General features: G+C 22.4%; 64 protein-coding genes, 1 tRNA gene and 1 pseudogene (1 of these 66 cut by a window edge). 30 read left to right on the top strand and 36 right to left on the bottom strand.

The annotated features are described in order from the left end of the window. A partial coding sequence (locus AAHM95_RS01705) for a hypothetical protein (protein WP_342273939.1) occupies nucleotides 1-828 on the top strand: 828 nt, incomplete at its 5' end. 68 nt (nucleotides 829-896) lie between these two features. Then, a complete protein-coding gene (locus AAHM95_RS01700) occupies nucleotides 897-1103 on the top strand; it encodes a hypothetical protein (protein ID WP_342273938.1) in 207 nt (68 codons plus the stop codon). Nucleotides 1104-1182: 79 nt separating this feature from the next. On the opposite strand, the gene AAHM95_RS01695 is transcribed toward AAHM95_RS01700, so the two are convergent. From AAHM95_RS01695 to AAHM95_RS01590, 22 genes are all read right to left on the bottom strand, one after another. Beyond that, nucleotides 1183-3216 (bottom strand): hypothetical protein, encoded by a 2034-nt coding sequence (locus tag AAHM95_RS01695; protein ID WP_342273937.1) that lies wholly within the window; start codon nucleotides 3214-3216, stop codon nucleotides 1183-1185. Then, nucleotides 3164-4399 (bottom strand): hypothetical protein, encoded by a 1236-nt coding sequence (locus AAHM95_RS01690; RefSeq protein ID WP_342273936.1) that lies wholly within the window; start codon nucleotides 4397-4399, stop codon nucleotides 3164-3166. The genes AAHM95_RS01695 and AAHM95_RS01690 overlap by 53 nt, the downstream gene beginning before the upstream one ends. Before the next feature lie 18 nt (nucleotides 4400-4417). Further along, the gene (locus tag AAHM95_RS01685; RefSeq protein WP_342273935.1) at nucleotides 4418-4540 is read right to left on the bottom strand and encodes a hypothetical protein; all 123 of its coding nucleotides are present in this window, start codon (nucleotides 4538-4540) and stop codon (nucleotides 4418-4420) included. A 4-nt stretch (nucleotides 4541-4544) separates the two neighbouring features. Then, a complete protein-coding gene (locus tag AAHM95_RS01680; protein WP_342273934.1) occupies nucleotides 4545-6818 on the bottom strand; it encodes a hypothetical protein in 2274 nt (757 codons plus the stop codon). A gap of 3 nt (nucleotides 6819-6821) precedes the next feature. Continuing rightward, the gene (locus AAHM95_RS01675) at nucleotides 6822-8519 is read right to left on the bottom strand and encodes a hypothetical protein (RefSeq protein ID WP_342273933.1); all 1698 of its coding nucleotides are present in this window, start codon (nucleotides 8517-8519) and stop codon (nucleotides 6822-6824) included. A 14-nt stretch (nucleotides 8520-8533) separates the two neighbouring features. Next, nucleotides 8534-9715 carry a hypothetical protein gene (locus AAHM95_RS01670; RefSeq protein WP_342273932.1) on the bottom strand — a complete coding sequence of 394 codons (1182 nt, stop codon included), beginning with the start codon at nucleotides 9713-9715 and terminating at the stop codon, nucleotides 8534-8536. An 18-nt stretch (nucleotides 9716-9733) separates the two neighbouring features. Beyond that, the gene (locus tag AAHM95_RS01665) at nucleotides 9734-10108 is read right to left on the bottom strand and encodes a hypothetical protein (protein ID WP_342273931.1); all 375 of its coding nucleotides are present in this window, start codon (nucleotides 10106-10108) and stop codon (nucleotides 9734-9736) included. A gap of 17 nt (nucleotides 10109-10125) precedes the next feature. Further along, entirely contained in the window at nucleotides 10126-10311 is a 186-nt protein-coding gene (locus tag AAHM95_RS01660; RefSeq protein ID WP_281748210.1) for a hypothetical protein, read from the bottom strand. Between the two features lies 1 nt (nucleotide 10312). Continuing rightward, complete coding sequence (locus AAHM95_RS01655; RefSeq protein WP_342273930.1) at nucleotides 10313-10501, bottom strand: hypothetical protein; 189 nt, start codon at nucleotides 10499-10501, stop codon at nucleotides 10313-10315. A gap of 41 nt (nucleotides 10502-10542) precedes the next feature. Next, nucleotides 10543-10701: a hypothetical protein gene (locus AAHM95_RS01650; RefSeq protein WP_342273929.1), complete on the bottom strand. Its 159-nt coding sequence runs from the start codon at nucleotides 10699-10701 to the stop codon at nucleotides 10543-10545. Between the two features lie 16 nt (nucleotides 10702-10717). Then, complete coding sequence (locus tag AAHM95_RS01645; protein WP_342273928.1) at nucleotides 10718-11542, bottom strand: hypothetical protein; 825 nt, start codon at nucleotides 11540-11542, stop codon at nucleotides 10718-10720. Further along, nucleotides 11542-11727, bottom strand: a complete 186-nt coding sequence (locus tag AAHM95_RS01640) for a hypothetical protein (protein WP_338987820.1) — start codon at nucleotides 11725-11727, stop codon at nucleotides 11542-11544. The genes AAHM95_RS01645 and AAHM95_RS01640 overlap by 1 nt, the downstream gene beginning before the upstream one ends. A gap of 13 nt (nucleotides 11728-11740) precedes the next feature. Next, nucleotides 11741-11977, bottom strand: coding sequence for a hypothetical protein (locus AAHM95_RS01635; RefSeq protein WP_174480108.1), 237 nt, complete (start codon nucleotides 11975-11977; stop codon nucleotides 11741-11743). Beyond that, the gene (locus AAHM95_RS01630; RefSeq protein ID WP_342273927.1) at nucleotides 11977-12114 is read right to left on the bottom strand and encodes a hypothetical protein; all 138 of its coding nucleotides are present in this window, start codon (nucleotides 12112-12114) and stop codon (nucleotides 11977-11979) included. Before AAHM95_RS01630 ends, AAHM95_RS01635 begins: the two co-directional genes overlap by 1 nt. 103 nt (nucleotides 12115-12217) lie before the next feature. After that, on the bottom strand, nucleotides 12218-12391 hold the full coding sequence (locus AAHM95_RS01625; protein WP_339046679.1) for a hypothetical protein: 174 nt from the start codon (nucleotides 12389-12391) through the stop codon (nucleotides 12218-12220). A gap of 3 nt (nucleotides 12392-12394) precedes the next feature. Continuing rightward, nucleotides 12395-12688 carry a hypothetical protein gene (locus tag AAHM95_RS01620; protein ID WP_342273926.1) on the bottom strand — a complete coding sequence of 98 codons (294 nt, stop codon included), beginning with the start codon at nucleotides 12686-12688 and terminating at the stop codon, nucleotides 12395-12397. Between the two features lie 2 nt (nucleotides 12689-12690). Beyond that, complete coding sequence (locus tag AAHM95_RS01615; RefSeq protein WP_342273925.1) at nucleotides 12691-13116, bottom strand: hypothetical protein; 426 nt, start codon at nucleotides 13114-13116, stop codon at nucleotides 12691-12693. A gap of 8 nt (nucleotides 13117-13124) precedes the next feature. Further along, nucleotides 13125-13328: a hypothetical protein gene (locus AAHM95_RS01610; RefSeq protein ID WP_281748672.1), complete on the bottom strand. Its 204-nt coding sequence runs from the start codon at nucleotides 13326-13328 to the stop codon at nucleotides 13125-13127. Between the two features lie 134 nt (nucleotides 13329-13462). Beyond that, nucleotides 13463-13981, bottom strand: a complete 519-nt coding sequence (locus tag AAHM95_RS01605; protein ID WP_342273924.1) for a hypothetical protein — start codon at nucleotides 13979-13981, stop codon at nucleotides 13463-13465. A gap of 2 nt (nucleotides 13982-13983) precedes the next feature. Beyond that, nucleotides 13984-14226 (bottom strand): hypothetical protein, encoded by a 243-nt coding sequence (locus AAHM95_RS01600; protein WP_338973510.1) that lies wholly within the window; start codon nucleotides 14224-14226, stop codon nucleotides 13984-13986. Between the two features lie 707 nt (nucleotides 14227-14933). Further along, a complete protein-coding gene (locus AAHM95_RS01595; RefSeq protein ID WP_342273923.1) occupies nucleotides 14934-15668 on the bottom strand; it encodes a hypothetical protein in 735 nt (244 codons plus the stop codon). A 34-nt stretch (nucleotides 15669-15702) separates the two neighbouring features. Continuing rightward, nucleotides 15703-16293, bottom strand: a complete 591-nt coding sequence (locus AAHM95_RS01590) for a hypothetical protein (protein WP_338974618.1) — start codon at nucleotides 16291-16293, stop codon at nucleotides 15703-15705. A 320-nt stretch (nucleotides 16294-16613) separates the two neighbouring features. On the opposite strand from AAHM95_RS01590, the gene AAHM95_RS01585 reads away from it, so the two are divergent. Beyond that, nucleotides 16614-16814: a hypothetical protein gene (locus AAHM95_RS01585; RefSeq protein ID WP_281749002.1), complete on the top strand. Its 201-nt coding sequence runs from the start codon at nucleotides 16614-16616 to the stop codon at nucleotides 16812-16814. 308 nt (nucleotides 16815-17122) lie between these two features. Further along, complete coding sequence (locus AAHM95_RS01580; RefSeq protein ID WP_338974616.1) at nucleotides 17123-17521, top strand: hypothetical protein; 399 nt, start codon at nucleotides 17123-17125, stop codon at nucleotides 17519-17521. Between the two features lie 72 nt (nucleotides 17522-17593). Here the strand turns inward: AAHM95_RS01580 and AAHM95_RS01575 are convergent, their stop codons facing one another. From AAHM95_RS01575 to AAHM95_RS01560, 4 genes are all read right to left on the bottom strand, one after another. Continuing rightward, nucleotides 17594-19417, bottom strand: a complete 1824-nt coding sequence (locus AAHM95_RS01575) for an MATE family efflux transporter (protein WP_342273922.1) — start codon at nucleotides 19415-19417, stop codon at nucleotides 17594-17596. A 134-nt stretch (nucleotides 19418-19551) separates the two neighbouring features. After that, complete coding sequence (locus AAHM95_RS01570) at nucleotides 19552-20964, bottom strand: ABC transporter permease (protein WP_342273921.1); 1413 nt, start codon at nucleotides 20962-20964, stop codon at nucleotides 19552-19554. Beyond that, entirely contained in the window at nucleotides 20964-22052 is a 1089-nt protein-coding gene (locus tag AAHM95_RS01565; RefSeq protein ID WP_342273920.1) for an ABC transporter ATP-binding protein, read from the bottom strand. The genes AAHM95_RS01570 and AAHM95_RS01565 overlap by 1 nt, the downstream gene beginning before the upstream one ends. 301 nt (nucleotides 22053-22353) lie before the next feature. After that, nucleotides 22354-22430, bottom strand: a tRNA-Ile gene (locus AAHM95_RS01560). 176 nt (nucleotides 22431-22606) lie between these two features. On the opposite strand from AAHM95_RS01560, the gene AAHM95_RS01555 reads away from it, so the two are divergent. Together AAHM95_RS01555 and AAHM95_RS01550 are read left to right on the top strand one after the other, a co-directional pair. After that, entirely contained in the window at nucleotides 22607-22768 is a 162-nt protein-coding gene (locus AAHM95_RS01555) for a hypothetical protein (protein WP_252319474.1), read from the top strand. 255 nt (nucleotides 22769-23023) lie between these two features. Next, on the top strand, nucleotides 23024-24271 hold the full coding sequence (locus AAHM95_RS01550) for an ISNCY family transposase (RefSeq protein WP_342273919.1): 1248 nt from the start codon (nucleotides 23024-23026) through the stop codon (nucleotides 24269-24271). Nucleotides 24272-24427: 156 nt separating this feature from the next. Here AAHM95_RS01550 and AAHM95_RS01545 read toward each other — a convergent pair whose 3' ends face one another. Both AAHM95_RS01545 and AAHM95_RS01540 read right to left on the bottom strand, forming a co-directional pair. Next, a complete protein-coding gene (locus tag AAHM95_RS01545) occupies nucleotides 24428-25501 on the bottom strand; it encodes an ankyrin repeat domain-containing protein (RefSeq protein WP_342273918.1) in 1074 nt (357 codons plus the stop codon). 341 nt (nucleotides 25502-25842) lie between these two features. Then, nucleotides 25843-26169, bottom strand: coding sequence for a hypothetical protein (locus AAHM95_RS01540; protein ID WP_338975547.1), 327 nt, complete (start codon nucleotides 26167-26169; stop codon nucleotides 25843-25845). 1 nt (nucleotide 26170) lies between these two features. Between AAHM95_RS01540 and AAHM95_RS01535 the strand changes: the two genes are divergently transcribed. Together AAHM95_RS01535 and AAHM95_RS01530 are read left to right on the top strand one after the other, a co-directional pair. Then, nucleotides 26171-26476, top strand: coding sequence for a hypothetical protein (locus AAHM95_RS01535; RefSeq protein WP_342273917.1), 306 nt, complete (start codon nucleotides 26171-26173; stop codon nucleotides 26474-26476). Next, nucleotides 26434-26931, top strand: a pseudogene (locus tag AAHM95_RS01530) (IS3 family transposase); the annotation flags it as partial. The gene AAHM95_RS01535 and the pseudogene AAHM95_RS01530, both read left to right, overlap by 43 nt. Before the next feature lie 2 nt (nucleotides 26932-26933). Here the strand turns inward: AAHM95_RS01530 and AAHM95_RS01525 are convergent. After that, complete coding sequence (locus tag AAHM95_RS01525) at nucleotides 26934-28049, bottom strand: hypothetical protein (RefSeq protein ID WP_342273916.1); 1116 nt, start codon at nucleotides 28047-28049, stop codon at nucleotides 26934-26936. A 409-nt stretch (nucleotides 28050-28458) separates the two neighbouring features. On the opposite strand from AAHM95_RS01525, the gene AAHM95_RS01520 reads away from it, so the two are divergent. The 20 genes from AAHM95_RS01520 (at nucleotide 28459) to AAHM95_RS01425 (ending at nucleotide 41678) form a co-directional block, all read left to right on the top strand. Next, nucleotides 28459-28710, top strand: coding sequence for a hypothetical protein (locus tag AAHM95_RS01520; protein WP_342273915.1), 252 nt, complete (start codon nucleotides 28459-28461; stop codon nucleotides 28708-28710). Between the two features lie 168 nt (nucleotides 28711-28878). Then, nucleotides 28879-29082 carry a hypothetical protein gene (locus AAHM95_RS01515; protein ID WP_342273914.1) on the top strand — a complete coding sequence of 68 codons (204 nt, stop codon included), beginning with the start codon at nucleotides 28879-28881 and terminating at the stop codon, nucleotides 29080-29082. Nucleotides 29083-29097: 15 nt separating this feature from the next. Beyond that, a complete protein-coding gene (locus AAHM95_RS01510) occupies nucleotides 29098-29394 on the top strand; it encodes a hypothetical protein (protein ID WP_342273913.1) in 297 nt (98 codons plus the stop codon). After that, on the top strand, nucleotides 29394-29858 hold the full coding sequence (locus AAHM95_RS01505; RefSeq protein ID WP_342273912.1) for a hypothetical protein: 465 nt from the start codon (nucleotides 29394-29396) through the stop codon (nucleotides 29856-29858). The genes AAHM95_RS01510 and AAHM95_RS01505 overlap by 1 nt, the downstream gene beginning before the upstream one ends. 2 nt (nucleotides 29859-29860) lie before the next feature. Then, a complete protein-coding gene (locus AAHM95_RS01500; RefSeq protein WP_339040127.1) occupies nucleotides 29861-30154 on the top strand; it encodes a hypothetical protein in 294 nt (97 codons plus the stop codon). Nucleotides 30155-30157: 3 nt separating this feature from the next. Next, nucleotides 30158-30334, top strand: coding sequence for a hypothetical protein (locus AAHM95_RS01495; protein WP_342273911.1), 177 nt, complete (start codon nucleotides 30158-30160; stop codon nucleotides 30332-30334). Next, complete coding sequence (locus tag AAHM95_RS01490; protein WP_342273910.1) at nucleotides 30334-30561, top strand: hypothetical protein; 228 nt, start codon at nucleotides 30334-30336, stop codon at nucleotides 30559-30561. Before AAHM95_RS01495 ends, AAHM95_RS01490 begins: the two co-directional genes overlap by 1 nt. Before the next feature lie 3 nt (nucleotides 30562-30564). Beyond that, complete coding sequence (locus tag AAHM95_RS01485; protein ID WP_338959464.1) at nucleotides 30565-30726, top strand: hypothetical protein; 162 nt, start codon at nucleotides 30565-30567, stop codon at nucleotides 30724-30726. Continuing rightward, complete coding sequence (locus tag AAHM95_RS01480) at nucleotides 30726-31040, top strand: hypothetical protein (protein WP_342273909.1); 315 nt, start codon at nucleotides 30726-30728, stop codon at nucleotides 31038-31040. The genes AAHM95_RS01485 and AAHM95_RS01480 overlap by 1 nt, the downstream gene beginning before the upstream one ends. Then, nucleotides 31040-31276 carry a hypothetical protein gene (locus AAHM95_RS01475; RefSeq protein ID WP_342273908.1) on the top strand — a complete coding sequence of 79 codons (237 nt, stop codon included), beginning with the start codon at nucleotides 31040-31042 and terminating at the stop codon, nucleotides 31274-31276. The genes AAHM95_RS01480 and AAHM95_RS01475 overlap by 1 nt, the downstream gene beginning before the upstream one ends. Before the next feature lie 11 nt (nucleotides 31277-31287). Next, the gene (locus AAHM95_RS01470) at nucleotides 31288-32112 is read left to right on the top strand and encodes a hypothetical protein (RefSeq protein ID WP_342273907.1); all 825 of its coding nucleotides are present in this window, start codon (nucleotides 31288-31290) and stop codon (nucleotides 32110-32112) included. A 16-nt stretch (nucleotides 32113-32128) separates the two neighbouring features. Then, entirely contained in the window at nucleotides 32129-32287 is a 159-nt protein-coding gene (locus tag AAHM95_RS01465; protein WP_342273906.1) for a hypothetical protein, read from the top strand. 38 nt (nucleotides 32288-32325) lie between these two features. Continuing rightward, entirely contained in the window at nucleotides 32326-32514 is a 189-nt protein-coding gene (locus tag AAHM95_RS01460; protein ID WP_174481134.1) for a hypothetical protein, read from the top strand. A gap of 1 nt (nucleotide 32515) precedes the next feature. Continuing rightward, complete coding sequence (locus tag AAHM95_RS01455) at nucleotides 32516-32701, top strand: hypothetical protein (RefSeq protein WP_338961501.1); 186 nt, start codon at nucleotides 32516-32518, stop codon at nucleotides 32699-32701. Nucleotides 32702-32718: 17 nt separating this feature from the next. Continuing rightward, nucleotides 32719-33093, top strand: coding sequence for a hypothetical protein (locus tag AAHM95_RS01450; protein WP_342273905.1), 375 nt, complete (start codon nucleotides 32719-32721; stop codon nucleotides 33091-33093). A gap of 18 nt (nucleotides 33094-33111) precedes the next feature. After that, nucleotides 33112-34293, top strand: coding sequence for a hypothetical protein (locus tag AAHM95_RS01445; RefSeq protein WP_342273904.1), 1182 nt, complete (start codon nucleotides 33112-33114; stop codon nucleotides 34291-34293). A 14-nt stretch (nucleotides 34294-34307) separates the two neighbouring features. Then, nucleotides 34308-36026 carry a hypothetical protein gene (locus AAHM95_RS01440; RefSeq protein ID WP_342273903.1) on the top strand — a complete coding sequence of 573 codons (1719 nt, stop codon included), beginning with the start codon at nucleotides 34308-34310 and terminating at the stop codon, nucleotides 36024-36026. A gap of 3 nt (nucleotides 36027-36029) precedes the next feature. Beyond that, a complete protein-coding gene (locus AAHM95_RS01435) occupies nucleotides 36030-38318 on the top strand; it encodes a hypothetical protein (RefSeq protein ID WP_342273902.1) in 2289 nt (762 codons plus the stop codon). A gap of 143 nt (nucleotides 38319-38461) precedes the next feature. Beyond that, nucleotides 38462-39703, top strand: coding sequence for a hypothetical protein (locus tag AAHM95_RS01430; RefSeq protein ID WP_342273901.1), 1242 nt, complete (start codon nucleotides 38462-38464; stop codon nucleotides 39701-39703). Next, entirely contained in the window at nucleotides 39654-41678 is a 2025-nt protein-coding gene (locus AAHM95_RS01425) for a hypothetical protein (RefSeq protein WP_342273900.1), read from the top strand. Before AAHM95_RS01430 ends, AAHM95_RS01425 begins: the two co-directional genes overlap by 50 nt. Here AAHM95_RS01425 and AAHM95_RS01420 read toward each other — a convergent pair. The 3 genes from AAHM95_RS01420 to AAHM95_RS01410 form a co-directional block, all read right to left on the bottom strand. Continuing rightward, nucleotides 41675-41872 carry a hypothetical protein gene (locus AAHM95_RS01420; protein ID WP_338978536.1) on the bottom strand — a complete coding sequence of 66 codons (198 nt, stop codon included), beginning with the start codon at nucleotides 41870-41872 and terminating at the stop codon, nucleotides 41675-41677. The two genes, AAHM95_RS01425 and AAHM95_RS01420, sit on opposite strands and share 4 nt — an antisense overlap. Beyond that, nucleotides 41865-42164, bottom strand: coding sequence for a hypothetical protein (locus tag AAHM95_RS01415; protein WP_338978534.1), 300 nt, complete (start codon nucleotides 42162-42164; stop codon nucleotides 41865-41867). Before AAHM95_RS01415 ends, AAHM95_RS01420 begins: the two co-directional genes overlap by 8 nt. Before the next feature lie 93 nt (nucleotides 42165-42257). Next, complete coding sequence (locus AAHM95_RS01410; protein WP_338978532.1) at nucleotides 42258-42596, bottom strand: hypothetical protein; 339 nt, start codon at nucleotides 42594-42596, stop codon at nucleotides 42258-42260. 291 nt (nucleotides 42597-42887) lie between these two features. Here AAHM95_RS01410 and AAHM95_RS01405 point away from each other — a divergent pair, with 291 nt between their 5' ends. Beyond that, complete coding sequence (locus AAHM95_RS01405) at nucleotides 42888-43235, top strand: UPF0236 family transposase-like protein (protein WP_342273899.1); 348 nt, start codon at nucleotides 42888-42890, stop codon at nucleotides 43233-43235. Here AAHM95_RS01405 and AAHM95_RS01400 read toward each other — a convergent pair. Further along, a protein-coding gene (locus tag AAHM95_RS01400; protein ID WP_342273898.1) for an IS3 family transposase occupies nucleotides 43222-44339 on the bottom strand; the annotation gives its coding sequence in 2 pieces (ribosomal slippage) (nucleotides 43222-44069 and nucleotides 44069-44339; 1119 coding nt in all). The genes AAHM95_RS01405 and AAHM95_RS01400 overlap by 14 nt on opposite strands. Nucleotides 44340-44396: 57 nt before the next feature. Here AAHM95_RS01400 and AAHM95_RS01395 point away from each other — a divergent pair. After that, nucleotides 44397-45239, top strand: coding sequence for an Mbov_0401 family ICE element transposase-like protein (locus AAHM95_RS01395; RefSeq protein WP_425289621.1), 843 nt, complete (start codon nucleotides 44397-44399; stop codon nucleotides 45237-45239). 235 nt (nucleotides 45240-45474) lie between these two features. On the opposite strand, the gene AAHM95_RS01390 is transcribed toward AAHM95_RS01395, so the two are convergent. The 3 genes from AAHM95_RS01390 to AAHM95_RS01380 form a co-directional block, all read right to left on the bottom strand. Continuing rightward, nucleotides 45475-47226 carry a hypothetical protein gene (locus AAHM95_RS01390; RefSeq protein ID WP_342273896.1) on the bottom strand — a complete coding sequence of 584 codons (1752 nt, stop codon included), beginning with the start codon at nucleotides 47224-47226 and terminating at the stop codon, nucleotides 45475-45477. 3 nt (nucleotides 47227-47229) lie between these two features. Further along, nucleotides 47230-47676 carry a hypothetical protein gene (locus tag AAHM95_RS01385; protein ID WP_342273895.1) on the bottom strand — a complete coding sequence of 149 codons (447 nt, stop codon included), beginning with the start codon at nucleotides 47674-47676 and terminating at the stop codon, nucleotides 47230-47232. 12 nt (nucleotides 47677-47688) lie between these two features. After that, nucleotides 47689-48653 (bottom strand): IS3 family transposase gene (locus tag AAHM95_RS01380; RefSeq protein ID WP_338975281.1). Its coding sequence is split into 2 segments (ribosomal slippage): nucleotides 47689-48536 and nucleotides 48536-48653, totalling 1119 coding nucleotides (it continues 153 nt past the right edge of the window); the frame shifts between segments, so codons are not numbered across the junction.

The raw sequence follows: 48653 nt of genomic DNA, 5'->3' as shown, positions 1-48653 counted from the left end.
GAAACTGGAATTAATGTTAAAAATGATAAATCAAAAATTTATTATTTAGGTAAACATTATGCAAATAAATCAAGTACAAAATTATGATATTTTTTTACTATAGATTTAACAAATCTAAATTTAAATTTGAATGCAATTTACAAAGGTAAAGGTGATGGAACAAAAGCAGAAGAAGTAATCAGTGCAGAATTTGTAAATTATAAAGATTTAAACAAATCAAATGATGCTTTATGCTTAGTTAACAAAGAAAAATTTTTTTTCACTTTAAAAGAAAAGGAAGATTTAAAAGAAAAAATTGAAAATGAAGAAAAAGAAAAATTTGCTTATAATATATTTGAATTTATATTTAATGATTTTAATGATAAAAAACCTTTAAAATCATATGAATCATTTAATGCTATGACTAAAAATTGAAATAATCATGTTGATAAAAGACTTAGTTCAATTGATAAATCATGAATGATTTTTGATTCATCATCTGAAAAAGTTCAAAATTTTAAAAGAAAAGCTGAAAAAAATACAATTGAAAAAGAAATTATGAAATGAGTTGAAGAACATGATGATGAAAAATATTCCCTTGAAGAAATACAAAATGGAAAATGATGAAATGAAGTAAGCAATGAACAATGAAATGATTGAAATGATAAACTTAATTATAAAATTCAAAAAATAGATAATTCAATATCACCATTAGTCGATAAATTAAAAAAAGAAGCTGAAAATTTTGAAAATTCATTGTTTAAATATGCCATTAATAAATTAGCAGATAATTATCCTACGATTGAAAATAATTCAAATTCAAATAAAAGAATTTGAAGACCATTTTAATTATAAAAATAAAGAATAAGTTATCAAAAATTAAGAAAAAATAACAAATTAAAAAGGAGTAATTTAATATGAAAACATGAATAAAAACAAATTTTTATAAAATAACATCAATTTTAGCATTAGTTCTTGCTACAACCGGTTTAATAATTGGTTCGATAGCACAAAATAAAACTAATGGTTATCAATCATTTTTAGGACATGATTATACAGTCTACTGGGGGGGGCTGGAACAACAATATGAGAAACTAAAAATTTATATGATGAAAATAAAATAGATTTATATTTTGATATTAAGCCAAAATTTAAAGAGGATATAAAATGAAATGGTCAATATCCTGATGGATATTTTGATAATTAAATTTCTAAGTTTATGTAAGAAATGTTTTCATTATATTTATCAAATAAGTTAATATTAGTTAGATTTATTTCTTGCTTATTAGTTATTAAAATTAAATCATAGTCACCAGCACCAAATATACCACTAATTTCTAGTCGATTTAAGTTATTAATTGGATTTTTAATTTGTAATTCTAATTCATTAATATTATCAATTTGTAAAATTTCTTCATAAAATTCCAATTTTGAAAATAATTGAGATTTATTTGAACCATATAAATTTAAAGCATTCTCAATTTTATTGTTACTAATAATTGTTCTTGTAAAATATTTTCCATATTCACCATTTGCTAATGTTCAATCAGCAGGAATTAAAGAAGGTATATTATTACTTTCTAATTCATTTGTAATAGATAATCAGTTAAATTGATTATCATCTAACTTAAATAATTCATTTTGACTAATATCATTATTTTTTAATTTAATATTATTGATATCTGTAAAATCAAAATATGGAGATTTTAATATAACTTTTACGTCTTTATATTTTCAAATATCTTTATCACTAGGTTTTATTGGACTTGATTTTAATTCAAAATAATAAGGTAATAGTATTTTATTATCATCATTTAATCCTTTATTTATTGATAAAGATGAATAAATATATTTTGATAACATAATCAATACTTGTTTAAATATTTTAACTTGTGATAAATTGATGTAATTTGGATAATCTAATTCTCACTGTTTAAATAAGTTAGTAATAATTTCATCAGGTTTTTGTCCTGAAAATGTATCACGTAATATTGCCATTTTATTTGTTGGTTTACCTGTTTTTTCATCATATGTAGCACCTTCAAAATTTCTATTATAGTTATATGTGTAACTTAGCATATCTAATAATAGTTGTTGTAAACTATCATTAGTTGGTGCATCTTTAATTTCTATTTCAATGTCATCAAATTTATTATTAGTTGCAACATATTGATAAAATTGACTTTCACCTACAAAATCTCAAACTTCTTTATCCTTTAATTCTTTTTGGCTTTTTAATGGTCATTTACCACCTAAAACATTACTAAACTCATATCCTAATCAAGCATGAGTTATTCTTGCATTATTAATAACTTCTCTTCTTGTTACAGAACCACTACTAATTTTAATTAAGTCTAAAACTGATTTTTCTTGTCCTATAAATTGCTTTGCTAAATTTCAAGGTAATATTTGTTCACTAAATCATTGTTGTAGTATTCTAACTTTTGGTTGCGTTTCAATAGGCATTGATAACAGCGGAAATGCTATTTTATCTTTAACAAATAACTTTGGGTATACTTCCATATTGTCAACTTCACCAAGTACCTTTATATTGCCAAAAATCATACTTCTAGGGGCTTTAATTTTTAAGCCAATAACTTTGGTATCTTTATCTAATGGTTTTTGTAATTTAATAATTATAGGATAACCATCTCTTGTTTTAAAATCTTTAATTTTAATAATAGTAATACTTTTAGTACTTCTTGTTTTTGGATTTTGATAAGGTTGAGAATAGTTATTAATGATATATAAATTATCAATATTATTTTCAGTTAATGGTTCATTAATAGAAACTGCATATAACTTAAATTGATTTAATAAATTTATTTCTTGAAAAATTAAATTTTTAATATCAGTCATACTATATTCAATTGTATTATCATTAATATTTGTACTTGCTCTTTGATTTAATTGCATAGTAAAGTCAGATGTTTCAACAGCAGTAGTTTTTAATACTTTTTCAATATCAATAAAACCAATTTTAATAGTATTTGCTGAAAATCTTAAACTATTATTTTCATTATTTTTAAATAAACGTTCAATTTCATAAATATAAATTGTTCTTTTTTTAAATTCATCGTATGCTCTATTAATATCTGGGTCACTAGTAGCACGCATCATATTAGTAAAGTCATAAGGAATATTATCAATTAAATAATCATTTTCTATTGCTGCTTGATTAAGTTTAGTTTGTTTCTGTGGAAACTTCGTTTGTGGTTTGTTGTTTTGATTGTCCATTGTTCTCTCCTATTAATTGGTTATTTTCGGGATTAAATAATTTTAATTTAACTGTTAAGTTATTAATTTCTTGCTCATCATTAATATTAAATGTTTTACTATTTAATAAATCTTTATCAATTTTCACTAATATTTGAATAAATTTAAGAATATCAATGTTAAATTGTCATAATTTTTGTTCAATATAATTAATAGTTGAAATATTTACAGCTGTACTTTCCGGAACAGATTGTTGTGCTGATTTCTTTTGACTTGGAATATGAATACCACAACGTTTAAATATTTCATTAACATTTCAATCATATATATCAGTTAAATTTTTACCTTTAAAATTACTATTTGTCATATTGATATTTTCGTTTTGTTCATTATTATCTCCACCACTTTTAAATATGTAGTTTTTAGTAACTAGTGTTCTTACTGCTTCTTCTAATGTTGATTGAACATTACCATAAGTTTGACTAAATATAAATTTAGGTGAATTTAAAATTGTATCTAAAACAATTTGTTCATAAATAACATCTAATGCTTTAATTTTATCCATTACTTTATTACAATCTGCTAATTCATTTGCTTTATTTCGCATAATTGCTATTGGAATATAATTAATATTTAATATTTGTTCTTGTTCTAAATTAGGGTTATTAATATATGATTTAAAATCTAATGGAAATTGTTTTTTATTATCACTAATACTATAAATTGCACGATTAATAGTTATTTGTTCATTATTTAGTGTATAAACTTCAAATAATCTTACAGTTTGTGCATTTTGTTCATAACTATCATAAAAAATAGTGCATTGAATTAATTTACTAGTAATATCATAAACTCTTTGTTGTATATCAACGACTTGAAAATATAAATCATCATTAGCAATAAAAATTAAATAACCACTAATTCCTAATTTACTTAATTTAAAAATAGAATTTCAATTTTTTCTATAAAATTCTTGTTGAATTAAATATTTCGTAATAACTTCATTATTAATATCTAATGGAGCATTATATAAATTAGCGTTATTTTCTGCTACAAAATCAGTGAAATAAGTTTCATGATTAAAATCATTAAAACCAAAATAACTTAAAATAGAAGCATGTGTACTTTTACCTTTTAAAAAAGTTAATTTAGTTTTTTCTTCATTATTAGTGCTTTTATCTTTTCTTAAAAATCTACCTAACATAATATTCACCACCTTTTTTTAAAATATTTGATTAATTTTAAATACAATTTTTATAATAATAAATATAATTAAACCAGCAATAGCTGATGATAATATAACTCCTATTAAACCTAAAATAATTTTTATAATTTTTCAAATCATAATATTATTCCTGTAATTCTTCTAATTTTCATACATTACCTTTTAAATTACCTTTTCCAGTATAAATAGTAATCCATTTTGCATGTTGAACTGATAAAATTACTATATTAGCACTATCATTAAAGGTTTGTATTTGTACACCAGCAATTTTTTTATCAGTTATAATAAATTCTTGAATAGTATAAACTGGATTATATATACTTCAAGAATAATAAACTCTATAATGTTTATTCTCTTGAAAATCATAAGTAATTTGTCAATTATCTCATTTATTTTTTTCTCTTGTTCCTACATCTTTTCATTGTTGATTATTTGGAGTTGGTGTTGGATTATCTGGTAATTCAATATCTCAATAATTTTCTTCTATTTCATTAGTTTTTAAACTTCTTGAATTAATTTTTATTTTTGGTGTAACATCAACTTTAATTGTATTTTGTAATTCTTCTAATGAAAAAATATTTCCATATTTTTCATTACCACCATCTATAATTAATTTGAATTTATGTTCGTTTCCTATAACCAAATATAAATTTGCTTCTACACTATCAATTTCTCCTTTTGTAAGAAAAAATTTCTCATTAACACTACCACCTAAATAAGAACCAGTTTTAAATTCTACTGTAATTCTTGTATTTACTTGATTAAATGGTGGTTTTTCTCATATAATAATTACTCTATAATATTTATTAAAACCAAGAGTAAAATCTTCTCATGTACGATTATCAAGACTATTACCTATTACTTTTCAATTTTCTTTATCTTGTTTAGTATTTATTTTATCATCAACATATTTTTTATTTGGTATTTTATTATCATTATTCATAGTTGGTGCTTGTGAATAAATTAAACCATTAACACTTACTTCACTTAAAACATTATTAATTAAATACGTAACTTTATTTTTATCATCTTTATCATTAAAAATTTTATCTTGTAAATTATCTATTTTATCTTGTTTTTTATCTAATAAATTATTAGTTTCTATTTTTGTATAATAATCACGTTCAGTACTTTCTTCTGCTATAAATTCAGTTGGTATTCCAGTTCCTTGATATTGATATACTTCAATTTGATTAATTACATTTGTATTAAATTCTATTGTTGGAGGAGTAGGAGAAACTTCGAATAAAATTTTTTTTGTACTATAATCATAAAATAAAGTTACGCTTCTAGTAACATCTGCTACTGTTGTCATTTCTTCTCATGATATTATTTGAATGATTGATTTTGTATTATAACTTTCATTGTTATTTAATAAAAATTTTATTTCTTTTTTAAGAGTATTAACTATTTTTTTATCATTTTTATCTTGTAAATCAATTACTCAAAGAATTATAGTTCATTTATCTAAATAAAAATTATCATTATTAATTTTCTTTCATAATGGACTAGTTTCAATATTAAATCAATTATTTTTAATATCATCAATACTTTCATTAGTTTTAGTTAATTCATCATTCAATTTAGTTATATTATTTTCATTTGTAGTAATTCGTTTTTGTTGTTTAGCAGAAAAATCACAAGTTGGTGCATGCGTATAATCACCAATTTGTGGATTATTTTGTAATGCTTCGGGGGGTAATGTACCAATTTCATCAGGTCAATCTAAAATCATTGTTTCAGTTTCTTTATCATAATCAGTTGCAACATAACCTTTATTAATAAATTTACTAACAGGACCTCTATATATTTCATTTTCATTATCATCAACTAAATCATCATATAATTTAATTTGTTTTGATAATGTAAATTCTTTTTGTTGTTCGATTAATTCATCAACTTGATTTCTAGTATAAAATGCTTTTAAATCAATTTTTTCAACATCTATTTCATCATTATTATAATTTGATAATATTTGTTTTAATTCTGTTAGTCTTGCCCATATTTTCATTCTACTTGGTGCTAAATCTCAAACATTAATTGTAGGAATACTATTTGCACTAAATTGACTACCATTATTAAACTGAATAGTAGCATCAACATTAAATTCAATTGGTGTACGATTAAATACTCAATGTTCAGTGGTTACATAAACCATATCTCTTAATGTTTCTTTAATTAATTCATCTTTAAAACTATCAAAAGGAAATTTAGATAAAATAAAACCAAGATAAGCATTAATATCATTTTGAGCACGAATAGCAAAAGTTTTAAATCAATCATTAACATTTGGTCATGTTTGTATATATTGCTGTGGTGTTTCTGTAATTTTTCCAGTTAATGGATATCAGTTATTATAATTTTCTAGACTGACACCAGTTCAAAGTTTATTAATCATAATTTATCATTCCTTAAAAAATGCTTTTTTATAATGTTTAGTTTTTGTTTTAGTTTTTCTATGTGATATATGAATAATTTCTTTTTGTAATTTTTTCTTACCTTTTTCTGCAACTTGACTATATGCAAATTTTTCTAAATGATGTAATAATCCAGTACCAAATAAAGTATTAACTGAAAACTTTAAACCAACATTTTTAAATGATTTGTTAATATTTTCAATAGGATTATTAATAACATTTACTACTTTATGATAAGTTCTTATTATTCTAAATATTTCTCTATATACTTTAAAACTATCTCTAATTACTTGTTGTAAAACTGGTGGAGCAAATGCTATTGCTTTTAATCATTTATTTTGATTAACTCCATAACCAATGTATCAACCACTATATCAACGATATCAATGGAATGGATGTATTTGAGTAACAAAAGTTTCTGCTTTAAGAATACTATCAATAACTGTAATTGGTTTATACTTAGGATTACGATGATAAATAGTAATTGCACATTTATCTAATGATAAAGGTTGAATTTTACAACCCATAAATACTGGGGAATTTAATGGAATTAATTGTGCATGTTTAATTGCTCTTTTTTCTGCACTAGTAAATAAATCAGTTGCTTTTTCTTTTAATTTATTAATTTTTTCAAATGCTTGTTTTTCTAACTTTTCAAATTTTTCTTGTAATTTATATATACTTTCTCTTATTTTTTCAAAATATGGTGTATCTTTTCAAAATTTATTTAAACCTTTTTTTAAATAAAATCTAATATCAAAATATTTAAAACTTTGATTTGCTTTTAAAACAAGTTGATGAATAACATTATTTTTAAAATTAAATTTAATAACATTTGCACGAATTTTTTGTAAATCCAAAATTAAAGATTTACCATATCTATTCTCTGCATGTATTGTATGAACTAAATTTAATCAATCATGTTGGTTCATTTTTAATACTTCTTTTAATTCAGTATTATATTTTTTTAAAAAGTTATTTGCTTTTTCAATATCTTTGATTTTAAATTTAGGAGTTAATTGTGGACTTAATTTTATTAATGTATTTTGTAATAATAAATAATCTTTTAACTCTTTGGTTTCTAACTTTTTAAAATTATTTTTAAATTGTCTTTCAGCAACATATCCTAAATTTTGTATTATTGTTTCACGATTAGGAGCAAAACTATAATTGAATAAATAACGTTTATTACCAATAATTTTATCTGTTAAAATTTCTTTACCACTTACTTGACTAATAATTTCTTGTAAATTTTTTGCTTCTTTAATTCCAATTTGTTCTAATGTTTTAGTTTTTTGTGCTAACTTAATAAATTTAGTAGTACGATAACCACGACTAATTTTATTAATTCCAGCAAATGCAGGTAATATATTAAAAAAAGTATTTAATGGTGTTACATTTCCTTTTAAATAATCATAAACTTGATTAATAGTAAAATCAGTTAAAAACTCTATACCAACAGCACTAATACTAGCAATTAAATCACTTGCACCTAATCCAAGTGCTATACTTTCACTTAATCCACCAGTAAAAGGAGCAAGTGCTACTGCTATAACTTGTACACCAATCATTTCTAAAATTTCTCATCAAAAACTTTTATTTTCTTGTTGGTTACTTGTTCTAGTATGTTTTGGTTTATTTATGTTTAAAAGTATTGCTGTACTAGTTGTACCAATTGGCATGATATTAATTTCCTTTATTTAAGAGTTATTTTAATTGGATTTGTTGAACCTTTATAATTTAAATCATTAACATTTGAAGAAATAACTATGTATAAGTCACCCGCTTTTTGTTTTTGATTACTTACATTAGTTTTTCCTTGTGCATCACTAAAATATTTAATAGTTGGATTTGTTAAATTAGGATTTAATGATTTAAGTTCATTAGTACTTTTTATTTGTGTATTTAATTCACTATTATTGTTATTAACATTTGCAGTAATATCAGTTGTTAAAATTGTAATTTTAGTTTTTAAATCAGTTTTATCACTATTAATAATTCCACATAACATTCAGCGTGAAGTTGTTTCTTCATCTGTTATATAGGGTATTGATTCACCAGTTACTTCTCCCCCAACTAAATATCTTCTCCCAACTTTACCATCATTAATATCTTGAACATATACAACTGTATTTTGTAACATATATCTTTTCATTGCTCTTGGTGTTGCTAAAACAAAAGACATAATTTTAGTTTCATTATTATCAGTAAAAGTCATATAATCATCCATTACAATTTGACATAGTACACCTTTGATATATAAATTTGTTCCATTTAATCTTAATTGTTGTGCTATTTGGTTATCAGTAATTAAACCTTTATTATCTGCTAAATAAACTAAACTATCATATAAATTATTAGTAATAAAAAATTGACAATTATTACTATTTCTTAATTGAAATAAAGTATTTCAAGCAGATAGCATTGATTTTAAATATCCTACTGGTGTTTTATCAGTAATATCTAATTTAGTTGCATATTTTGCAATTACATTTGTATCATTATTTGCTAAATAATCTGCTAAATCATTAGCAACTTCATATTGCATTGTATTTAACAAATTTTGTCCATTTTCTGCATTTAAATCAACATTAGCAATTATTTCACCTGCAACTGCTTCTTGTTTAATTTCTTTTAAAATTTTAATAGTTTCAGCGTAACTAACATCTAATCCTTTGCTTTTATCATTTCATTTTAGTACTTTAATTTCTGAATTTTTTGGTTTTTTAACTATAAATTCAATTTTTGTAGAATTAACCATTTCAATAGGAAAAAAACTTGCCCATGGTGAATTTGATTGTTTATAAAATTCTATAAACTCAGGTGCTTCTACTAATTTTTCGGTATTATCTAAATTTTGATTGAATGGTACTGACATTTTTTTATTTCCTTTCTGTTATAAATTATTTTTCTTTTTATAATCCAATAATGTACTTTTTATTGAATTTTGTTGATTTGTTATTATTGTTTGTTGTTTACCACCTGTATTAATTATTTCTTTAAATACCGGTTGTTCTTTAATCATTTTTTTAATAGTTTCTTCAATTTTTGAATTTTCTAAATTATTAGTTTTAAATTTTAAATAATCATAAAATTCAGTTTTAACTTGATATTTTTTAAATATATTAATCATTTCTTTTTCTTTAATTTCTTGATTAAGTTTATTTAACTTATTTTCTGCTTCATTAACTTTATTTTCTTTTTCTTGTTGAGCATTATTTTCAGTTAAAGGTTCAGTTGTTTGTTGAACATTATTTTCATTTTCTAACATTTAACATTCTCCTAATCTTATCCCAATAATCAATCTTTAACTAATTGTGGCATTTCACTTATTAATTTTTTATAATCATTAACTGCATTTTCTAATGTATCAATATCAGAAAATTTAAAGCAATTATCAATATGTAAATCAAAATCTCTATCAATACTAATATCTTGTTTTCTATATTTTTCATTAAATTCAATTTTTGTCATATTATTTTTCTCCTTTATTAATCTTTTCATTTAATTTTGCTAATTTTTTTTGATGTTTTATAATTTTGTTATTTGCTCTAACATGTTTTGGAGTTGTGATAAATCTTTTTAATAAAACAATAATTTCTCTGCAAATTAATGTTCCAACACTTGTTCCAATAATAATTAATTCATGTATAAATTCTTTCATTTCAATATTTTCCTTTCAATTATTTATTTTTTTATTTTTAATTATTCATCAAATTGACCACCATTAATTCTTTCAATCATTGATTTTGAATTACTTATAATGTTTACTAATAAGGCAATTTCTTTATTTAATTGTTCCATTCTCTCTTTATATGTATGAATTTCATTATTATAATATTCAAGTAATTTTTCTTTATTCATAAATTATTCACCTCCTTTATAAACTCATGTGATTATAATCTCAATTTAATGAAGCATTATCGTGATTTAATGCTACTTCGCTCATATTATCACTACCATATTGACTAGTTGTTTCACTATTAATTGTGAATCTATTATCATTTACTAATCTTGCAGTTTCATCATTAAATGATGTTTCTTGCATTTCTTCATTATGATGTGTAGTTTCAATAGGTAGTAAATTATGAATAATTTCACTAGCACCTGCAACAATAGTAGGAATTGCATAAGCATTATTAAAATCATTATTAATACCCATAGCAACACCACTTGATATTAAACATCCACCAGTTGCCATATTTGCTATTTTACGAATAGTTTCAAATCTATTAGGAATTAATTCAGTTAATCCACTAATAAGATTTGATATACCATAAGCATTTAAACTAATATATGTATCTCAATCCATTAATGACTGATGTTCTTGTTTATTTAATAATAATCATGGAGGACCTTCTGTTGTAGTTGTAGTAGTTATTGGAGTTGGTGTTGTTGGAATAATAGGATTAATATTATTTTCTGTTCATTTACTATAATTTGCTAAACCAATTGTTCCTAAACCTAATAATATTTTTTTACTACTATTAATTAATTTAGTTTTAGTATTTGGTCTTTGATTTAAATTTCATACATCTAAACCTAATTTTTTACCAAATAATAATGAATTAATACTACCTAACACTGGATTACCTATTAATTGACCATAATAAGCACTTGTACCAATCATTGCACAAATAGGACTTATACCAGTTCTAATTAATTTAGTTAAAGTATAATTTGATTGTGTATTTTCATTTGACATTATTTAACTTCTCCGTTCGTATTCAATAATTTTTCTAAAACATAATGATTTTTATCAAATTCTTTAATAAGTCATTTTTTTGTTTCTATGTGATTGTTAGTAACAAGAATTAATCTTTCTATTATATAAATTAATTCTTTTTTATCTGCTCTATCAAAAATTACTTTTAAAATTTCATCTAACATAATTTAATCTCCTTTAATTTTCTAATTTTTTAATTGTTACTTTAATTCAACCTTGATAAACATCATTATCACCAACTATTAATGCAACATTACTTTCTGGGTCAGAAACAATTATGTGTTTTGATTTAACATTTGGGTATTGTCTTAAAATAATTGCTCTAATATCATTACTTGTATGAATTGCTTTGGGAAATGGTGATAATATTTCAATTTCATCTTTATTTTCAAACAAAGTAGGTAATATTATCATTAGTCAAATTCTCCATTTTCAATTTTATTAATTAAAATTTTAATAATATCAATTGAGTAATTTGTTAATTTATATCCATAATATATATTTTTTAAATGTTCAAGTAATTTTTCTTTATTAATTTCAACTTTTTTCATTATCTAATACCCTTTCTATGTTCTCTTACATGTTCAATATTTTCTTCATCACCAATCATTATTTCTCCACAAAAAACACATTTATACTTTGTTCAATATCCCATTATTTATTCTCCTTATTTTTATCTTTCTTTTCTAAATCTTTTGCAATTGAATTTAATAGATTTAAAACTTTATATTCATTTTTTAAATCTATAATTATATAAATTAAAAATATTAAAATAGTTATACTTGTTATTAATATTGGTACTATTAATAAAATTTTTCATAATATCATTTTTTACTCTTTTCATTTTTTAAATCATTTAACATTAATTGAACAAAATGCACGATTTTTTTGAATATTTAAAGTATTAAAGATTTCACCAGTTACTATAATTTCATCGTTTTTGTTTAATAAAATACAGCGTCTATAAAGTTTTGGTTTATTAAAAATTAAAGTAACATAGTTTAATCCATTTCATTGACCACGAACACTATAATATAATTCTTTATTACCTTTTTCGTAATATTTTGCTTCAATAGTGTTACTAAGTTTTACTTTTAATTTGACATAATTTGTTTTATCTTTCATTTTTATAATTTCCTTAAATAATATTGAATATGCTTATATGCATAGTGTTCATGTTTTGTTAATTTTATATTTCCTTTATAATTTTCTATTTTAGTTTTATTTTTTGGTTCACTTTCTAGATAATCTCAATTTATAACATCTTGTACTAATACCATTAATGCACCAATAATTTTAGGGGTTGCTAATGGATTAGTTAATAATTGTTTTGAACTTAAAAAGAAATTTTCTACAATAACTAATATTTTTTTATCAATAAATTTTTCTTTAATTAATTGAAATTTTTCTTTATAAATATTTTTAGTTCATAAAACAGTTAATGTATTGAATGTTTCATTAAAAACAATATTATTAGTTTCATTTGAATATATAACAATTCCATTATTGCCAATACCAGCGGGGTCAATTCCAATAATTAAGTCATATTGCATTAATTAAGTTAACCTCTAATAACCGTTTTAATAATTTCTAAATCACAATTACATCAACAATATTTACATTCTTCAATAAATTCTTTATGACCACAAACTAAATTATCTTTTTTTAAATCATCAATCAGTTTAATTAGCCCTATTTTAAATTCAATATCATCACTGTCTGGTATGCAAATCGTTCCTCTTTTAGTTAAATATTCTTTATCCATATTTATACCTCCTACTTAACTTAATATTTAAAATACAGTCATAACAAATTGCTTTACTATTTTTATCTCTTAAAAAATATTTTCTTGTTTTTATATCATTAGTATTAAAGAATAAATAATCTAATTTATTTTGTTTACATGTTCAACAAAAATACTTTTTCATTATGAGTTGAAATTTCCTTATAAGAAGTAACTATATAATTAATTGGTAAATCATCATGTTTATATGGATTATTTATTTTAAAACCTTTTCTGTTTTCTTCTCACGTAATGTTATATTTAAAACAAGGATTAGTAATTTTAGTTTTGTTATCAGTTATTTCACCCATAAATCAACTATTATGATGTTCATAAAATGTTAATGATTCAAGTTTTATATCATTAAGATAATATTCTTTTGGAGCAGTTGGTTTATTAACAGTTATTTTTTGGTCTTTAATATATGGTTCTAATAATTTTATTAATTCATTACCACTTAATTCTCTTTTAATATTTTCTAAATTAAAAACTCAATATGTATAACTGTTATCAACAATAAAAGAATTATTTTTAATCATTCATTTTGGAAGCGATAATTTATATTCAACATAATCAATAAGAATAGATTGTGGTTTATCTTTTATAATTTGTTCTTTTTTAAATTCTATTTGCATAATTAATCACTTCTACATCAATCACAAACATATCCAAATGGTTTTGTATAATCCAAATGTTCATCAATATCATAATCATCTTCAAATTTTCTAATATCATGTTGTTCTGCTTCTAATTCTGTTTTAAAGCGATAAAGCATTTGGATTTTGTCATCTTCATATAATTCATTACATTCAACACATCTTTTTCTTCTTTTTTTATCAATCTTTCTTAGTGCTTCATAATCAAGAATTTCTATTACCATAATAATCCTTTCCTAATATGTTCTGTTGCTTCTAGCATAAAGAACATATATTTTGTTTTTTAGATTATTAATAATACTACTATTCGTTTTATTCATTCCATGAAAACTGGGCTCAAAAATAAATTATGAAATTTTAAAAAACATTGAGGCATTCGATTCAATATTTATTTAATTTGCGTTAAGCAAATTAATATTTTAATTGAACCGGCACCGCTCAATTTTTTTTACAAGTTTTAAATTTATTTTCTCGCCCAAAAATTTTTTCAAAAAAAATAAAAAATAAAACCAACACTTGCTCACTGGGGAGTGGCAAGGTTGGTTAAATAAAGAATAGAATTAATACAATAGGTCCCTACAACAGGTCTATATATACTAGTTTCCAATTCGCTCCCACCCCAAGAATTACCATTAAATGGTTAGTATATTTTATTAGGTATCACTCCACTTTTTATTTATCCATGCAAGTCCACATGCTAGCTACTATTTTTAACAACTGTGTTGTAGTTCACTTTTTTAGTTCCCTAACACGTGTTGATAATAGTGCCAAAGACGGTTATTAAAAATTTTAAAATTTTACAATTACAAAAAAAAGACAAGATTATTTCTTGTCTTTTTCCTTTGAGAATAATTTTTATTTTATCTTATAAAATCTATATTTTTTAAAATACGTCGAATATAAATTTAAGGGTTAAAGAGAGTAATTTTGTCTAATTTTCATTATTTTTCAAATAATTCATTTTTGGAAATAAGTTACTAATATGATAATTAATTATTTCGTAACTTTGACAACCGCCCTTTAATGTACTATTTAATTGAGATTGTACTAATCTTTTATCTGCTTCTAACGTGGTAGTCATTTCTAATTTTGCAAAGTCTAACTGCTTAGTTAAAATATCTTGTTGTAGCCTACTTCTTTCTAGACTTAATTGTTCAAGTTCTTTTTCCCTAATCAAATTTTCTGCTTCTATCTTCCTTTTTTCTAATTCTATTTTTTTATATTCTATTTGTTTAGTTAAAATAATTAATTCTTTTTCATTTATTTCTAACTTTAATTGTTCAAGTTCTTCTTGCTTAATTAAATTTTCTGCTTCTAATCTTTCTGTTTCTAATCTTTCTTTTTGTATTTCTGATCTTATTTTACTAATTTCTAATTCCTTATTTAATTTTTTATTTCATTCTTGAAAAAATTTTTTGATATTTTTTCTTCTTTTTCTTTCTGCTCAAATTGAAAGTGTATTACCAATTATTACACTTCCAGAAAAAATAGATATTGGTACTAACCCAACACCACTTACAAACAAGCCAGTAATAGCAGCAGTACTTATAACAGCTTGAATACCAGTTTTTCAATAAAATTTTTTATTTTCTTTATCTAAAGTTTTTTTTGCAATAACAACAGTTTCATTATTACAATTATTTAAATTTTGTAATTGCGTTTCCATATCTTTTATCCTTTTCAATTGTTTATTTACATTTTTATATATATGTACTTATTTTTTTATGAATTGATAATGAACAATTATTACTTGTTTCTACATTTACTACTTTTGTTAAATTAAATTCTTGAGGGATCGGTGATGAAGTAATATTTAAACTAGTTATGTTATTAAGTTTTGCTAATTCTTCTCTTACTTTAACTAATTCAAGTTCAACTTTAGTTCTTTCTAATTGTTTTTTAACAATTTTTGCTCTTACTGTTTCTAATTGTAATTCTTCTAATTTTCTCTGAAGAATACTTGATTTTTCATTATTCTCATCTTCTAGTTCTACTTTCTCTTGTTTATTTTGTTTAATCGTAGCTTTAATAACTGCACCCATCATAGCACCAGATGTGCCTGCACTAGCTGCTATTCCTAAATCAGAACATTGAAAGCCATCAATTCCACCAGCCGCTAATGTTACTACTGTAGCAGTACCGGCAGCTATTATAGGTAAATTTTTTACAAAATTTTTTTTAATTTTTTTTCGAAAACTTTTTTTTCTTGATAGTGAAGGTTTAACAATTTCCACTACATAATTATTTTCATCTTGCATTGAAGAAGCAAATGAAGATTTACTAATATCCATTTTTATTTCTCTCTTTCTAATCTATGAAAAATATCCTTCTGATTAATATAATTTAATAAAAAACTAATATAAATAAAAAATACTTATATTAGTAATGAACATATATTAAATTATTAATAATAATATCACAAATATTGATTTTAATAAAATTTAATATTTCATTTTATTACTAAAATAATTTATTATAATAAATATTAAAAATAAAGTAATTTTTCGTTTATAAAAAAATATTAGATATAATACTTGTAATCTAAAATATAGTTTTTGACCTATTGTTTTATTTTTTAACAAATAGGTTTTTATTTTAAAAGGGGGACAAAATGAAAACAATTAAAAAAGAGCAATTATTTACTAACAAAACTTATTTAATAAATTATGAAACTATAGAAAAAATTAAAAAACAACTACTAAATTTAAAAGCAGAAAAAATAAAACTTATTGAAAAAAGTGAGAAAATTGAAAAAAAATTAATAATTATCAAAAAACTATTCAATTTTGAATTAAACAAAATAAAGAAATAGAAGATAAAGTATTTCAATTTAATATTCAAATCTATAAATTAAAGGAACAAAAAATTAACAAAATTAAAAATTTTTTTATTAATCTTTTTTCATTTGGAAAAATAAATAAAAATAAAAGTATTAATAATTTAATTGAAACAGAAGAAATAAATTGTGAATTATTTAAAAAAACAAAATTAAATAATCAACAAAAAATTAATATTTTAAATTCAAATTATATTGAAAAACAAACAGAATATGCAAATTTAATAACTAATATTAATCAAATAACTGAACATGAAAACAAATTATTAGAAGATAAAAATAATTTGTTAAATAATAACAATAATTTATTAATTGATTTATTAAATCAAAAAGAACAGCAAGAAAAAGAAACAATTGTCGAAGTCAATGAACAAATGGTTGAACAATTTGAATCAGAAATATTTCAACTTAGTGAAAAAATTTGTGATTTGGAAAATCAATTATTATCTAACAGTAGTGATGAAGGTTTTAATTCAAAATCCACATCAACAGATTCTTTAAATTCAGATATTTCAGTACCTCTAAAAATGCAACCAAAACTACAAATATCTAACCCCATTAATAAACAAAAAGAAAAGGACATCCCTTGAGAACAAACACTACGTAAATATGAAAATGATATTCCAACAAAAAATTATAAGCAAAGAATAAAGCCAAGTAATTCAAGAATAGTAAAATTTTAAAAATTAAACATATTTAAATAAACGCCATAAAAGACGTTTATTTAAATTATATATTAAAGAAATTTTCAATCTTTAGAAATTAGCAATATCAACTTTATCTTTTGCTTTTGGTATATCAATTACTGGTGGAGATTCTGGATATACTTTATTCATACTACTTGCTAAATTTCTTACTCATTTACCACGATGATAAATAAATAAAGAAATAATCATCTTAAGAACATCACAAGAACGCATAATAGCATAAATATAAACAATATCTAAAGAACTATAATGTACCTCAATAAATAAAATTAATATTGAAAAACACCAAGTAAAACAACTATCAACAAGTAAAACAGTAATTGCTAAGCCACCAGCACGAAATGCATAAATACAAGTATACAAAATAGTATAAGCACTAAAAACTATAGCATCAACACGCATCATTCAACTAGAAATTCGTAAGGCTTCTGTTGTTGCATTAAATAATAATTGTGGTAAAAAAAATGAAGATAAAACTAATAAGCCAGCAAAAAATAATGATACAAAAAAGCCTAACCTAATTAAATGTTTAGCATTATATTTAGCACCAATCAAATCATCGGCACCTAAACGATTGGCAATTAACACCGAAGAAGCAATACCAAATCCAATATATAAAGTATAGAACATGGTATTAATCGTGGAAGCAATTGCCGAACCACTTAATGCTTCAAAGCTTCATTGCGAAATTAATCTAATAATCATTGTCGTAGCAACTGCAAATAATAAATCATTTAACATTAATGGCCATGTTTTAATTATAATTTTTTTAAATAAATCACCCCTAATCTTAAACATTTTCAAAACTTTTGGTTGAAATTCATATTTTTTTCATATAATAAAACCACTAATTAATGCCAACTGAACAATTCTCGCTGTTAAAGTAGCAACTGCTGAACCTCGTGCTCCAATTCCTGTAACTGCACCAATACCATTAATTAATAATAAATTTAATAAAAAGTTAATAAATACTGAAACAAAAGTTAATATTAATGAAATATAACCACGTTTTGTTTCGCGAAATACTGAAACAAAAGCAAAGTTTATTCCTAACAATGGATAAGAAAAAACAATTCATTGATTATAATCAATACCTTGTGCTGTTGCTAAAGATGCTGAATGAAATTCATAATAACGTAAAATAATTTGTACAAATTGGGGATCATTTTTATCAATATTATGAATATTCATAAAATCAATAAGTGAATTTTCACTAAAAGGATGATTATAATTTAAAATGTCCTTTAACTCATTAATATCATTAAGAGTTAATCCTTTAGCAGCACATAATTGATTAAATTTATCCAATGCACTACTAGGACTAGTAGTATAAGAAATTAAATATTCACCTACTGTATAAGATAAAATAATAACTATTACTCCAATTAAAAATCCAAAAATAATTCTCATTCTTACTGTTTGTCTTAAAGAACCATATCTTCCAGCTCCATAAAATTGAGCACCAAAAATACTAACACCGTTGATAAAACCTCCCATAACGGCATAAATAATAACAAAAATTTGATTAGAAGCAGTAACTCCCGAAACAGCAATTTGTCCTGCTGAATATTGCAAATGATAAAAATGTTCTAAACCATTATCTTTTCATCAACTTCAATTATCTCAAAGTCCTAATGAAGTAAAAATATCCCTAATATGATTATTCATTGGCTTTAAATCACTAATAAAACTATCCTTTAATTCTCCAACCATAATATTATCTAGTAAATTCATTGATGCTGATAATATTTGTTGCAATACTGCTGGAATAATAATCATTAATGCTAATAAATATCATTTTTTAGTAGCAAAAAAATTACTAATTTTATGTGGATTTGCTCTATTATTAATTTTAAATCCACTAATTTTCATAATTTCACCCTTATCATTAATTTGCTCTATATTATAATAATAATTTTACATCATTTAAATAATGAGGTTTGAAATTTAATATATAAAAAATCAACATCTTTGATGTTGATTTTTTATAAAAGATACTTAAACTACTAAGTAAAATCTCTAGGATTAAATACTAATCATGAAAAACAAAATAAACCAATACCAAGCAAAACATAGACAGTCAATAAAACTGGAAAATTAAGAATTTTACTATTAGTTGCTTTATTGGTATCAACTTCATAATTTGTGTTAACTTTATTAAAACTAACTAAATAAGGATCTGCTGTCATAGCATACTCCCCTGGATAAGAAAAGATTGAACCTTGTTTAGTCGATATTCCATCTCAAATATATTTTAATTGATAAAAAATATTTAAATAACGCATTGCTTTAACTTGTGATGTCTTAGTATTAAGAGCATCATATTGTGATTGAGAAAGAGATGTATTTAAACCCGTAATCATAAGATTTACTGAATAATCAACATCATTGCTACCAACAGCATTTGATCTTTTGGGACCAAGGTTATCAAGTCCAACTTTTTTACCTGTCATTAATTCTTCAAAACTTTGTTCTTTTCATTGACGAAAAGCATTACTAATATTGTAAATATGAGTAACTAAGTCTTTAGGAGCATCAGTAGTTGGTGGAGTAATAGTACTACCATTCTTAATTGCTAATACTATTGTTTGTTCTTTTTGATAATCATAATTATTTGGATACTTAACTTCTTTAATATATGTATCGTAAATACTAAACATAGCCTTTTTAATAGATTCAATAGTAGTTGTTGGGTTTTTTCTATATACATCATTAATTCAATCAATATCAGTTTTATCTAATTTAGCTTTTACATTATTATAAACTGCTAATGACTGTGAAACAACATAATATGTAGGATCAAATGTTACTAAACCATTAATTAATGTCGCAAAAATATTGAATAAAGCAGCCATTCCAATCATAATTGCAACTAAAGCCTTAGCATTTAAAATTAATGAAAATAAAATAGCAATTGAAGAAATAATTAAATCAAAAATAATAGCAACACCAAATAAAATTCATAAATAAGGAAATACCGCACTATAAATAGTTGAACTACCAATGCCAGGAATAGTAATGACAAAACTAGCAATAAAAATAGATAAAAATAAATATAAAATAATTACCACTTGTAAAGATAATAACTTTTCAGTCCAAATTCTAGTTCTACTAACTGGTTTTGATACTAAAATCAATAAAGTACCATCATCAATTTCATCACGAAAAACTTGTGTTGCTTTAACTGAAATAAATACAAAAATCATAATTGATAAAAGTACCGAGAATGATAATACTTTTCATTGTGGTACATAAAAATTTAATGCTTGATCATAAGTTAATTGTTTTATTGCTTCAGAACCCACAAATAACGAAATTAAAGACCAAGATAAGGCAAGAAAAATTAAAGTTATAATAAAAATAATTCAAGTTGAAGGAGTAGCAATCATCTTTTTAAAAGTATAACGAAATATTGGCATTATTTTTCTCCCTTCTTATTTTTATCATTGGCTTCCATAACAATTCGTTCATACATTGTTTGTAAATCAACAGTATATGGTTTTAAATAAGTAATGATAATATTAGCATTTAAAGCAATTGCTAATACTTCTGCAACTTGTGCCTCAGTTTTAATATTTACCAATAAACGATTTTCATTAACATCTACTGAAAATTTTTTATCTATTAATAACTTCATTAATTTATTATTATCATTATTAGAACTTATTTCATATAATGAATCAGTTTTATTAACCAATCCTGTATAAACAACTTTACTATAATTTAAAACAGTAACTTCATCAGCTAAATTTTGTAATTCAGATAAAATATGTGATGAAATAAAAACAGTTTTACCTTGCTCACGAAGTTTTCTTAAATCATTAAACAATTCTGTTCTCGCTGTTGGATCAAGATTAGCGGCTGGTTCATCTAAAATTAAGACATCTGGATTATTTAATAGTGATTGTGCTAATAACACCTTTTTCTTCATACCCGAAGAATAAGCATTAGGGTTACGTTTTTTAAACTTTCATAAATCTAATTCCTTTAAAATCATTTCTGTCTTTTCCTTAGCAACTTTATATTTCAAACCGCTAATTTGTCCCATTGAAATTAAATAATCATAAGTAGTAATTCGTTTAGGAAATCTTGCAGCTTCTGCAATATAACCAACTTGTTTTTTTGCTTCAACTGTTCATGAACGCTTACCATGAATAATTAAATCACCGTGTGTTTCAACCATAGCGCTAATTAAACATTTAATAGTAGTGGTTTTGCCTGATCCATTTGGACCAATAAAACCATGAATAGTACCTTTTTTAACTTTAATAATAGCATTATCAACAGCTTTAAATTTTTTAAACTGTTTAGTAAAATCACGAATTAAAATTGCATATTGAGCATCTTCAGGATTAACTATTACATTACGGTTATAATGATTACGTCAGTTTTTAAAATATGATTTAATAAAATTTAGAAATTTATGTTTTTCTTTTGATTTAGCATTAACATCATCTTCAACTAAAGAACTATTAATAACTGGTTTTAATATTTCTTGTTTTTTCATACTCATTCTCCTAACTACTTAAATATAATAATTACTATATGATTAATATGCTTAATACTGATATATTATATATTAATTTATAATTCAAAAATAAAAAAATTAATAATATTAAAGATATTGACATTGAATAACAATTACTAAAAACCTATCACTAATTAAAATATCTGATTAATGATAGGTTTTTATTATAACTTTTTATATCCTTAATAAATCAATTGATTTATATCTTTATTATAATTTCAATTTGATTTAAATAAAAAAAAAAAAAACAAAACTGTTTATTTCATAATTTCACATATAATGGTGGGACTAAATGGACTTGAACCATCGACCTCACGCTTATCAAGCGTGCGCTCTAACCAGCTGAGCTATAGTCCCAAAAAGAGCAACAGAGATATTATATATTTGTTCAAGCACGATTGCAATATATAATAACAATATTTTATTTAATTTTTATTTAATATTCTTATAATAAAAATTTATATTTTTAAAAGTAAAAAAAATTTTTTGTATAATTTATTCATACAAGGTTTTTTATTAAGAGGGGATTGAGAATGACAAAGATTAAAATACATATCTTAAAAATTGAAAAATGAAATCAAAATTTAGGAAAAGAAGCAACACTAAATGATGATGATATAAAAGATATAAATGAGAATGAGAATATAGAAAAAATTAATGATGATATTATTGCAAAATCACCTACGTTTTCATAATCATATTTTTATTGTATATTTATTAAAATTTTTGGGAGCGTACCGATGTTGTCAATAATATTCAAATTTGTCTTTAAATTATAAGATTAGACGAGAATAATTTAGACTTCAATATGCAATTGTATGTTAATCTTAACACTTGTAAAATATTAGTCAACAATAATACTTACTTTTGTCATTATTTAGTGATAATTTCCTATTAGTTATCAAGTAAAAATTTCCCAAAAATAAAGTTAAATATACTTGGTGATAAATATGGAAAGAAGCATGACTATGAAAGAAAAATATAAGTATAAAATTATAAATGACATTATTACTAATAAATTATCTAAACATCAAGCCAAGAATAAACTTAACCTAACTATTAGAAGAATTAACCAATTAATTCAAATTTTTAATAGAGAAGGTAAAATTGGTTTTATTCATAAATCTCGAAATAAAATTTCTAATAAGGTAACAAATTTTGAAATCAAAATTAAGATTATAAATTTATATAAAACCAAATATTATAATTTTAATTTTCAACATTTCCATGAGAAATTAAACAATGAAGAAAAAATTAAAATTTCATATAGTACACTTTATAATATATTAATGAATGAAAAAATAATTTCACCAAAAAGACATAAAAATAAAAAAAATAACTTACATCCAACAAGAAATCGTAGAACAAATTTTGGTGAATTAATTCAAATGGATGCAAGTAATCATCATTGATTTGGTAAGGATAAACCAAAAGCATTTTTACATGCTGCAATTGATGATGCTACAGGCAATATTGTCGGACTATGATTTGATCATCAAGAAACATTAGATGGTTATTATAATGTTTTTTATCAAATTTTAACTAAATATGGCATACCAAAAACATTTTATACTGATAATAGAACAGTTTTTGGATATAAAAAACAAATCGATGCTGGCAAAATAAACACGGAAAATGATACTTATACTCAATTCCAAAAGTCTTGTAATGATTTAGGTGTTGAAATTATTAGAACTTCCATTCCACAAGCTAAGGGTAGAATCGAACGCTTATTTGGAACACTTCAAAGTCGCTTAATTAGTGAACTTAGACTTAATAAAATTAAAAATTTAGAAGAAGCTAATCAATTTCTTAAAACATATATAAGTATTTTTAATAATCAATTTGCCTTTGCTATTGATAATAATAAATCTGCTATGATTAAAGCTCCTACATCAGAAGAAATAAATATTTATCTTTCAAGATTTTCTAAAAGAAAAACGGATAGTGGTTCAACTATAACATATTATGGTAAAAAGTATTTTCCTTATAAAAATAACAAAGTTCAATACATACAACCTAGAACTGATGTAATTGTACTTAAATCGTTTATTAATGAGTTATATCTTAGTTACAATCATCAAGTATATGAATTAAAAGAAATAGCACCAAAACCAATTATCAAAGAAGAGTTGATAAAAACTAAAAAGGTTTATATACCAAATAAAAACCATCCTTGAAGATATGGATACCAATAATGTCAAATTAAAATTAGATAAAATTCTTTTTATAAAAGATTATTTTTGTGAATACTTAACTATATAAAATTTTAAATTGTTTGTCGAAAAGCAAATTTAATGCCTTAAAATTGATTTTAAAGATATAAAAAGATTGCAATTACAATCTCTTATTTTTTATATTCTTGGTGATGTATATCCACTTGTTGAAGGTTGATTTTGATAATTGCTTGAGTTTATTTCATCTGAATCAAAATCATTTTTGTAATTTTTAATTATATTAAGCATTTCATCTTTTGATATAATTTTACCTATAATTTTTTTCACTGACTCATTATCTGTTTTTTCATACGTAAGTTTTCAATCTACTACTTTATACTTTCCAGATAATTCCAAAGTAAATTTATCAGGACAAAATTTTTCATATTCCATTATTAAACATTTTTTTTCTAATTTTACTACTTGTTTAATTGTTTGACCTTTTTTATTCTTTTTCGTTAAATCTGCTCCTTTTTTAACTAATAATTTAAATATTTCAACATTATTAACATTTTGTGCATCAAATAAAGGTGTATCATCTCAATTATCTTTAATATTTAAATTGGCATTATTTTCAAGTAAAAATTTAACTATGTCCTTATTTTTATATCTAACTGCTAAATGTAAAGGTGTTTGACCATTTTTATTTTTTTTATCTACTTCAATTTTATTAATTAAATATTTTGCTATTTTATTTTTCTTTTCGATAATTGCAAGTTCTCATGGTGTTTTATTTTCATTTTTAGGATTTTGATAATTGATATTTGCACCACTTTCAACTAAAATCTCAACTAAATTTGGCTTGTTTTTTAAAATTGCTGCTTCTAATACACTCTTTTCAAACCTGTCATTTTCTGGTTCATTTACAGTTCTATATCAATTATAAAAATTGCCAATTAAATTAGGATTTGCATCGTTTTCACCATTTTTTAACATTAGTTCTCAAGTAAGTTTATTATCATGATTTGCAACATAAACTATTCTTTCTAAAATATTAACTGTAGAACTTTCTGCTGTATTTCCATCTGATGATACTATTCATGCACTTCAATATGGCTCTGTAACCATTCAATTTTGAAAATTACGATGTTCTTTATGTTTTAATACATGCATAAGGTTATTTTTAATGTATGTTCCATTACCTTCTTCTAAATTTTTAATAATATCATTATCTGCTGTCTCTTTTTTGAAACTTTCATTAATATTTCCCATTTTTATTACCTTCTTTACTTTTTAACATTAAAAAAACCATTTACTTTGAAATTAAAGCAAGGGATTAAAAACTATATTAAGTTTTTATTTATTTTTTTCCTAATTATTTTAATCTGTTTAAATTATACTTCTTTTTATAAAAATAATCCCTACATTAAAAAATAGGAATTAAAATTTTTAGGGATTATTCAGAATTAGTGTTTTTTGATCAATATTTTTGGGAAATTTTCACTCGATATTGACACAATAATACTTACTTTTATAACTCAAAAATTCTTATTAAATTTTACTTTAATAAGTTTTATTTTATTTTTAGTTATCTTTAAATTGAAATGGTTAATTTATAATAATTGTATTGCTGTATTTATTTGATAACATTTAAAATTAACCATTTTGGTATACATATCAATGTTATAAGTTCTATCACCAATCATATGCTTTAAAATTTGTTTAATATTAGTTTCAGTAAAGCAACCAATATTTTCAACTAATGCTTGATTTAATACGCCATCTTTTGCATTAACAAAATAACCAACTTTTAATTTTTTATATTGTAAAGTCAATGATTGTAAAAAATCAATTAATTCATAATATTGACCTTTGGAAAATAAATTTATTGCATTTTGATAGTGTAATTTAGCAATTTTATTTTTTCTTCTTCCAGCCATTATGCCAAGAAATAAAACATGAAAAGCATGGAATTTATCTAAAATAAATTTAGCATTTAAAATTGTAGCAGTTTTTCTAATTCATTTTGCACTATCTCCACAAACTATTAAATTTGCTTGGTCAAAATTTTCAAAAAATAAATTACCATATTTTTCAATTAATTTGGCAGTTTTTTCAGCACCAATTTCTGTTTTTGATACTCTAATTTTACATACAGCTCTTTTATTAATTAATTTTCCATTCTTCTTTTTACCAGTACAAACTTTAATAATAGAATTAAAAATGAAGTTATTGTTAGTGATTTAACTTATGTTCAAGTTAATGGTAAATGAAACTATATTTGCCTATTAATCGACCTATTTAACCGCGAAATTATTGGACATAGTGTTGGAGTTAAAAAAGATGCATCATTAGTATATCAAGCATTTATGCAATCAAATCACTGTTTAAAAGATATTGAAATATTTCATACTGATCGCGGTAATGAATTCAATAATAAAACTATTGATAAACTTTTATTAGCTTTCAACATAACTCGATCTTTAAGCAAAAAAGGATGTCCTTATGACAATGCTGTTGCTGAAGCAACTTTTAAAACTTTCAAAATTGAATTTATTAATGATAAAAATTTTACATCATTAATCCAATTAAAATTAGAATTATTTGATTACATCAATTGATATAACAACATAAGAATTCACAGTACTCTAAACTACCTAACTCCAATTAGTTATCAAAAACAAATGTCTACCAAAAAATAGTCCTAAAAAGGGTTGCCATTCCAAATTAAATAATAATTACCAGCACCAAATATTCCACTAATTTCAATCCGATTTAAATTATTAATTGGATTTTTAATTTGCAATTCAAATTCATTTTTATTATCAATTTGTAATATCTCTTCATAAAATTCTAATTTAGAAAATAATTGAGATTTATTTGAACCATATAAATTTAAAGCATTCTCAATTTTATTGTTACTAATAATTACTCTTGTAAAGTATTTTCCATATTCGCCATTTCCTAATGTTCAATCTGCTGGAATTAATGACGGAATATTATTGCTTTCTAATTCATTTGTAATAGATAATCAATTAAATTGATTATCATCAAGTTTAAATAATTCATTTTGACTAATATCATTATTTTTTAATTTAATATTATTCATATCTGTAAAATCAAAATATTCAGATTTTAGTATTACTTTTACATCTTTATATTTTCAACTATTATCCTTATTAGAATGTATAGGATTTGATTTTAATTCAAAATAATAAGGTAATAAAATTTTATTATCATCATTTAGACCTTTATTTATTGATAATGTTGAATAAATATACTTTGATAACATAATAAATACTTGTTTAAATATTTTAACTTGTTGCAAATTTATGTAATTTGGATAATCAAGTTCTCATTTTCTAAATAAATTAGTAATAACTTCATCAGGTTTTTGACCTAAGAATTTATTACGTAATTTTGCTATTTCATTTTTATCATCATAATCTGCGCCATCAAAATTTCTATTATAGTTATATGTGTAACTTAGCATATCTAATAATAACTGTTGTAAACTATCAATTGGTGGTTTATCATTTATTTCAATTTCTACATCATAAAATTTATTTGTTGTAGAAATAAATAAATTATAGTTACCTACTAAAAATCATGACTCTAATTTTTTATCTTTTAATTCTATTTCATCTGATAATGGTCATACTTTTAAATTTTTAGAAACATCATAACCTAATTTAGCATTTGTTACTCTTGCATTATTAATAATTTCTTTTCTTGTTTCAGTCCCTCTACCAATAGCAATTAAATCTAAAAATAATTTTTCTTCTCCAATAAAGTGTAACCCATCCAATATACTAACCATTTAATGGTAATTCTTGGGGTGGGAGCGAATTGGAAACTAGTATATATAGACCTGTTGTAGGGACCTATTGTATTAATTCTATTCTTTATTTAACCAACCTTGCCACTCCCCAGTGAGCAAGTGTTGGTTTTATTTTTTTATTTTTTTTGGAAAATTTTTTTGGGCGAGAAAATAAATTTCAAACTTGTAAAAAAAATTGAGCGGTGCCGGTTCAATTAAAATATTAATTTGTTTAACACAAATTAAATAAATATTGAATCGAATGCCTCGATTTCTTTTTAAAATTTCACAATTTATTTTTGAGCCCAGTTTTCATGGAATGAATAAAACTAATAGTATTAATAATATAAAAATAAAAATATATATTCTTTATGCTACAAGCAACAGAACATATTAGGAAAGAATTATTATGGCAATAGAAATTCTTGATTATGAAGAACTAAGAAAGATTGATAAAAAAATTAAAAAAAGAAGAAAAAGATGTGTTGAATGTAATGAATTATATGAAGATGACAAAATCCAAATGCTTTATTATTTTAAAACAGAATTAGAATCAGAACAACATAATATTAGAAAATTTGAAGATGATTATGATATTGCTGAACATTTAGATTATACAAACCCATATGGATATGTTTGTGATTGATGTAGAAGTCATTAATTATGCAAAAAAAGTATTTTTGTTGAACTTGTAAACAACATAAATTAGATTATTTATTCTTTAATACTAATGATATAAAAACAAGAAAATATTTTTTAAGAGATAAAAATAATAAAGCAATTTGTTATGACTGTATTTTAAATGTTAGGTTAAGTAGGAGCTATAAATATGGATAAAGAATATTTAACTAAAAGAGGAACGATTTGCATACCAGACAGTGATGATATTGAATTTAAAATAGGACTAATTAAACTGATTGATGATTTAAAAAAAGATAATTTAGTTTGTGGTCATAAAGAATTTATTGAAGAATGTAAATATTGTTGATGTAATTGTGATTTGGAAATTATCAAAACAGTTGTTAGAGGTTAAGTGGGAGGTTTAAATATGAATAAACAAAAACCATTTTCTTATAAAGACCAAGAAATTATTAATGAATATAATAAAAAAAGTAATCAAGAAATAACAAAAAAACATTTAAATAATATAGAAAAATTAAGAGCAGATTTTAAAAAAGAAGTAATTAATCAATATAAGGAAAATTTAATTAATTATCTTGAAAATGAATTTATGGAATTACTTAAAGATGATATTAGTGATGTAATTAAAATTAATATTAGTAATTGAAAACTTAAATTAATAATGAAATTACAAGAAAAAATTCAAAATGGTGACTTTGAATAATGCAATATGACTTAATTATTGGAATTGACCCTGCTGGTATTGGTAATAATGGAATTGTTATATATTCAAATGAAACTAATAATATTATTTTTAATGAAACATTCAATACATTAACTGTTTTATGAACTAAAAATATTTATAAAGAAAAATTGCAATTAATTAAAGAAAAATTTATTGATAAAAAAATATTAGTTATTGTAGAAAATTTCTTTTTAAATTCAAAACAATTATTAACTAATCCATTAGCAACTCCTAAAATTATTGGTGCATTAATGGTATTAGTACAAGATGTTTTCAACTGAGATTATTTCGAAAATCACCCAAAAAATAAAAATAAAATAACAGAATATAAAGGAAATATAAAATTAACAAAACATGAACAAGATGCTTATAAGCATATTCAATATTATTTAAAAAATCATAAAAAAATATTAATTTTTGATAATTATTTAAGGAAATTATAAACATGAAAGATAAAGCAAATTATGTCAAATTAACAGTAAAACTGAGTAACACTATTGAAGCAAAATATTACGAAAAAGGTAATAAAGAATTATATTATAGTGTTCGAGGTCAATGAAATGGTTTAAACTATGTTACTTTAATTTTTAACAACCCAAAATTTTATAGACGATGTATTTTATTAAACAAAAATGATGAAATTTTAGTAACTGGTGAAATCTTTAATAATTGAAATATGAATATAAATCGTGCATTTTGTTCAATCAATGTTAAATGATTTAAAAAATGAAAAGAGTAAAAAATGATTAAAAATACACCATTAGAATATATTAATGACAGAATTAATCAACATAAAGAGAATATTAAAGAATATAAAAAAGAAATTGAAAAATTACAAAATTTTATTAAAGCAAATGAAATTAGAATGACTGAATTAGAAATAATAAAAGATATTTTACAAAAAGGAGAAAAAATATAATGAATTTTAATCAAAACCAAAAACAAATGAGTGATATAGTAATGAAAAAAGATATTGAAAAGTTATTAGAAAATTTAAAAAATAAAATAGGAACTATTGCATTTAATAATATTTACGAAGAATTAGACTATATAAATTTAATAATAAATAGAATATCAGAATATATTTATTCATTAGAACAAGAAATAATTAGAAAAAATCAAATAATTAAAGATAAATTGGAATAAAAAATGATATTATGAAAAATTTTATTAATAGTACCAATATTAATAACTAGCATAACACTAATAATATTTTTAATATTTATTATTAAAGAATTAAAAAATGAATATAAAGTATTAAAAATATTAAATGAAATTGCTAATCAAATTGAAAATAAGGAGAATAAGTAATGAATAGATGTACATGAACTGAAAATATAAAAAAAGAAAGACCAAATTATATTGGTATTACATCATTTCAAGAACAATGTGAAAATATGACAGAAGAGCAATTTGATGAATATGGAAGAGTATATTGTAAAGAACATAGAATTAAAGTTGATGAAATTAATAAATCAAGACATAAAAATTGTATTAATAAAGAAAAATTAATTAATTTTCTTAAAGAACAAATACAAGATGAATTAGATAAAGGTGATAATGGAATACCATATATCGAAGCTTTGGATTTAATTAAAGATTTAGAAAATGGAGACTTTGATTAATGATTATATTACCTACTTTGTTTGAAAATAAAGATGAAATTGAAATATTATCACCATTTCCCAAAGCAATTCATACAAGTAATGATATTAGAGCAATTATTTTAAGACAATATCCAAATGTTAAATCAAAACACATAATTATTTCTGAGCCCGAAAGTAATGTTGCATTAATAGTTGGTGATAATGATGTTTATCAAGGTTGAATTAAAGTAACAATTAAAAAATTAGAAAATTAAAGGAGAATAAAATGCCAAACGAAAATACACAATCAAATTATACTTTAACTAAATTAATAAGAACTGGTATAAGTCCTATTTGTGCAATGATTGATACAAGTGCTTATTATGGTCAAGTAATTGCAAATCCAATATTAGGTTCAATTAATAGTTTATTATTTGGTAAAAAATTAGGTTTAGATATTTGAAATTTAAATCAAAGACCAAATACTAAAACTAAATTAATTAATAGTTCTAAAAAAATAGCATTAGGATTAGGAACAATTGGTTTAGCAAATTATAGTAAATGAACAGAAAATAATATTAATCCTATTATTCCAACAACACCAATTCCAGTAACTACTACAACTACAACAGAAGGTCCGCCATGATTACTATTAAATAAACAAGAAAATCAGTCATTAATGGATTGAGATACATATATTAGTTTAAATGCTTATGGTATTTCAAATCTTATTAGTGGATTAACTGAGTTAATACCTAATAAATTTGAAACAATAAGAAAAATTTGTAATATGGCTACTGGTGGTTGTTTAATTTCAAGTGGTGTTGCAATGGGTATAAATAATGATTTTAATAATGCTTATGCAGTACCTACCATAATTGCTGGTGCAAGTGAAATAATCCATAATTTACTACCTATGGAAACTACAAATCATATTCAAGAAATGCAAGAAACACCATTTAATAATGAAACTGCAAGATTAATTAATTATAATAGATTCACAATTAATAGTGAAACAACCAGTCAATATGGTAGTGATAATATGAGCGAAGTACCATTAAATCATGATAATACTTCACTAAATTGAGATTATAATCACATGAGTTTATAAAGGAGGTGAATAATTTATGAATAAAGAAAAATTACTAGAATATTACAATGATAAATTAAAACAACATGAAAAAGATTTAGAAGACATAAGATTGAATGAACGTTTAATTGCAAATCTTTTAATAGATGCAAAATGTATGATTGAAAGAATTATTAAAGGTGAATTTGATGAATAATCAAAAATAAACAATAAATAGTTGAAAGGAAAATTTATATGAAAGAATTTTTACATGAATTAATAATTATTGGAACAAGTGTTGGAACATTAATTTGCAGAGAAATTATTGTTTTATTAAAAAGATTTATCACAACTCCAAAACATGTTAGAGCAAATAACAAAATTATAAAACATCAAAAAAAATTAGCAAAATTAAATGAAAAGATTAATAAAGGAGAAAAATAATATGACAAAAATTGAATTTAATGAAAAATATAGAAAACAAGATATTAGTATTGATAGAGATTTTGATTTACATATTGATAATTGTTTTAAATTTTCTGATATTGATACATTAGAAAATGCAGTTAATGATTATAAAAAATTAATAAGTGAAATTCCACAATTAGTTAAAGATTGATTATTAGGATAAGATTAGGAGAATATTAAATGTTAGAAAATGAAGATAATGTTCAACAAACAACTGAACCATTAACTGAAAATAATGCTCAACAAGAAATAGAAAATAAAGTTAATGAAGCAGAAAATAAGTTAAATAAACTTAATCAAGAAATTAAAGAAAAAGAAATAATTAATATATTTAAAAAATATCAAGTTAAAAATGAATTTTATGATTTTTTAAAATTTAAAACAAGTAATATAGAAAATTCAAAAATTGAAGAAACTATTAAAAAAATGATTAAAGAACAACCGGTATTTAAACAAACAATTAATACAGGTGGTAATAAACAAATAATTATTAATAATAAAACAAATGATAAAGAAAATTTTTTAATTAATTATAAAAAGAAAAATTATTTATAAACGAAAGGGAGAAATAAAATGTCAGTACCATTTAATCAAAATTTAGACAATACAGAGAGATTAGTAGAAGCACCAGAATTTATAGAGTTCTTTAAAATTTCAAATAGTCCATGAGCAAACTTTTTTCCTACTGAAATTGTTGACTCAGTAAATATTGAGTTTATTGTTAAAAAACCAAAAAAACCGGAAGTAAAAATTATTGCTTGGGATGATAAAAGTAAAAGATATGAATTACCATATGTTGATACAGATAAAATTAGTAAAAAAATAACTAAAAAATATCTTGTAGGAGAAATTATTGCAGATGTAGATTTAAAAGCAAATAATGGACAAAATTTATTAGATAGTATGCAATATGAAGTTGCAAATGATTTAGCAGATAAATTGGCAATTGATGATACACAAGCAATTGCAAAATTTGCTACTAAAATCGATATTGAAGATACAACAGTAGGCTATTTAAAATCGATGTTATCTGCTTGAAATACTTTGTTTCAATTTAGAAATATTGCAAATAGTAAATTTTTTATTACTAATGGTCTTTATGATAGTTTAGTTTATTTAGCAGATAATAAAGGTTTAATTACCGATAATCAGTTGGCACAACAATTACGTTTAAATGGAAATAATTTATATGTAAAAGGCGTATTATGTGAAATCGTTCTTGATGACTATATGATTTTTACTAATGATAAAAATGAACAACAATTAATGACCTTTGTTTTAGCAACACCAAGAGCAATGAAAAGATACATGATAGAAAATACAGTTATTTATGTAGATTTTATTAAAGATGATAAAGCAGGAAGAGCATATAAAGTTGCTGGTGAAGTTGTTGGAGAAGCAATCCCATATATTTCTAATAATGAAACAACATCACGTTGAATGTTATGTGGAGTTATTAAAACAGAAAAAACTGATTTAAAAACTAAAATTACAAGTTTAACAACTGATATTACTGCAAATGTTAATAACAATAATAGTGAATTAAATACACAAATAAAAAGTACTAATGAACTTAAATCATTAAATCCAAATTTAACAAATCCAACTATTAAATATTTTAGTGATGCACAAGGAAAAACTAATGTAAGTAATCAAAAACAAAAAGCAGGTGACTTATATATAACTATTACTGCAAATGTTAATGATTTAAATTATAAAGGTTCAACAAATCCAATTAAAATAACTCTTAAATAAAGGAAATTAATATCATGCCAATTGGTACAACTAGTACAGCAATACTTTTAAACATAAATAAATCAAAACATACTAGAACAAGTAACCAACAAGAAAATAAAAGTTTTTGATGAGAAATTTTAGAAATGATTGGTGTACAAGTTATAGCAGTAGCACTTGCTCCTTTTACTGGTGGTTTAAGTGAAAGCGTAGCACTTGGATTAGGTGCAAGTGATTTTATTGCAAGTACTATTAATTTTGGTATTTATGCTACAACTGATTTTACTATTAATCAAGTTTATGATTATTTAAAAGGAAATGTAACAAAATGAAATACTTTCTTTAATATACTACCTGCATTTGCTGGACTTAATAAAATTAGTCGTGGTTATCGTACTACTAAATTTATTAAACTAGCAGAAAAAACTAAAACATTAGAACAAGTTGGTATTAAAGAAGCAAAAAACTTACAAGAAATTATTAGTCAAGTAAGTGGAAAAGAAATTTTAACAGATAAAATTGTTGGTAATAAACGTTATTTAATGAATTATATTTTTACTCCTAATCGTGAAACAGTATTACAAGATTTAGGTTATGTTGCTGAAAGACAATATAAGAATAATTTTCAAAAATTAGAAGCACAAGAGTTAAAAGATTACTTATTATTACAAAATACATTAATAAAATTAAGTCCACAATTAACTCCTAAATTTAAGATTAAAGATATTGAAAAAGCAAATAACTTTTTAAAAAAATATAATACTGAATTAAAAGAAGTATTAAAAATGAATCAACATGATTGATTAAATTTAGTTCATACAATACATACAGAAAATAGATATGGAAAAACTTTAATTTTAGATTTGCAAAAAATTAGAGCTAATGTTATTAAATTTAATTTTAAAAATAATATTATTCATCAACTTGTTTTAAAAGCAAATCAAACTTTTAAATATTTTGATATTAGATTTTATTTAAAAAAAGGTTTAAATAAATTTTGAAAAGATACACCATATTTTGAAAAAATACGAGAAAGTATATATAAATTACAAGAAAAATTTGAAAAGTTAGAAAAACAAGCATTTGAAAAAATTAATAAATTAAAAGAAAAAGCAACTGTTTTATTTACTAGTGCAGAAAAAAGAGCAATTAAACATGCACAATTAATTCCAATAAATTCACCAGTATTTATGGGTTGTAAAATTCAACCTTTGTCATTAGATAAATGTGCAATTACTATTTATCACCGCAATCCTAAATATAAACCGATTACAGTTGTTGATAGTATTCTTAAAGCAAAAACTTTTGTTACTCAAATACATCCATTTCATTGATATCGTTGATATAGTGGTTGATACATTGGTTATGGTGTTAATCGTAATAAATGATTAAAAGCAATAGCATTTGCTCCACCAGTGGTGCAACAAGTAATTAGAGATAGTTTTAAAGTATATAGAGAAATATTTAGAACTATTAGAACTTATCATAAAGTAGTAAATGTTATTAATAATCCTATTGAAAATATTAACAAATCATTTAAAAATGTTGGTTTAAAGTTTTCAGTTAATACTTTATTTGGTACTGGATTATTACATCATTTAGAAAAGTTTGCATATAGTCAAGTTATAACAAAAAGTAAGAAAAAATTAAAAAAAGGTAAAAATAAAATACAAAAAGAAATTGAACATATAACACATAAAAAAACAAAAAAACATACTCATCATTATAAACAAGCATTTTTTAAGGAATGATAAATTATGATTAATAAACTTTGAACTGATGTCAGTCTTGAAAATTATAATAACTGATATCCATTAACTGGAAAAATTACAGAAACACCACCACAATATATAAAAACATGACCAAATGTTAATGATTGATTTAAAACATTTGCTATTCGCGCGCAAAATGATATTAATGCTTATCTTGTTTTTATTTTATCTAAATTTCCTTTTGATAGTTTTAAAGATGAATTAATTAAAGAAACATTAAGAGATATGGTTTATGTAATGGTTGAACATTGAGTATTTAATCGTACACCAATTGAATTTAATGTTGATGCTACTATTCAATTTAATAATGGTACTCAATTTAGTGCAAATAGTACTCCTACAATTAATGTTTGAGATTTAGCACCTAGTAGAATGAAAATATGAGCAAGATTAACAGAATTAAAACAAATATTTTCAAGTTATAATGATGATGAAATAGATGTTGAAAAAATTGACTTAAAAGCATTTTATACTAGAAATCAAGTTGATGAATTAATTGAACAACAAAAAGAATTTACATTATCAAAACAAATTAAATTATATGATGATTTAGTTGATGATAATGAAAATGAAATATATAGAGGTCCTGTTAGTAAATTTATTAATAAAGGTTATGTTGCAACAGATTATGATAAAGAAACTGAAACAATGATTTTAGATTGACCTGATGAAATTGGAACATTACCACCCGAAGCATTACAAAATAATCCACAAATTGGTGATTATACACATGCACCAACTTGTGATTTTTCTGCTAAACAACAAAAACGAATTACTACTAATGAAAATGAAATTACCAAATTAAATACTGAATTAATTAAAGCAAATGAAAATATTAATGATGTTAAAAATAATTGATTTAATATTGAAACTAGTCCTTTATGAAAGAAAGTTAAAAATGAAAATATTAAAATAGATACATGATATATTATTGATTGAACATATTATTTTATTGATAGTAAACAACTTATTATAAGTAATAATAAATTAACTAAATCTAATATAAGAATTACTAATGGTCAAATAGAACAAAAACAAATAATAATTGAAAATATTGATGTTAATATTGACAAAGTAACATTATTATATGATGTTGATTTAATAAAGTTTATTATTACTAATAGCACAAAAAAGTATACACCAATAATTCATAATATATATCAATATCAAGGAACTGGGACACCAACTGAATTTATAGCAGAAGAAAATACTGAACGTGATTACTATACAAAAATAGAAACTAATAATTTATTAGATAAAAAACAAGATAAATTAATTGCTGGTACTAATATAACTATTGATGAAAATAATAAAATTAGTGCTACTGGTGGTAAAGTAGATTTATCAGATTATTATAAAAAAGAAGAAGTAGATAAAAAATTAGAAGATACAAAAGCACAATTTCCGATTGCATTTCAAATAAATGCTGTTGGTCAAGAAATTCCTAATTTAGAAACTACTAATAAAACTGTTGCTGGTGCTATTAATGAAAATAAAAGTAATATTGATAAAAAACAAGAAAAAGAAAATTGAAAAATAATAGGTAAAAGTCTTGATAATCGTACATCAGAAGATTTTGCTCTTAGTTTTAATAAATATTATAGAGTATTTATAACATGAGATAAACCACCTTTTAATCAAACAAGTGTAAAACTAAAAATAGAATTTAAATCTAGTTCTACTCATATAGGTGGAGATTATATGCTTATTAAAGGTAAAATTGATAATGAAGATTCTTCATTAATTATTAAATTAGGAACTGTTGATGGTAATAAAAGTCAATTAATTATTATTGGAGGAAATAAACAATATGGAAATATATTTTCATTAGAAGAATTACAAGATACTATTAAAATAGATATTCAACCAAAATTAAAAATTAATTCAAGAAGTTTAGAAACTAATGAAATTGAAGAAAATATTTGAGATATTGAATTAAAAGATATTCCTCCAACACCAAGTCCAAGTGGTTCAAATTGAAAAGAAGTAGGAACAAGAGAAAAAAATAAATGAGATAATTGACAAATTACTTATGATTTTCAAGAGAATAAACATTATAGAGTTTATTATTCTTGAAGTATATATAATCCAGTTTATACTATTCAAGAATTTATTATAACTGATAAAAAAATTGCTGGTGTACAAATACAAACTTTTAATGATAGTGCTAATATAGTAATTTTATCAGTTCAACATGCAAAATGGATTACTATTTATACTGGAAAAGGTAATTTAAAAGGTAATGTATGAAAATTAGAAGAATTACAGGAATAATATTATGTTTTTTAAAATTATAAAAATTATTTTAGGTTTAATAGGAGTTTTATTATCTTCTGCGGTTACTGGTTTAATTATATTCATTATTGTAAAAATTGTATTAAAAATTAATCAAATCTTTTAAAAAGGTGGTGAATATTATGTTAGGTAGATTTTTTAGAAAAGATAAAAGTAATATTAGTGATAATCAAAATGAAAAAGTAAAATTTTTAACTAATAAAAATAAAAGTACTCATGCTTCAATTTTAAATTATTTTGGTTTTAATGATTTTAATCATGAAACTTATTTTACTGATTTTGTAGCAGAAAATAATGCTAATTTATATAATGCTCCATTAGAAATAAATAATGAAACTATTAAACAGTATCTAATTCAACAAGAATTTTATAGAAAAAATTGAAATTCTATTTTTAAATTAAGTAAATTAGGAATTAGTGGTTATTTAATTTATATTGCAAATGATGACTTATATTTTCAAGTAGTTGACATACAACAAAGAGTTTATGATATTACTGGTAAATTAATTCAATGTACTATTTTTTATGATAGTTATCAACAAAATGCACAAATTGTAAGATTATTTGAAATTTATACATTAAATAATAAACAAGTAACTATTAATCGTGCAATTTATAGTATTAATGATAATAAAAAACAATTTCCATTAGATTTTAAATCATTCATTAATAATCCAAATTTAGAACAAGAACAAATACTAAATATTAATTATATACCAATAGCAATTATGCGAAATAAAGCAAATGAGTTAGCAGATTGTAATAAAGTAATGGATAAAATTAAAGCATTAGATGTTATTTATGAACAAATTGTTCTAGATACTATTTTAAATTCACCTAAATTTATATTTAGTCAAACTTATGGTAATGTTCAATCAACATTAGAAGAAGCAGTAAGAACATTAGTTACTAAAAACTACATATTTAAAAGTGGTGGAGATAATAATGAACAAAACGAAAATATCAATATGACAAATAGTAATTTTAAAGGTAAAAATTTAACTGATATATATGATTGAAATGTTAATGAAATATTTAAACGTTGTGGTATTCATATACCAAGTCAAAAGAAATCTGCACAACAATCAGTTCCCGAAAGTACAGCTGTAAATATTTCAACCATTAATTATATTGAACAAAAATTATGGCAATTTAATATTGATATTCTTAAATTTATTCAAATATTAGTACGTTTAGATAAAGATTTATTAAATAGTAAAACATTTAATATTAATGATGAACAAGAAATTAATAATTTAAAAGTTAAATTAAAATTATTTAATCCCGAAAATAACCAATTAATAGGAGAGAACAATGGAAAACAACAACAAACCACAAACGAAGTTTCCACAGAAACAAACTAAACTTAATCAAGCAGAAGTAGAAAATGATTATTTAATTGATAATATTCCTTATGACTTTACTAATATGATGGGTGCTACTAGTGACCCCGATATTAATAGAGCATACGATGAATTTAAAAAAAGAACAATTTATATTTATGAAATTGAACGTTTATTTAAAAATAATGAAAATAATACTTTAAAATTTTCAGCAAATACTATTAAAATTGGTTTTATTGATATTAATAAAGTATTAAAAACTATTGCAGTTGAAACATCTGATTTTACTATGCAATTAAATCAAAGAGCAAGCACAAATATTAATGATAATACAATTGAATATAGTATGACTGATATTAAAAATTTAATTTTTCAAGAAATAAATTTACTAAATCAATTTAAGTTATATGCTGTATCTATTAATGAACCCTTAACTGAAAATAATATTGATAATTTATATATCATTAATAATTATTCTCAACCTTATCAAAATCCAAAAACAAGAAGTACTAAAAGTATTACTATTATTAAAATTAAAGATTTTAAAACAAGAGATGGTTATCCAATAATTATTAAATTACAAAAACCATTAGATAAAGATACAAAAATAATTGGTTTAAAAATTAAAGCCCCTAGAAGCATGATTTTTGGCAATATAAAGGTACTTGGTGAAGTTGACAATATGGAAGTATACCCAAAGTTATTTGTCAAAGATAAGATAGCATTTCCGCTATTATCAATGCCTATTGAAACTCAACCAAAAGTTAGAATATTACAACAATGATTTAGTGAACAAATATTACCATGAAATTTAGCAAAACAATTTATTGGACAAGAAAAATCAGTTTTAGACTTAATTAAAATTAGTACTGGTACTATAACAAGAAAAGAAGTTATTAATAATGCAAGAGTAACTGATACTTGATTAGGTTGAGAAATGGGTGCTGTTTGAGATGGTAATTGACCATTAAAACACGAAATACATTTAGAAGATAAAAAAGTTTTATCTTATAGTAATGAAGGATGATATGTTTATCTTGCAACCAATAATAGATTTAAAAGTATAGCAATTGAAATACAAGATGCGCCAACTATTGATAGTTTACAACAGTTATTATTAGATATGCTAAGTTATACATATAACTATAATAGAAATTTTAATGGTGCAGAATATGATGATAAAGGTAAGCCAACAAATAAAATGGCAGAATTACATGATACATTTTCAGGACAAAAACCCGATGAAATAATTACTAACTTATTTAAACAATGAGAGTTTGAATATCCAAATTATATAATTTTACCACAAATACAAATATTTAAACAAGTATTTATTATGTTATCAAAATATATTTATTCATCATTATCAATTAATAAAGGATTAAATGATGATAATAAAATATTATTGCCTTATTATTTTGAATTAAAATCAACTCCAATTAAACCTAGTAAAATAGATATTTGACAATTTAAAGATGTAAAGGTAATATTAAAATCTCCATATTTTGATTTTACCGATATTAATAACATTAAATTGAAAAACAATGATATTAGTCAAAATGAATTATTTAAGTTAGATGATAATCAATTTAACTGATTATCTATTACAAATGAATTAGAAAGTAATAACATACCTTCATTAATTCCTGCTGATTGAACATTAGCTAATGGTGAATATGGAAAATATTTTACAAGAGTAATTATTGATAAAATTAAAATTAAAAATGCTTTAAATTTATATGGTTCTAATAAATCACAATTATTTTCTAAACTGGAATTTTATAAAGAAATTTTAAAAGTTGATAATAATAGTGAATTTGAATTACAAATAGAAAATCCTATTAATAACTTAAATAGGATTGAAATTAGTGGAATATTTGGAGCTGGTAATTATGACTTAATTTTAATAACTGATAAACAAGAAATAAGTTTAAATAATATTAATTTATTTGATAAATATAATGAAAATATTTCTTATATAAATTTAGAAATTTAATTATCAAAATATCAATCAGGATAGTTACCATCTCATTTTATATCATCTTCATGTTTTGGTTTTTTAGAAAAATATAATTGAAAAATATTTTCACTTGTATATGTATTAACTCAAATAGTAGTTGTTCCATATACCATTTCTCCATTTCGTGTTAAATAATGTTTAACATTAGTACCTACATTATGGCTAAGCACCCCCCATGATTAAACCAATTGTTCCAGTTGTTGCACCAGTTAGTGCTAATGCTAATGTTATTTTACTTAAATTTGTTTTTATTCATGTTTTCATATTAAATTGCTCCTTTTTTATTTTATTATTTTTTCTTAACTCTTCACAAGTTTTTAATCATTTTGGTAATAATTCATGTTCTAAATTAATTGCATGATTTTCACAAAGAAAAAGACTAAATGTTGTTGATTTTAATTCTAATAAAACAATATTACTTCATTTGTTACTACAATTTTTATTTTGACAGATAACATTCATTTTTCAAAATCTTTTTGAAAGATTTTAAGTTACTTACAACTTTTAATAACTTTTCTTTGTTCATGATAATTTACTCCTATTTTTAAATGAAATTTAAGATATTACACAATTATTATTTTTAATAAAAACTTTACTACTTTTTTCTTGATTATTAATAGATTTATATGAATTAATAATATTGATATCATTTAATTGTAACAATGGTGTTAGTTCTGTTAATTCTGTAATTTTACTTAGTTCGTTTGATAACTTTCTTTTAGAAATTTCTAGTTCTTTTTCAAAACTAACAATTTCCCTTGAATAAATTCTTAAATCATATTCATTGGGTTTATTTTTTTCTTTCTCTTTAATTATTATAATATTTATATAATTAATCATTTCTTGAATTTCTTGAATTTTATTTTTTAAAATTTCTATTTTTCCTATTTCCATTTTAATTTCTCCTTATCTCTTAACATTTTATTGTTAAATTATACTTATTTTTTGATATTTTTACAATTATACTTTTAAACGTAAAATAACGCCTAAATTAAAGGCGTTTATTTTATGATACCTATACTATTAATTATATTGAAATTGTTTATTATATTTTAAATATGAAAGTATTTTTTTTATTTAATTTTAAATTACACTTATATATGTATACAATAATTAAGTAAATTAATTTTTTAAATATATTTACAATAAATTTAGATTTTTTTAAAATAGTTAGGAGAAGTAAATTTGAATTTTAATTATAAATGAAATTTTAGAGAACAAAGTGCAAAAATTGATAAATTAGTTTTAGAACATATAAGAAAAAAATGAGAAAAATGAGATTGAAGAATAAAAAATACAAGAGATAAAAAGAAATATAAAATTGTTGATTATCAATATCGAACAAGAAAAATAATGTATGGATTAGTAACTTATAAAAGAAGAATTTATGAATATTTTGATGAAAAATTACAAAAATGAGTTCGTGTTTGTTTAGTTGATGAATGACTAGAATTACCTAAATATAAAAGAATTGGTGAAGATGTTGAACAAACTATTGGAATGGCAACCCTTTTTAGGACTATTTTTTGGTAGACATTTGTTTTTGATAACTAATTGGAGTTAGGTAGTTTAGAGTACTGTGAATTCTTATGTTGTTATATCAATTGATGTAATCAAATAATTCTAATTTTAATTGGATTAATGATGTAAAATTTTTATCATTAATAAATTCAATTTTGAAAGTTTTAAAAGTTGCTTCAGCAACAGCATTGTCATAAGGACATCCTTTTTTGCTTAAAGATCGAGTTATGTTGAAAGCTAATAAAAGTTTATCAATAGTTTTATTATTGAATTCATTACCGCGATCAGTATGAAATATTTCAATATCTTTTAAACAGTGATTTGATTGCATAAATGCTTGATATACTAATGATGCATCTTTTTTAACTCCAACACTATGTCCAATAATTTCGCGGTTAAATAGGTCGATTAATAGGCAAATATAGTTTCATTTACCATTAACTTGAACATAAGTTAAATCACTAACAATAACTTCATTTTTAATTCTATTATTAAAGTTTCTATTAACAAGATTGGTTATTTGACTATCATTGACTTTATTATGATAATTTTTGAATGATAATTTAGTGTATTTTGATATTAAATTATGCTTATTCATAATTTCTTTAATTTTTCTGCGTGATAAATAAATTTCTTGGTTTGCTAGTATGACTTTTAATCTTCTAGTACCATAAACTTCTTTATTTTCTTTAAAAGCACTAATAACAGCTTGTTCATAAATATTATTTTGAATTTTATTTTTTTTCTTTAAATTAAAATAATATGTTGATTTAGAGAGTTTTAAAAAATGACACATTGTGCGCATTTTATATTTAGATTTATTATTTGCAATAATCTCTATTTTCTGCCTATTATTAGTGCTGCTTGCTTTAAAATATCAATTTCCATTCGTAACTGTTTTAATTCTTTATTTGCTTGAATTAATTGTTTTTCTAAATCTGAAAGATTATCTTTAGTTTTAAAACTACCTGAATTAGTAAATTGCTTAATTCAATTGTAAGTAGCTGCTCTTGTAACATTGTATTCTTTAACAAGGCAAGATACTGATTTGCCACTTTGATATAAAGCTACTATTTGTTTTTTAAATTCATCTGAATATGAGTTAATAGTGACCATAATTATAATTCCTTTCTTTTAACTAATTTGTTCACTTGTCTATGTAATTAGTGTCCAATAAAGTGTAACCCATCCACTATTATTGAATATTTTGCTGATGGAAAAAGATATCATGATATTTGTGCTATTTGTAAAAAAGCAGGTATTAGTATTAGTACTGTTCATAGAGTTTTTAAAAATTTAGAAGTAATTGAAGCAAATCCAGTAAAAGTAAAATTAGAAAAAAATCAACCTATTTTTGTAGCAATTGATGATGGACATCGAAAGTTTTGAGATTTTAAACGTAAAGGTACAAAACACTCTATGAGATTAATAGTAACATATACAGATAATATTAATCATAAAGTACAAAATAAAAGAGTAAAAGCAATTATTAGACCAACAAGAACAGCAATTGGCGTTAAAAAAACTGCTGAATTTGTTAAAAAACATTGTCAAAAATTTTATGAAAACATTGAACAAGCAAAAATTATTATTTGTGGTGATAGTGCAGGATGAATTAAAGATGTTGCTGATTATTTAGGTGCACAGTTTGTTTTAGATAAATTCCATTTAATTAGAACATTATATCTTGGTATAATGGCGGGAAATAAAGGAAAATATTTAAAAGAATATAATTACTGTAAAAATTTAATTAATAATGGTCAATATGAACAATTAATTGATTATTTATATAAAGAATTAGATAATCATAAAAAATTAAAGAAAAAATATTTTAAAAATAATAAACAAGGTATTGAAAATCAAGGTGCAAAATGAAATATTGGTTGCTTTACTGAAACTAATATTTGACATGTTTTAAAAGAAATGCTTGGTAATAGAACTTATAATATTTCAATTTATATTAAAATGGTTATTTTTAAATGTAATAAAATAAATACAAAGATACAATTATTATAAATTAAAATTTAACTTTTTTTTAAAAATCAAAATAGAATAAAACTTATTAAATGTGTTTTAATAAGAATTTTTGTTGTGTATAAATATTAAATTTATTTTTTAATTTTTTAGTAATTTTTAAAAATAAGTATTTTAGTTGCATTTAAGTTAAAAAAATTATATTATTTAAATATAATTTCATAAAAATCCAAATTATTTCTTGTCTAACATAATAATAAGACTATAACGATTTAATTTATTCCGGATTTTTGACATTCTCCCTTTCATTAATTGCTTGTAATAATTTTTTATTTTGAGTTTTTAATAATTTATATTCATTATTTTCTAATAAATCTTTACAAAGTAATGAATTTTCTTCATCATTTAATGCAATTTCATTTGTTTCAGTTTTATATTTAAAATAATCATTTGAAAATTTTTTATCTTTTATTTTTTCTTTTAATTCATTAATAGCACCGGCAATAGTTTTATCAGTAGTTTCTAAATTAGGAATTTCTGCACTAATAGCATTTATTTGAAATGCAATAGGAAATTGTGATTTTACATCTTCTAATTTTTTATCTACTTCTTCTTTTTTATAATAATCAGATAAATTAGGAATTTTATTATTGATTTCATTAATTGTAGGAACGATTTGTTTAGAAACTGTTTGTAAAGCATCATCATTGATATTTTGCTTTTTATCTAATAAATTATTAGTTTCTAGTTTTGTGTAATAATCATGTTCAGTACTTTCTTCTGTTATAAATTCAGTTGGTGTATCTATTCCTTGATATTGATATATTTCTTGTATATCACCAATTAAATTAATTTTTCCACGTTCAGGATAGGAATTACCTCCACCACTAAATTTTTTATTTCTATTGTCATAGTAAATAGTTCCAATATTTAAAATATTTTTATTTTGTATTTGTTCTTTATAAGTCATGAAATCAACATTTAACAATTCAAATTCATGAAAAATATTATTTAAATAAATTTTAATTATTTTATAAAATTTCATAAAGTTATTTTCTGTTGAATAGTGATAACTGATTTTAATAAAATATCATTTCAACATTTCTATATTATTATTTTCAACTTTTTTTCATAAAGGACTAGTTTCAATATTAAATCAATTATTTTTGATATCATCAATGTTTTCATTTGTTTTAGTTAATTCACTATTTAATTTGGTAATTTCATTTTCATTAGTAGTAATTCGTTTTTGTTGTTTAGCAGAAAAATCACAAGTTGGTGAATGAGTAAAATCACCAATTTGCGGATTATTTTGTAATGCTTCTGGTGGTAATGTTCCAATTTCATCTGGTCAATCTAAAATCATTGTTTCAGTTTCTTTATCATAACCAGTTGCAATATAACCTTTATTAACAAATTTACTAACAGGACCTCTATATATTTCATTTTCATTATCATCAACTAAATCATCATATAATTTAATTTGTTTTAATAATGTAAATTCTTTTTGTTCTTTAATTAATTCATCAACTTGATTTCTAGTATAAAATGCTTTTAAGTCAATTTTTTCAACATCTATTTCATCATTATTATAACTTGAAAATATTTGTTTTAATTCTGTTAATCTTGCTCATATTTTCATTCTACTAGGTGCTAAATCTCAAACATTAATTGTAGGAGTACTATTTGCACTAAATTGATTACCATTATTAAATTGAATAGTAGCATCAACATTAAATTCAATTGGTGTACGATTAAATACTCAATGTTCAACCATAACATAAACCATATCTCTTAATGTTTCTTTAATTAATTCATCTTTAAAACTATCAAAAGGAAATTTAGATAAAATAAAATCAAGATAAGCATTAATATCATTTTGCGCGCGAATAGCAAAAGTTATAAATCAATCATTAATATTTGGTCATGTTTGTATATATTGTTGTGGAGTTTCTGTAATTTTTCCAGTTAATGGATATCAGTTATTATAATTTTCAAGACTGACATCAGTTCAAAGTTTATTAATCATAATTTATCATTCCTTAAAAAATGCTTGTTTATAATGATGAGTATGTTTTTTTGTTTTTTTATGTGTTATATGTTCAATTTCTTTTTGTATTTTATTTTTACCTTTTTTTATTTTTTTCTTACTTTTTGTTACAACTTGACTATATGCAAACTTTTCTAAATGATGTAATAATCCAGTACCAAATAAAGTATTAACACTAAATTTTAAACCAACATTTTTAAATGATTTGTTAATATTTTCAATAGGATTATTAATAACATTTACTACTTTATGATAAGTTCTAATAGTTCTAAATATTTCTCTATATACTTTAAAACTATCTCTAATTACTTGTTGCACCACTGGTGGAGCAAATGCTATTGCTTTTAATCATTTATTTTGATTAACTCCATAACCAATGTATCAACCACTATATCAACGATATCAATGGAATGGATGTTGGAATGGCAACCCTTTTTAGGACTATTTTTTGGTAGACATTTGTTTTTGATAACTAATTGGAGTTAGGTAGTTTAGAGTACTGTGAATTCTTATGTTGTTATATCAATTGATGTAATCAAATAATTCTAATTTTAATTGGATTAATGATGTAAAATTTTTATCATTAATAAATTCAATTTTGAAAGTTTTAAAAGTTGCTTCAGCAACAGCATTGTCATAAGGACATCCTTTTTTGCTTAAAGATCGAGTTATGTTGAAAGCTAATAAAAGTTTATCAATAGTTTTATTATTGAATTCATTACCGCGATCAGTATGAAATATTTCAATATCTTTTAAACAGTGATTTGATTGCATAAATGCTTGATATACTAATGATGCATCTTTTTTAACTCCAACACTATGTCCAATAATTTCGCGGTTAAATAGGTCGATTAATAGGCAAATATAGTTTCATTTACCATTAACTTGAACATAAGTTAAATCACTAACAATAACTTCATTTTTAATTCTATTATTAAAGTTTCTATTAACAAGATTGGTTATTTGACTATCATTGACTTTATTATGATAATTTTTGAATGATAATTTAGTGTATTTTGATATTAAATTATGCTTATTCATAATTTCTTTAATTTTTCTGCGTGATAAATAAATTTCTTGGTTTGCTAGTATGACTTTTAATCTTCTAGTACCATAAACTTCTTTATTTTCTTTAAAAGCACTAATAACAGCTTGTTCATAAATATTATTTTGAATTTTATTTTTTTTCTTTAAATTAAAATAATATGTTGATTTAGAGAGTTTTAAAAAATGACACATTGTGCGAATTTTATATTTAGATTTATTATTTGCAATAATCTCTACTTTCTGCCTATTATTAGTGCTGCTTGCTTTAAAATATCAATTTCCATTCGTAACTGTTTTAATTCTTTATTTGCTTGAATTAATTGTTTTTCTAAATCTGAAAGATTATCTTTAGTTTTAAA

The sequence above is a fragment of the Spiroplasma endosymbiont of Phycita roborella genome, assembly GCF_964031195.1.
Taxonomy (GTDB): Bacteria; Bacillota_I; Bacilli_A; order Mycoplasmatales; family VBWQ01; genus Spiroplasma_E; species Spiroplasma_E ixodetis_A.
Note: the sequence above shows the minus strand (reverse complement) of the source record. Positions and strands in the feature narration are given on the sequence as shown.